This is a genomic window from Janthinobacterium sp. PSRC1-1 (genome assembly GCF_049897525.1).
GTDB classification, from domain to species: Bacteria; Pseudomonadota; Gammaproteobacteria; order Burkholderiales; family Burkholderiaceae_D; genus Janthinobacterium; species Janthinobacterium tructae.
Window position 1 is genome coordinate 56,447 of record NZ_JAFCWK010000008.1, and the last position, 55,379, is coordinate 111,825.

Genomic DNA, 55,379 nt, shown 5'->3' on the forward strand with positions numbered 1-55,379 from the left:
CGCCGCTGGACCTGTGGCAAGTGACGCAGGAGATCATGGCGCAGGCACCTCTTGATACCATCCTGACCAACGGCGCCGGCAATTACGCCTCGTGGGCGCACCGCTTCTACCGCTACGGCGGCATGCGCACGCAGCTGGCGCCGACGAATGGCGCCATGGGTTATGGCGTGCCGTCCGGCGTGGCGGCGAAGATCGTGCATCCGGAGCGCACCGTGATCACCTTTGCCGGCGATGGCGAATACATGATGAATGGCCAGGAACTGGCCACCGCCGTGCAATACCAGGCGGGCGTGGTCATCATCGTCTTCAACAACCAGATGTTCGGCACCATCCGCATGCACCAGGAACGCGATTACCCGGGCCGCGTCTCGGGCACGACCCTGCACAACCCGGATTTTGCCGCGCTGGCGCAGGCGTATGGCGCGCATGGCGACGTGGTGACTACGACAGAAGAGTTCGCCCCCGCCCTGCAGCGGGCGCTGGCGCACGCCAGCGCGCACAACTTGCCAGCGTTGATCGAGCTGCGCTATGACGGCAACCTGATCACGCCGAACGCCACGCTCGCCACCATCCGGGCGAATGCAGAAAAGGCGCAGGCGGCCAAATAAGCCCGTTTCAGCGCGACAAACAACAAAGGCCCGGTCGATACCGGGCCTTTTTCTTGTTGACAGCGAGAATCGCTCAGGCAGCCGGCACTGGTGCGCTTTCCTCGGCGGGCGCTTCCGGCACCGGCGGACAGGGCGTGCAGTTTTTCAGGGGACGGCCGAAATCGCGCACGCGGCTCAGTTTCATGGGCATGCGCACATTGCCGCCGCAGTAATCGCCTTCCAGGGTCAGGGTTTGCCCGTCTTTGGAAAACTTGCCGACGATGGTGCGCTCTTCGCTGTCGGCGCCGGCGATGGTGAAGTCGAAGGCGCCCGTGGCGGCGTCCAGGTTGACGTCGTTGGCCACGATGGGCCAGCTCAGGGCGCCCGCCGTGAATTCATAGATGACGGAGTCGGCTTCGGCGAAGCGGTGCAGGGTCACGCGCTGGCCGCCGATTTCGCCGCTATCCTTTTGCAGGCACAGGTCCGAGTAGACGGCCACGCCGTAGCGCTCCAGTCCGGCCGGCTTCTTGCCCTTGACGGCGGCGACAGCGGCACCCGTGGCGCCGGCGAATAACAACGCGGCCAGCAGGACGGCCAGGCGCGGCGAGGTGTATGGAGACATGGCATTCCTTTACTTGAGTAACGGCGCCATTATAACTGGCGCCGCCCATGCAAAAACGCGCCGCCAGGCCGAAGCCAGACAGCGCGTTTCTTTGCTTGCAGCATCCCCGAAGGGATGCCTGAGCGGTACTAAGCTTCGCTTGCGCGACTATTAGAACGAGTGACGAACACCAACGTTGAAGGCTTTGTCGCCCGTACCAACATTGCTGTTGTTACCAACGGTGTAGCCTGCGTTGTTTTTGTTCTTGATCTTGGCGTACGAAGCGTAGGTGCTGGTGCGCTTCGACAGAGCGTACGAGTAGCCCACTGCCCATTGATCAGCGTCAGCATTGAAGCGGGTCTTGTCGTTCGTGCGGATGAACGAAGCCATGACGGTGCCAGCTGGGCCAACAGGTACGGTTGCGCCGACCAGGATGTTGTTGCTGTCGGTGCTAGGAGCAGCCGATGCTTGGGTCAGGCTGTAAGCAAAACGGTCTTCGTTGTTGTGCTTTGCGCTGTTTGCGCCTTTGTTCGCGCCGTATGCAACGTAAGCTTTAGCAACTGCGAAGTCGTAGTTAGCTGCAGCCAACCAGTTACGTGCGCTAGCGGCTTCAACGCCGACGTCGTCGTTGCTGGTGTTGTTGTAAGCCAGACGTGCGTTCAGAGGACCGTTCGAGTAGCCAACCGACGCGCCGATTTGACGGCCGTATTTGTTCGACTCAGCTTTTTCGCCGAAGGTGTAAGCCACGTCAGCGTCAAAACCGCTAAAGTTTGGCGAGGTGTACAGCACGGTGTTGCTGGTGCGGGTGTTCGCTGGGAACAGGTTCTTGGCGGAACCAGCGTAGCCTACTGCGAATGGATCAGCAACTTTCGACAGGGTGTTGTACCAAGGGGTGTATTGACGACCCAGGGTCAGGGTACCAGCCGTTTTGCTGCTCAGACCAACGTACGATTGACGGCCGAACAGGGCTTCGTTTTTACCTTGCGCGCCGGTGTCAACGCCGAAACCAGCTTCCAACAGGAACAGAGCCGACAGACCGCTGCCCAGATCTTCGGTGCCTTTGAAGCCCAGACGGGAAGCCGAAGCAACGCCGCTGTCCAGTTTGTTAACGTTGCCGTTAACACCGCCGCGCTCGCTGACGAAACCAGCGTCAACGGTACCGTAGATAACAACGCTCGATTGAGCTTGGGCTACGCCAGTGGCTGCTGCCAGGACTGCCAGGGTGATCAGAGTTTTTTTCATTGCGATTTCCTTTAATTTTTGAAGCAAAAAGTAATACAGCCTATGCATCTCGAGCTGCGCTCTAGCAGAGCGCTTTTTATGAGTGAGGGCAAGGTCTCCACCTGCCACATTGCTGTTCCGGTCAGGGGAACATTCATATCGGTATCGGCACGCTATTGCACCGATAAGCTTGAAGGCTGCATAACGACCGTCATTCGTGCGCCGGTTCGGTGCTCAAACGGCACCGGAAGCGGCACTATAACGACCGTTTCACATTCCATCAAGTTCCAACATGTTACTTCCGGTACCAGGCCGGGGGCTTTTTCAGGCATCCCGACCATCGCCAACCGTACTACGCGACAGAGCCAGTGCCCCTTGCCAACCAATGCATGGGCCTGATTGACCATTCCATCATAGCGCATGGTTTGCTGGCACCCGTTGTATTAGTGCAACAGTATCAGGCGAGTGATTAAAACGTCAACATGCTTTACCCATCATTTGCCCTCCAAGACTTACGCGACAAAGCGCACAATTTATCAGGCGATAATGGATAAACGGGACGAAGCATACACGGCATCGCCAATGTTTGCTGCCAGGTGCCCAAAAACGGGAAATAATGCGCCCTGTTTTGGTGCGTTGCCGCATTATTCAGGGGCGTAGGGGCCAATTCGCGCGTCGGCGTAGGCATCAAAAAAATAGCCAGAGTGACAATTAAATTACTGACTTTCCGGTAATTTAAATTGCTCACATATACATGTTTTCCATGTTGACCAGCGCATGCGCCAGTTGCCCGCCAGGAACGCATGAGGACGACTCTTGCTTGCAAATTGCGCATCAATTGAAACAATTTCTTACAATGTTGCCTTCTCAATATTTTGACAAATTTGTGTCAAAAAAACGACACATTGACCGAAATCAAGTTTTAGCCTGACCCATTTCACACAATTTGCTTTTTCTTTTTTTGATTTTTTGCTTAAAAGCATCGCTAAATCGCCTTAGCGCTGGCTTGCGCGCCGGAGCAGGCGCATGAAACCGCCCAGCAGAGGCAATTTTTCATACAATTCTTCCGCCACATCCCAATAATCGCGGTGCAAGATCACCCGTCCCTGCGCATCGAAGCGCACATGGGTGGCGCCACGAATACATTGTTCGCCAGATACCAGTCGTTTCATGCGGAAACGAAACTCCCACGTCAGGAAGGCTTGCGTCCCCTGCCCCAGGCTTTCCAGCACGACAAACCGCGGCGCATCGACTTGCACGAACATGTGCTCGAAGATGGCCAGGATGGCGGCATGTCCCTGCACCTCGTTGAACGGGTCCTTGAAATGCGCGTCCGGCGCGTACACGGCGCCCAGTTGCGCCAGGTTGTCGATGCGCAGGTGCTCGTAGAACGCCACCAGGCGCGCCAGCGGGTCATCCATGCTTGCGTTCATAAGCCAGTCACCTTGCTGATCAGCCAGAAATAGGCGCGGTACGGCAACAGCCGCGCCAGGCGCAGGGTATTCGTGAAACGCTTGGGAAAGTGGATGTGGAACTGTCCCCGCTCGATACCGTCGAGCATGGCGGCGGCCGCGTCGTGCGCCGTCATCAGGGCAGGCATCTTGAAATCATTGTCCGCCGTCAGCGGCGTGGCGACGAAACCGGGATTGATTTGATACACGTCAATGCCACGCCCGTGCAGATCCAGGTACAGCGACTCCGTCAGGTTGATCAGCGCCGCCTTGCTGGCGCCATATGCGAGCGCCTTGGGCAAGCCGCCATAGCCGGCCACCGAGCCGACGATGCCGATACCGCCGCTGCCCTGGCGCAACAGCCACGGCAAGGCCTGCTCCAGGCAATTGAAGACGCCGCCCACATTCAGGGCCAGCAAGCCCTGCGCCGCCTCAAGGTCAAAGCTATCGGCGCGCATGGCCTGATAGCCGCCTGCCACCACCAGTATCAGGTCGATATGCGTCCACTGCTGCTGCAATTGCGCGCAGACGGCCCGCAACTGCGCGGGCTGGGTGATATCGAGCGGCAAGGCCTGCGCCAGCGGCTGCCCCTGGCACAGCAGTTCCAGGCTGGCGCGATGGCGGGCCGACAGGGCCACGCACGCCCCCTGCTCCAGCAACAAGGTGGCGCACGCCGCGCCGATGCCGCTGGAAGCGCCGATGACCCACACGCGCTTGCCGGCCCAGCTGCTGATCTTGCGATTCATGGGGCCGCCTGTGATGGACGCTTGCTGAACGATAAAGTGACGGCGCCCAGGCTGAAGCCGAACTTGCTCATGGCGGCGCGGTTCAGCATGACCTTGTCATCCATCAGGAACATCCAGTCCTCGAAATCGACGTGGTAGACCGTGCCATCGACGGGCAGCGCCAGCACATATTGCCAACGCAAGGCATTGCCGGCCACTTCGCCGATGGCCTCGCCGACGACGTCGGGCGCCGTGCCGATGAAGCGCCCGGGCGCCGTCTTGCGCAATGTCCACACGCGGCGTTGTTTGCTGCCGTCCGAATACGTGAAATCCTCGTCCAGGGTGCCCGTCTCGCCCGCCCAGCTGGCCCGCATCACCACCGTGAAGCGCTTGACCACCTTGCCCGAGCGGTCCTGGAAGATGCCGTGGGCATCGAGTGTGCCGTTGAAGTACTGCTGCAGATCCAGTACGGGCAGTTCCTGCGCGTACGTGGCGGGGGTGGGCGGCGTTGAGCAGGCGGCCAGCGCCAGCAGCACAGCCGCCGCCGCGATGCCGCGTCGGCAGCATTTCATGAGGTGCATGGTCGAATCTCCAGGTGATCGCTATATATATGTTGTAAGGGCGCGCGCCACAGCAGCAGCGCGGCCAGCAGTTTCAAGGCGCAGGGCAGCAAGGCGTAAGCGACAGACAGGGCCGGCAAGCCTTTGTTGCTGCCCGGCACATAGCCGAGCCAGGCCAGCAGGGGCAAGGCGATGCCGGCCGCCAGTGCCAGGCTCATTTGCACGCCCCAGTTCCACCAGCCGAAATACGCCGCTTCGTGCCGCCCGGCATGGCCCGCCGCGCCGATCAGCCCAGCCAGCAGGGCCGGCGGCAAGGCCAGGTCGGCACCCAGCGCCAGGCCCGACAGCAGGCAGATACTGGCAAAGCCCCAGGCGGCGCCAGCGCCCAGGCCATATGCCCAGACAAACACACCGGCGGCCAGCAGCATGGCGCCGCCCCAGGCACGCGCTTCGCCAAAGCGGCGCGCCAGGGCCACCCACGCGGGCATCGAGGCGGCCGCCGCGCAAAAATACACAATCAGGAACGGACCGGCGTAATGCCCCAGGCGCAAATAATCGCCGGCAAAGAACAGGAACAGGGTGGCGGGAATGGCGGCAGCCACGCCATTGACGAGCAGGACGGCGAACAGCCAGCGGAACGCGCGCTGGCGCAATGGCAGGCGCCAGGCGCCAGCGGGCAGCGCCTGCGTGCCTTGGCGCAAGAGCGGACGCGGCGCGCGCGCCAGCAGCAGCGCGCCCGTCGCCAGCAGGCACACGGCAAAGGCCAGCGACAAGCCGTCATAGCCGAGCACGGAAGTCAATCCCGCCGCCAGGATCACGCCGAGCAAGCCGCAGCCTTCGCGCACGGCCGTCACGCGCGCCCGCTGCGCCCGCGCCTGGCTCAAGGCCGCGCCCCAGCTCTGGTGCGCGATGCCAGCCAGGCCATAGGCGGTGTAGACGAACAGCAAGGCGGCCAGGAACCAGGCCAGGGTCGCCCCATGCGACAGGGACGGCGGATGGAACAGGGCGCCAAAGCCCAGCAGCAGCAGCGGTAGCGCCGCGCCGACATAGACGGCATAGCTGCGCCGGCCATGCGCCATCCAGGCGCCGAGGGCCGGATCGATGAAGGCGGCGGCGATGCGGGCCGCCAGCAGCACGGCGCCGATTTGCGCCAGGTCAAGGCTGCTGCGCTGCGCATAAAATGGCGCCACATAGATATAGATGGGCAGTGCCAGCATGGCCAGCGGCAAGCCGAACAGGCCATAACTGAACAAGGCAGGCAAGGTCAACGCGCCGGCCCCGCGACTCATGGCAGTGGCGCCGCGCTCTGCAGCAGGGCCGCGCGCAGCTTCGGCGCCGTCGAGTCGGGCGACAGCCAGATGGCGAAGAAGGCGCGCGCGAAGTCGCCATCGCTCACATCGGCCAGCACCTTGCCATCGAGATAAAAACGCACGCCGGGCGCGATGCCGGCCCGGTAGGCGCCCGCGATGCGCTGGTCTTCCTTGACGTCAGGAAAGATGCGCTGCATGGTGGCCAGCCACGCCAGGCGCTGCTGCTCCGTGCCGACGCCCAGCTTTTGCATCTGCTCATGGCTGGCTTCGGCGATCTTCTTGCCGTCAAGCGCACGCGCGTAGCGCAATTCCAGCACGAACGGCGCCGTTGCCGACGCCACGCCCTGGTAACCGTTCGCGCCCACCCAGAGTTGCGCCCGATAAATACGCATGCCGAACCATGTGTATTCGCCCTCGCCCGCCAGGCGGGCCTCGGGCACGTCGGCAGCGATAAAGGCAGGCGGCGCGGCCACGGCGCCGAACATGGTCAATGACAACACAACAGTGGCAAGCAGGCGGCGCATGGTCAGTCCTTGATCAGGGTAAATTGCATCACATCCGTATTGTGCGCCTGGAAGGCGGCCTCGCAATACGCGAGGTAAAACTCCCAGGTCAGCAGGAAACGGCCGTCGAAACCCTGCTTTTCCAGCGCCGTGCGCTGCGCCAGGAAACTGGCGCGCCACTGGCGCAAGGTCTCCGCGTAATCGAGGCCAAAGCTGAAGGCGTCCTCCACGCGCAAGCCCTGCGCCTCGGCGGCGCGGCGAAATTCCAGCGGCGAAGGCAACATGCCGCCCGGGAAAATATACTGTTGAATGAAATCCGTGCTCTTGCTGTAGCGCTGGAACAGTTCGTCGGCGATGACGATGGTCTGGATGCAGGCGCGTCCGCCCGGCTTCAGGTTGCGCGCCACGCACTCGAAATAGCCGGGCCAGTAGCGTTGTCCCACGGCTTCGAACATCTCGATCGAGGCGATGGCGTCGTACTGGCCGGCGCTGTCGCGGTAGTCGCACAACTGCAGGTCGGCCTGCCCTGCCAGCCCCGCGTCCTGCAGGCGCTGGCGCGCATACGCCAACTGCGCGGTCGACAAGGTCAGGCCCGTCACGTGGGCGCCGTTATCGCGCGCCGCCGTTTCCGCAAAGCCGCCCCAGCCGCAGCCAATTTCCAGCACGCGCTGACCCGGCTGCAGCTGCAGCTGGCTGGCGATGCGCCGGTATTTGGCGCCTTGCGCCTGTTCCAGGCTGGCGCCTTCGCTAAACAGGGCGCTCGAATACGTCATCGACGGGTCCAGCCACAGCTGATAAAAGGCGTTGCCGATGTCGTAATGGGCATGAATATTCTTCTTGCTGCCGGCGCGCGAATTACGGTTGAGCAAGTGCCGCACCTTGTAGACGAGGTTGCCCCACCAATTGCCGTAGATCAGCGACTCAATGTGCGCGCGGTTGCGTATCATCAATTCGATCAAGCCCGGCAAATTGTCCGTGCGCCAGTCGCCAGCGATAAACGTTTCCGCAAAGCCGATGTCACCCGAACGCAACACGGCCGAACACAGGTGCCAATTGTGCAAATCCAGGGTGACGGGGTGGCTGGCGTCGCCGTACAGCAAGAGACGGCCATCGGGCGTGCGCAGGCGCAGGGCGCCATATTGCAGTTTTTCCAGCAGGCGCAGAATCATGCGCGCGGAAGCGGGCAGATCCAGATGTTCATGCACAGGTGTCGGGGACGGGCCGCTGCGCGCATGCAGGCCGGTCGGCAGGGAATCGGAGCTCATCGGGACACCTTTTCTTGTGGAGGGTGAGGTTTGCTGAAAAACGGCACGCGGCGCAAGCACAGGCGCAAGGCTTGCCAATGGATGCGCGCCATCACGCCAAACGTCATCAGGGGATAGCGCAGCAAGGCCCAGGCGATGGTGCCATCGCGCAGCGGCCGCGCCGTGCCGGACAAACTGGTCTGCAAAATCGGGCCGTCGAGGTCGTCATAATCGACGCGGGCCAGGTGGCGCTCGCCATCCTTGTCGTGGTTGCGCAGGAAACGGAAACGGTACTGTCCTTCCACCTTGCAAAACGGCGACACATGGAAAATCTTCTTGGCACGCAACTCGCTGCCGTACGCGATGGCGCCGCCCTGTTCGAGCAAATACAGATGGCGCTCGCCAAAGGTATTGCGCACATCACAGACCACGGCGCGCAGCGCGCCATCCGGGCGGTGGCAAAACCAGAAGCTGACGGGGTTGAAGACATAGCCGCACAGGCGCGGCATGGTTTGCAGCCAGATTTCGCCACCCGCGTCCGACACGCCATGCTGGTGCAGCAAGCCGTCGATCCAGTCCAGCAGCGGCGTCGTGCCATCGCCGTGGTCGCTGTCGCGGAAGACCAGCACATTGGCGCCGTTGCGCGAGATCAGGCGGGCCGCGAAATCCTGCGCGCCCAGGCTGCGCAGGGGCAGGCGCAGATAAAACATGCCGTAAGCAAAGGCATGCGCGCGCGGGCGCAGCCGCGCATGGCGCACCAGGCCCAGGCACAGCTGGGGCTGCGGCGGCACGGCTTGCCCGGGATCACGCGGCATGGCCGAGCTCCGCGGACGCCAGGCCCAGCAGGCTTTGCGCCACGGCCAGGCCCGACTTCAAGCCGTCCTCATGAAAACCATAGCCCGTCCAGGCGCCCGCGAACCACGTGTGCTGCGCGCCCTGGAAGCCGGCCAGGCGCGCCTGGGCGGCAATGGCCGCGCCATCGAACACGGGATGGGCATACGAAAACTCGTCGAGGATGGACGCCGGGTCCGGTTCATCGAGAGGATTGAGCGAAACGATGACGGGCGTGGTAAACGGCAGCGGCTGCAACTGGTTCAGCAAATAATGCACGCATACTTGCGGCGCCTCGCCTTCCGCCGCTGCCGGCCGTCCCTGGTAATTCCAGGCCGACCATGCCTTGCGGCGCTGCGGCAAGCAGGACGCATCCGTATGCAGCACGGCCCGATTGGGCTGGTAGCGTACGGCTTCGAGCACGCAGCGCTCGTCGTCACGGATATCACCCAGCAGGGCCAGCGACTGGTCGCTGTGGCAAGCGAGTACCACGTGATCGACATGCTCGACGCCGGCGGCCGTGTGCAGCTCGACCATGCGCGCGCCAGCATGAGCCTGGCGACGCACGGCCAGCACAGGGCACGCCAGGCGCTGCTGCGGAATGCCCGCCAGCAGTTGCTCCACATACACGCGCGAACCGCCCCGTACCGTGCGCCATTGCGGCCGGTCGCTCACTTGCAGCAAGCCATGGTTGTGGCAGAAACGGATGAAGGTGGCCAAGGGAAAGGCCAGCATCTGGCGCGCCGGGCACGACCAGATACAGGCGGCCATTGGCAGCAGATACCAGTGGCGGAATTCATCGCCATAGCCGTGCAGGTCGAGAAACTCGCCCAGTGACATGGCCGGCGCCGGCACGCTGGCCGTGGCCAGGGCGCTGGCCTGGCGGTTGAAGCGCACGATATCGCGCAGCATGCGCAGGAAGGCGGGACGCAGCAAGTTGCTGCGTTGGGTAAACACGGTATCGAAATTGGCGCCCGCCCATTCCAGCACCCGGGCATCGGGCGTGGTGCCGAGCGGCATTTTCACGGAAAACGACATGTCGCTGTCGGCCGCCTCGACACCGAGTTCATCAAACAGTTGCACCAGGTTCGGGTAGGTGGCGTGGTTAAACACGAGAAAACCCGTGTCGACGCCATGCGTGACGCCATCGAGCGTGACATCCACCGTATGGCTGTGGCCGCCAAAATAGTCGCCCGCTTCGTACAAGGTGACGTCCTGGCCTGCTTGCGCCAGGCGATAGGCACACGACAAACCTGCGATTCCTGCTCCGACGACGGCAATTTTCATGAGTACACCTGTGTTAAGTTTGTCCTGGACAAAACGAGCCTCATGGATAATCGATGAAATATTGATTCATGTCAATGAGTGCCCCGAGCCGTTCAGAAACTTATACGTCGGCAATTCCCAATCGGATTCAGCTATTTGGTAAGGGGCGGCGGAAAGCGTAAAATGCATGCCACGTTCTTCCGCAAGCGAGCAAAGCCACCCTGGTATGGATACTGACCTGCAACCCACTTCCGCCTTCAGCATCAGCGATGTCGAACGCGATACCGGACTGGCCAAGGAAACCTTGCGCGTGTGGGAGCGCCGCTACGCCTTTCCCCAGCCCCAGCGCGACGCTTTTGGCGAGCGCAGCTACCCGGCCGAGCAAGTGCACAAGTTGCGCATGGTCAAGCGCCTGCTGGACCTCGGATTTCGTCCGGGCAAAATCATGCAACACAGCACCGTGCAACTGCAGCAACTGGCCAACGCCGGCAGCGCGGCGCCGTCAACCCGGGCACCCCAGCTCGAACACTACCTGGCCCTGTGCCGTGACCACCAGATGGCGGAACTGGGCGACGCCCTGCGCCACGCGCTGGCCGTGCTGGGCTTGAAAGCGTTCACCATCGACGTCATCGCGCCCCTGACGGGCATGGTGGGCGAAGCGTGGGCGTGCGGCGACCTGGCCATCTATGAAGAGCATCTGTATAGCGAAACCTTGCAAACGGTGATGCGTCATGCCATTTTTTCCCTGCCGCAGGCAAGCAGCCCGTCGACGCGCACGCCACGTATCGTCCTCAGTACCTTGCCACAGGAGCGGCATGGCCTGGGGCTGCTGATGGCCGAGGCGCTCTGCGCGGCGGCCGGCGCCCATTGCATGTCGCTGGGGGTGGAAACGCCGCTGACGGACATCGTCGCGGCCGCCCGCGCGCAGCGGGCCGACATCGTGGCGCTGTCGTTTTCCAGCGCCAGCAAGCAACGGCAGACGCGCGACAGCCTGCAGCAGCTGCATGCAAGCTTGCCGCCAGACATAGAGTTGTGGGCTGGCGGACGCAGTCCCGTGCTGACCAGGCAGCCGCCGGCGTTCCTGCATGTGCTGGACTTGCGGCAAGTTGACGAAAGCATCGCCGACTGGCGCCGCCGCCATCAGGCACTGGCCCTGCAAACCCACTGATCCGGCTGGAAAGCGCGGCAACTGCGGCGATCTCCGTGGATAGCCGCGCAATGTTGCCAATCGAACAGTAAAGCATGAAGCGCCGGGCGCGCTCTGGTAGAATAGCCCGTAACACAGTGTCCGGCGCCGCCGGGCCTTAGGTCAGCACCCGCCACCACACATCCATGTTTAGTTTCTTCAAGAAAAAACCCACCGCTCCCGAGGCTGCGCCAGCCGAGCCCCTCGTCCTTCCCGCCGCCACGCCGCCTGCACCGCAGCCTGCCGCCACGCCCTTGAGCGGCGCGCCAGCCGAGCTCGTGCCCGTGATCGTGACTGCCGAACCCGAGAAAAAATCGTGGATGACGCGCCTGAAGGCCGGCCTGTCGAAAACCTCGAACACCTTGTCCGTGCTGTTCGTCGGCGCGAAGATCGACGAGGCCCTGTACGAAGAGCTGGAAGCGGCGCTGCTGATGTCCGACGCCGGCATCGACGCCACCGAATTCCTGCTCACGGAATTGAAGAAAAAGGTCAAGGAAGACAAGCTGCTCGACGCCGCCGCCGTCAAGGCCGCGCTGAAAGTGCTGCTGATCGACCTGCTCTCGCCGCTGGAAAAACGCTTCGAGCTGGGCCGTCACAAGCCGCTGGTGATGATGATTTCCGGCGTGAATGGCGCCGGCAAGACCACCACCATCGGCAAGCTGGCCAAGCACATGCAGTCGAACAATCAATCCGTGCTGCTGGCCGCGGGCGACACCTTCCGCGCCGCCGCGCGCGAGCAGCTGATGGTCTGGGGCGAGCGCAACAACGTCACCGTGATCTCGCAGGAATCGGGCGACCCGGCCGCCGTGGCCTACGACTCCGTGCAATCGGCAAAAGCGCGCGGCATCGACGTGGTGATGGTCGACACGGCAGGCCGCTTGCCGACGCAGTTGCACCTGATGGAAGAATTAAAGAAAATCAAGCGCGTGATCGGCAAGGGCATGGAAGGCGCGCCGCATGAAACGTTGCTCGTCATCGACGGCAACACGGGCCAGAATGCCCTCACGCAAGTGAAAGCCTTCGACGATGCCCTGCAATTGAGCGGCCTGGTGATCACCAAGCTCGATGGCACCGCCAAGGGCGGCGTGCTGGCGGCGATCGCCCGCGTACGCCCCGTGCCCGTGTATTTCATCGGCATCGGTGAGAAAATTGAAGACTTGCAGCCTTTCGTGGCTGCCGAATTTGTCGAAGCGCTGCTCGGATAAGCCCATACATGATTGAATTTCAGCACGTCTCCAAGCAATACTCCGCCGATGCCGTGGCCCTCAGCGACATTTCGCTGAGCATTGCCAAAGGCGAGCTGGTGTTCCTGGCCGGCCCGTCCGGCGCCGGCAAATCGACCCTGCTGAAAATGATCGCCGCCATGGAACGCCCCACGTCGGGCAAGCTGATCGTCAATGGCCAGGACATGGCGAAAATCAAGCCGGCCGGCGTGCCGTTCTTGCGCCGCAACATGGGCCTGATCTTCCAGCAGCAAAAACTACTGAACGACCGCTCCATCCTGGCCAACGTGATGCTGCCGCTGCTCGTCGTCGGCGCGCATAAAGTTGCCGCAGAGCAGCGCGCGCGCGCCGCCCTCGACAAGGTGGGCCTGCTGGACCGCGCCATGGCGCGCCCGCTGTCGCTGTCGGGCGGGGAACAGCAGCGCGTGTCGATCGCGCGCGCCATCGTCAACCGGCCACAGATCATCCTGGCCGACGAGCCGACGGCCAACCTGGACCGCGCCAGCGCCAACAAGGTGCTCGATGCCCTGAAAGCGTTTCACTCGGTGGGCGTGACCTGCCTCATTTCCAGCCATGACGAACAGATGCTCGACGCCGCCGCCCGCGTGATCCACCTGAAAAACGGCCAATTAGTCGCCATCGACAAAGCCACGCAGGCGCCCGTCTTCGCGCCGCCCGATCCCGATTTCGCGCCCTCCCCCGGCCCCGACGATGTGCAGGGAGAACAGGCATGAGAGGCTGGTTCCGTCAACACCGCTTCGCGCTCGGTTCGGCGCTGATCCATTTGCGCAAGTCGCCAGGCGGCTTCCTGTTGAACGTGCTGGTCGTCGCCATCGCCCTGTCGCTGCCGTTCGCCGGCTTGACCATGCTCGACAATGTGCGTCCCATGTCGGAACAGATGTCGGTCGACCCGGAAATCAGCGTTTTCCTGAAGATCGACACGCCGCGCGAGCAAGCCGTGGCCCTGGCGGGCGCCATGCGCAAGATCGTCGGCGCGCAAAAGGCGAAGATCGTCTTCATCCCGCGCGAACAGGCGCTCGACACCCTGAAAAACAAGAACGGCCTGGCCGACGTGCTCAGCACATTGGGCGACAATCCCTTGCCCGACAGCTATGTGCTGAAACTCGATGCGTTCAGCAGCGCCAGCGAAGCGCAGGATGTCGATGCGGTGGCGGAGCAGCTGCGCCACCTGCCAGGCGTGGAATCGGCGCAAGTCGATTCGGCCTGGGTCAAGCGCCTGGCGGCCCTGCTGGGCGTGCTGCGCCTGGTGCTGCTGCTGCTGGCCATCACCCTGGGCGTGGCCGTGATCGCCGTCGTCTTCAATACCATCCGCCTGCAGGTGATGCAGCAGCGCGATGAAATCAGCATCTCGAAATTGATCGGCGCAACGGATACCTTCATCCACCGCCCCTTCTATTACACGGGCGCCCTGCTGGGCCTGTGCGCCGGTGCGCTGGCGCTGGGCGCCGTGGCGCTGGCCTTGCAGCCGCTCAATACCGCGATTGCCGAGTTTGCCCGCCTGTATGCGTCCGAATTCCAGCTGGTGCCGCTGGCGCCGCTGCCGATGGCCGGCTTGTTGGCCGTCAGCGCCGGCCTGGGCCTGATCGGCGCCTTCCTCTGCGTGCAGCGCCACCTGGCGCGCCTGAACTGACCATTCCCTTCCATGGCGGCGCCCCAGGCGCCGCCATGCGTCCCCACATGCTGTTATCTTGATATTTAGCAAGTATTCTTAAGGTTCGCTTCAGCCAGAGGCCGTAGACTAGCTACGTTGTCGTGAAGCGGCCTGCAGAGCCACGCCAATCGTTGTTCATATACATTTATCAAGCATTACATCGCCATAGTATTTAGGCTATCAGGACGATTAAATGTGCTGATTGGCACTCTCAAGCAGAGAGTGCTAATATAGAGACATACCAAACGCAGAACCGCCATGGGTGCCAGATCAAGATGGTACCGCGATCTGCAAAGTGCAAGACCGAATACTGAAAACGACTAGATAAGCGGACCACGTCGCGTGACGTGGCCAACTGGAACAAAGCAAGACTACGAGGGAGAAAACATGACTATGATGTCCGCAACGTCCGCATTGGTTCCGACCAAAAGTAATGCGCTGGGCCTCGGGTTCACTGGCAATCTGGGCAATATCGACGCCTATATTTCGGCCGTGAATCGCCTGCCCATGTTGACCCATGATGAAGAAATCTCGCTGGCAAAACGCCTGCGTGAAAAAAATGACCTGGCCGCCGCGCAAGAGCTGGTGCTGTCGCACCTGCGCCTGGTGGTCTCGATTGCCCGCGGCTATCTGGGCTATGGCTTGCCGCACGCCGACCTGATTCAGGAAGGCAATATCGGCTTGATGAAAGCCGTGAAACGCTTCGATCCGGACCAGGGCGTGCGTCTGGTGTCGTACGCGATGCACTGGGTGAAAGCCGAGATGCACGAGTACATCCTGAAAAACTGGCGCCTGGTCAAGGTCGCGACGACGAAGGCGCAGCGCAAGCTGTTCTTCAACCTGCGCAGCCACAAGACGGGCCTGGACGCGATGACGCCGAAGCAAGTCGATGCGCTGGCCAAGCTGCTCGACGTGAAACGCGAAGAAGTGATCGAAATGGAAACGCGTTTGAGCGGCCGCGACATCGCCCTGGAATCGCCGACCGACGATGAAGACGACAAGTTTTCGCCGATCGCCTACCTGTCGTCGGAGCAAAGCGAGCCGACCAAGGTGCTGGAAGCGGAACAAGTGACGCGCCTGCAATCGGAAGGCCTGGAAACGGCCTTGAGCAAGCTCGACGCCCGTTCGCGCCGCATCATCGAAGCGCGCTGGCTGGCCAACGACGACGGTTCCGGCGCCACCCTGCACGCTTTGGCAGAAGAGTTCGGCGTATCGGCCGAACGCATCCGCCAGATCGAAGTGGCGGCGTTGAAAAAAATGAAGGGCGCGCTGGCCGCCTGGGTGTAAGCACAAGCACTGCCGCAATGCAAAAGGCGCCGCAAGGCGCCTTTTAGTTTTACAAATGATATTTATCAACAGATAAACATTGTCAGCCCTTATGCTGCAGCCAAGCCCTTGGTGATCAGCTCGGCGACCAATTCATTCAGATCCGCATCGCGTTCCTTGGCCAGGGTCTGTAATTGCAACACCAGATCGCTGTTCAGTTTGACGGCGAATGGCACCAGGCCCAGGGCCTGATCGCGCTTGCGCTGCTCGCGGCGGTCGACGACGACCGCTTCCTTACCGAATGCACCGGCGCCGGGAACATTCATCTTTCCCATCAGTTTCTTGGCATCGCTTTTCGCCAGGGCAGTTTTTTTCATGGTTGTTTCCTGATTTTCAAAACAGCCATTCTACGCAGTAATCGGCGCGCCGCGTGGCCGGCGCATCAATTCATCGGCAGCGCGCCAATAGTGCGCCGAAAAAATATCATTTTGTTACCATCATTTTATCCCACGTGTGAACAAGCACGCCAGGGACGCTCTATCTGAAAGGAAAAACATGCCTCACCTGACCCGCTCTTATCGTACCTTGCTGCTGCCCCTGCTCATCGCCTGTCTGGCCGTGCTGGCTGGCTGCGGCGCGGCCGGCAGCGCCGGCGACGCGGAAAACACGCCGCGCAGCGTCACCCACGTGCTCTCGCCGGGCGAACAGGTCGCCATCACGGCCACCGATACCCTGAAACTCGAACGCGTCAACGACAGCCGCTGCCGCAAGGGCGCCGTGTGCGTGTGGAAAGGCTACGTCAGCTACAGTTTCAGTCTGCTCAACAGCGCAGGCGCCACCGACATCGTCCTGTCCGACTCCATGCCCGGCGCTGCCAGTTCCGTCAGCGTCAACCATTTGACGTTCACCCTGCTCGACGTCGACCCGGCCACGCCGCCCGCCCTCAACGCGGCCACGCCCGCGTATCGGGTCAAGGTGAAGATCACGCAGGGCGCGCTGGAACGCCCATAAATCGACCAGGCCCGGGTGGTACGCTATCATCTTGCCATTGTTAATATTATTGCAGGACGCACGATGATCGTATTCCAGGGTTTGTCCAAGCGCTACGGCACCTTCGACGCCGTGCACCCACTCACCTTGCAGGTGGGGAAGGGAGAAGTCTTCGGCTTCCTGGGGCCGAATGGCGCCGGCAAGACCACCACCATCCGCATGCTGATGGGCATCCTGGTTCCCAGCAGCGGCCGCGTGCTGGTCGATGGCCTCGATTGCCACCGCGATGGCGCCGCCGTCAAGCGCAAGGTGGGCTACCTGCCCGACAACCCCATCTTTTACGATTACTTGCGGGGCCGCGAAATCCTGCAATTCGTCGCCGAAATGCATGGTTTTTCGCGCGCGGAAGCGGCCGACCGCGCCGCGCGCCTGCTGACGGAATTTGGCCTCGACGAAGCGGGCGAGGATTTCGCCGTCAATTACTCACTGGGCATGAAGAAAAAACTGGGCCTGGCCTGCGCGCTGATCCACGATCCGGCCGTGCTGATCCTCGATGAACCGATCAACGGCCTCGACCCGCGCGCCTCGCGCGAAGTACAGGAACGGCTGCTGCGCATCGCCGCCGCCGGCACCACCATCTTCGTTTCCACGCATTTGCTCGACATGGCGCAAAAGCTGTGCAGCCGCGTGGCCATCATCCACCGCGGCGCGCTGGCGGCCACGGGTAGCCTGGACGAGATTCGCCGGCAGCTGTCCAGCGACGGCAGCCTGGAAGAACTCTTCCTGCAGCTGACCGATGAAACGGCCGCCGCATGACGCCGGCGCCGCTCACCGCCTGGCGCGCCATCTGGCTGCTGACCCGCTTGCGCCTGCAGCGCCTGCTCAACGTCAGCGGCCACGGACTGGCCTTCAAGAAGACCGGGCAGGGCCGCCCCGCCACGCCGGGCAAGAAACGGGGCCGCTGGCTGCTGGGCGTGCTGCTGTTCCTGCCCATGCTGTTTTCCTTCGGCACGATCGCGCGCCATGGCGTGCTCAACATGCATTGCCTGCTGGACCAGGTGGCCGCCTGCCAGGCGCAAGGCAGCATGCAGGCGGGCGAACGCCTGCTGGCGCCCGTCATCGCCCAATTGATCGAGCACCCGTTCAGTACGGCGCTGGCAGGCGGCCTGGCCCTGCAATTGATGCTGCTGTGGCTGGTCAGCGTGTTGTTGCCGCTAGGCATGGGCGAGCTGTCGAAACCGGACTGGGATCTGGAATGGCTGGTCACCTTGCCGGTCGACAAAGCCACGCTGCTATGGGCGCGGGTGCTCGAACGCACGGTCGTCAATCCGGCCGGCCTGCTGGCCTTGTGGCCCAGCACCACCATGATCGCCTGGTATTCGGGCCAGGGCTGGTTTTCTCCGCTGTCCGGGCTGGCGGCCAGCCTGCTCCTGCTGGCCCTGGCCGCCATGCTGCGCACCCTGGTCGATACGGGCTTGCGCCTGTCGCTCAGTCCGGCCCGACTGGGCAACCTGCAGGCACTGCTCTCGGTGGCCGGGGTATTTCCCATGTATATGGGCATGTCCTTCGGCATGGGCGCGGGCGGCTTTGCCCATGGCTGGGCCGCGGCCATGCCGGCCTGGAGCGGCTGGACGCCGCCCGGCCTGCTGGTGCGCGTGCTCAATGCCGCCAGCCTGGCGGCCGCGCTGTTGCCGGCCTGCCTGCTGCTGGCGCAAGTGCTGCTGTTGATGTGGCTGGGCATGGCGATGCTGCGCCGCCAGTTGCGCCACGGCGTGGTGGGCGCGGGCCAGCGCGAAGCCAGCCGCAAGCGTTCCCCGGCGGCGCTACCCGCTGGCCAGTGGCGTGCCCGCATCGGCACGGTGATACAGCGCCGCGAATTGACCCTGCTGATGCGCGACCGCAATTTTCTCGTGCAAACCCTGCTGATGCCCTTGCTGATCCTCGGCGGCCAGTCTTTTTTTTCGGGCCAGGCACGCGACCTGCACGCGCTGCTGGCCAGCCCCGCCCTGCTGGCATCGACCGGCTTTTTCCTCGGCAGCTATGTGCTGATGATGTCGGCCTTCCAGACCCTGAACAAGGAAGGCGGCGCGCTGTGGCTGCTATACACATTTCCCGTTTCCGTTGAGCAGGCGCTGCGGCAAAAGGCGCAGCTGTGGGCCGTGCTGGCCCTGCTGTATCCTTTGATCCTGTTCGGCGTGGCGCTGGCCTGGTTGCCCGCCTGGTCGTGGCAGACGGCGGGCCTGATGCTGCTGGCCCTGGCCGGCATTCCTCTGTATGCGATGATCGCCGTGGCGCTGGGGGTGTTCGCCAGCGATCCGCTGGCCAGCGAAGCGACGGCGAAGATACGCCCCACGTATATGTATCTGTATTTGCTGCTGACCGGCTTGTACCTCGCCGCGCTGGCCGCCGGCAGCGTGGCGCAGCAACTGGTGTTTGTCGTGCTGACGGTGGCGCTGGCCCTGGCACTGTGGCAAAAGGCGCGCGACGAGCTGCCCTACCTGCTCGATCCGGCCGCCTCGCCGCCGGCCCGCGTGTCGGCCTCGGACGGCTTGATCGCCGCCATGCTGTTCTTTATGCTGCAGACACTGGCCTTGATCCTGCTCAAGGCGACCAGTGTGGCGCCGCTGGCCCAAGCGGCCATCGCCTCCGGCGCGGCTGGCGCGCTCACGTATGCGCTGCTGCGCCTCGTCTATTGGCGCGCCAGGACGGCCGGCGTGCCGCACATCGGACAGGGCCGCCAGCCGTGGCGCCGGGGTGCGACAGGTGCAGCCATGGCGGTGCTGTCCGGCATCGGCTACGCAGCCCTGTCGCCGCCTGCCGCGCCGCTGCCGGATGTTCTGTCGTGGAACGGGCTGTGGCTGCTTGCCGCGGGCGTGCTGGCCGCCCCCCTGTGCGAGGAATTCCTCTTCCGCGGCTTGCTGCAGGGTGGCTTGCGCCGTTCGCTGCCGGCCTGGCAGGCGATCGGCATCGCCGCCGCGCTGTTTGCCATCGTGCATCCGCCTGCCGCCATGCTGCCCGTCTTCGTGCTGGGCCTGTGCACGGGCTATGCCTATGAGCGCAGCGGCGCGCTGCTGGCCCCCATGCTCACGCACGCGCTGTATAGCGCCGCCATGCTCGGCTATCAGATGAATAGGTGATTATTGCCCGGTTTGCTAGAATCGCACACGTTTCCGTCCGTATCCCAACCAATGACTACGCACAGATCACGCATGCATCCACGCTTGTTCGCCCCCTTTATCCTCGCTGCACTGCTGAGCGGCTGCACGGTACTCGCCCTGCGCCCCAACAGCGGCATCGAAAACCGCACGTTTGCCGTGCAGGAAACCCCGCGCCTGCGCATCGACGCGCCCAAGGCGCGCATCCAGAATCCCATGCCCAGCGACCACTTCATCGGCATCGCCCTGTCCGGCGGCGGCAGCCGCGCCGCCAATTTCTCGGCCGCCTCGCTGGAGCAGCTGGAAGAGTTCGGCCTCGTCAGCGGCGCCTCGGCCATCTCCGGCGTGTCGGGCGGCGCCATCGCGGGCGGCTACTATGCGCTGCATGGCAAGCAGACGGACTGGCCCTTGCTGCGCAGCAAACTGAAAACGGATTTCTTTGGCCAGACCATCTTGAAACCGGCCAACCTGACGACGATGTTGTTGACGAACAAGACGCGCACCTCGTTCCTGTCCGACGTGCTGGACGATGTGCTGTACGACAAGAAAACCTACCAGGACTTGCCGCACGACGGCCCCATCTTCCTGGCCAACGCGACGGACGCCACCGATGGCGGCAAGCGCGTGGTGTTTTCCTATGAGTATTTTTACGGCACCCTGCATTCGCCGATCCAGGATATCCGCCTGGCCACGGCCGTGGCCACCTCGGCCGCCTTTCCCGGCGTGTTCGATTCCGTCACCTTCGAGCGTTTCCGCCCAAAAAACAGTTTCGTGCCAGAACTCGGTTCCGAATCGCGCGAATCGCCGTCCTACGTGCACCTGTTCGACGGCGGCGCGGCCGACAACCTGGGCGTCGAAACCCTGTGGGACGTAGCCCTGACGCAACTGTATGGCAACGACATGGCCGTCGTGCCGCCGCGCCTGAACAGCAAGCCCTTCATCCTCATTGCCATCGATGCCAACGCGCCCAATTCCAGCGCCGTGTTTGAAAAGATGTCGGACGAGCGCCAGCCGCTGGACCGCATCTTCAACAAGAATATCTACGACGCCGTCGACGCCCTGTTTTCGCGCCAGCGCAAGGAAAACCTCGTCAAGATGGGCTTTGGGCAAGCCCGCTTCGATACCATCACGCATGAAAACTTCGGCGACCTGAGCCAGAAATTCGTCAAGGGCAAGCGCACCTCGGCCTTTGCCATTCCCGTGCTGTGCCGGCCCCATCTGGGCCAATACCGCTGCGAAGTCGATGCGGCCGATCCCTTGCCGGGCCAGATCCGCACGCGGCTCGAAGGCTTTGCCTGGCATATTTCCATTGACCAGATCGCCTCGCTGGCGCTGCGCCTGTCCAGCGGCGATGCGCAAGTCGATGGCGCGCGCAAGGTAGAACGCGCCGCCCTCGTCAAGCTGCAGCGCCTGGCCACGCAAACGAAGACCCATTTAAAACTGACGGGGCCGGAAAATTGCAGCCCGGACGTCCTGCAAGCGGCCCTGTACAGCGCCGCGCGCGTGCTGATCCTCGACGACGAAGAATCGCGCTTCGCCCTGTGCGACTACATGCTGGCGGGCCAGCTGATCAATGACGACACCGTCTGCAAGCAGCGCTATGTGCACGCCGTGCCCCGCTTCGCCATCGAAAGTGAAGATTTACAGTACCGCAACTTAAGTTCGGACGGCAATTCCGTGAACGTGCCGATACGCTGCAAGAAGTGAGCGCGCACAAAAAAGCCCGCACGATCGCTCGTGCGGGCTTTAGCGCAAGGATTCCAAGCGCCCGGCTGATTTAGATCAATCGACCTTAAATCAAGCGACTACGCCTGCGCATGTAGCTGCGGCTTAACGCACCTTCCAGTTCCTGCTCCGTTTTATGCTGGTTCACCGTGTACAGGGCCCACAGGGCCGCCGGCGCCCAGCCGATCACAGTGCACTGCAAGATCAAGGCGGCGGCACCGGCCAGCGGGCGCCCCAGCATGAAAAACGTGAGACACGGAAGTAGCAAGGCTATCAGCAATCGCATCACGACATACTCTCCTAAACTTAGAGCAGCGGACAAGGGCCGGTATCCGGTCCGTCCCCCGCCCGCTGCGTACTGCTCCTTATAGATGCACGGTAATCTGCGGCATCAAGTCGTCAAACGTGCGACCGTTGCCGTTTTCTCCGATGGCGTGCATCTTCCATTCGCCGTTATGGCGGTACAGCCTGGCCATGATCTGTGCCGTGTGGGAACCTTGCACAGACAGGTTGAAACGCGCGACTTCCTGGTTATTGCTGGCATTCAAGATGCGGCAATAGGCGTTTTCCACCTGCGAGAAATTCTGGCCAGTAAAGCTGTTGACGGTGAAGACCAGGCTTTTCACGTGCGCCGGCACTTTCGACAGATCGACATTGATCTGTTCGTCGTCGCCATCGCCCGCGCCCGTGCGGTTGTCGCCCGTGTGAACGACACTGCCGTCCTTGCTTTTCAGCTGGCGGAACCAGACGATGTCGGACGTTCCCTTGTTTTCATCGAACATGACGCACGAGGCGTCCAGGTCGACGGCTTCGGTCTTCGAACCGAAACCGAGGAAACCCTTGGTCTTGACCGCATCCCAGCCCAGGCCCATGGTGATACGGGTCAGGGTGGCACCAGCTTCTTTATCCAGAGAAATCTTCTGGCCTTTGCTCAAATTGACAGACATACGCATAGCTCCTGTTTGCTTGGTTACATCAAATGTTAGTTACGCCGGCTTGCTTTGGGTCCAGGCGAGGAAGGCTGCGCGGTTACGCGAGCACACGAGGATTTTTCCCGTGCCTGAGAACTTCAGCACGACGCCCTCGCCGCTGGTCTGGCTATTGATCAAATTGCCCAGAAAGCCGCCGCTGCTGCCGGTCGTCATGGAAATTTCGTATTGCAGGCGGTTATCCCAGCACACGACGTGCGAGTTATCGATCACCACGTCCTTGCCAGGCGTCACTTCCAGTATCGACATCGCGCCAAAACCGGAGACCGCCAACTGGCCGCTGCCTGCCGTCTCGGTGATGAAAAAACCACCGCTCTGGGCAAACAGCGCATTGCCAAGGCTTTGCGTGCGCACCTTCAATTCCACGCCAGCACTGGCCGCCACGAAGGCGCCATCGCTGATCATGTATTGCTGGGCGCCCACATCCAGCACCCGCATCGCGCCGGGCAAGGTAGGCGACAGCAGACAGTCGCCGTCGCCCCGCATGGCCTCGATATGCTGCTGAAAGAACGATTCCCCGTTGGCAAAGGTGCGCATCAGCGCGGCGCCTATGCCGCCAGTCATCTTGCCTTTCAGCTCAAGATTGGTTTCCATCATCACCATCGCGTTGGATTCGCAATAAATCTTCTCGCCCTTGGCAAGCGACACATGCAGGAACGGGTCGACGTCCCCGGTAATACTAAAAACTGGCATCTGACTATTCCTTCCTCAACTAGGTAATGATGGGGGCGGCCCGCAGCGCGGACCGCCTTGATTATTTACAACTTATACGCCGACGCCGAACGACGCGGCGAGTGGGCCCAGGCCGCCTTTATATCCCTGGCCGATGGCCTTGAATTTCCAATCGGCGCCATTGCGGTAGATTTCACCGAAGACCATGGCCGTTTCCGCCGAACCGTCTTCCGACAGGTCGAAGCGGGCGATTTCCGTGTTGCCGTTGGCATTCACGCAACGCACGTACGCCTTCGATACCATACCAAAGTTTTGCTTGCGCGCTTCGGCATCGTGAATCGTCACGCAGACGGCGATCTTGTCGATCTCGGCCGGCACCGTGGCCAGGTCGACGATGACGGTTTCATCATCGCCATCGCCAGCGCCGGTGGTGTTGTCACCCGAGTGGGTGACGGAACCGTCGCTCGATTTCAGGTTGTTGTAAAAAATCATGTCGACGTCGGCGCGAACCTTGCCGTCGGCCTTCAGCAGGAAGATCGAACCGTCGATGTCGAATGCGGCGCCGTCGGTGGCGCGGGCATCCCAGCCCAGGCCGATGATCATCTTCGAAATGCCAGGGGCTTCTTTGCTCAGGTTGACGTTGCCGCCTTTTTGCAGACTGATTGCCATGATGTATTTCTCCTATGTGGGTTGTGTATGACCAAACACCTGGCGCCCTCCACCGGCCTGACTCCCCAGGCCGGCGGCGACGCTTGCTACAACTTGCCGACAAACGGGTGTAGTCGTTTGTCGCGCATTCTTTACACTGCCTTGACCGGCTCCAGCGCTTGCGTCTGGCCTTCTTCGAGGGCCATCCTGCGCTTGTAGCGGATCGACGACCACAGCGAGGCGAGAATGAAGGCCACCCCGATCAGACCCGTGAAGATCTCGGGAATGTGGAACTTCATGCTGACCAACATGATCACGGCCAGGATACCGATCGCATAGTGCGCGCCGTGCTCCAGATAAACGAACTCGTCGAGCGTGCCCTTGCGCACCAGGAACACCGTCATCGAACGCACGAACATCGCGCCGATTGCCAGGCCCAGCATGATGATCACGACATCCTTGGTGATGGCAAACGCGCCGATCACGCCGTCAAAGCTGAACGATGCATCGAGCACTTCCAGGTACAGGAAGCCGCCGATACCGCCGCGCTTGATGATGTCGCCCATGTTGCCGTCGCCGTTATCGCCTTCCAGCAAGCCGCTGATCACATCGACGCCCACGTAGGTCAAAATACCCCACAGGCCGGCCGTCAATACCACCAGTTTCTGGCCTTCGTCGATCATCGACAGGCTGGCCATCAGGGTACCGAGCGCGACCATCACGGAAATCGACGAGATCTTGCCCAGCGCGCCCAGTTTTTCTTCAATACGGCCCAGCCAATGCGTTTCTTTTTCCGAGTCCAGCAGGAAGTTCAGGAACACCAGCAGCAGGAAGATGCCGCCGAAAGCCGCCACTTCCGCGTGGTGATTCGTCAGGTGCATCGAATACTGTTCCGGATTGCTCAGGGCCAGATTCCATACTTCCAGCAAGCCCAGGTCGGCCGCTTGCGCCACGATGACCAGCGGGAACAGCAGACGCATGCCGAACACGGCGATGATGATGCCCACGCCCAAGAACAGGTTCTGCCAGAACTTGTCCCAGTTCTTCAGCACCGAGGCATTGACCACCGCGTTGTCAAACGACAGCGAGACTTCCATCACGCTCAGGATCACCGCGATGCCCAATGCCGACAGCATGGTCGACACGCCACCGTGCGTGTAACCCCACCAGGCGGAAATGCCCAGGCAGATAAATGTCACTAGAAATGACACTCTGAAATGTTTCATCGATAGTTCCCCGTTATCCAAATTCAATGGAACGTAGTATAAGGACATGTGACACATTTAAAAATAGAAGATAATGGAAGTATTACTTCGTAAAAACAGAAGATAGGACCATGCGATGAAAACCACCGGTTTCAATTACCGCCATTTGTACTTCTTTTGGGTGGTCGCCAAGGAAGGCGGCGTGACGCGCGCGGCCGAACGCCTGGGACTGGCCGTGCAAACCATCAGCACCCAGCTGGCCCTGCTGGAAAAGGAACTGGGCAAGTCGCTGCTGCAGCCGCAGGGACGGCGCCTGGTGCCGACGGAAGCGGGCCGGCTGGCGCTCGGCTACGCGGACCAGATTTTTTTGCTGGGCGAACAGATGCAGGAAGCGCTGGCCGACACGGATGCGGAAAAGATGCGCCTGACGGTGGGCATTTCCGATTCCTTGCCGAAACTGATGGCGTACCGCATGCTCGACGCCACGCGCAGCCTGGACAAGCCCGTCAAGCTGGTGTGCCTGGAAAATGAATTCGAGTCCCTGCTGGCCGACCTGGCCCTGCACAAGCTGGACCTGGTGTTGACGGACCGCGCCGTGCCGGCCGGCGCCAGCCTGCGCGTCTCCAGCCACCTGTGGGGAGAGAGCGCCATGAAGCTGTTCGCCATCCCCGCGCTGGCCGAACAATACCGCGACAATTTCCCGCACAGCCTGCACGGCGCCCCTTTTTTACTGCCCGCGCGCAATAACGCCCTGCGCGGGCGCATCGACGAATGGATGGTGCAGCAAGGCGTGCGCCCCGACGTGGTCGGTGAATTCGAGGATAACGCCATGCTCAACGCGTTTGGCCGCAAGGGCCTGGGCCTGTTTTTCGCGTCCGCCAGCCTGGCGGCCGATATCGAGGAGCAATTCGGCGCCGTGCTGGTGGGTGACGCCTCGTCCCTGCGCGAACAGTTTTATGTGATTTCGAACGAGCGCAAGATCATGCACCCGGCGCTGGACGTGATCCTGGCGGCCATCCAGAGTCACCCGAAGATTCACAAGGAAACCTGATAAATCCATTCGAAAATAACGTTTGAATAATCAATCAAAAGCGATTGTAATGAAGCCTGAGACAAACACGCGCCTGTCCCTCGCCGGAAGGGCGCGACCACCATAAAAAAACAGGAGCGGCACCATGTCCACGGCAGGCAAGACGATCGATATTCCCGATCTCATCAATAACAACAAGATCGGCTCCTTCCAGATCGGCATGCTGATACTGTGCGGGCTATGCGTCATCATGGATGGCTTCGATGTACAGGCGATGGGCTATGTGGCGCCCGCCATCATCGCCGACTGGCACGTCAGCAAGGCCAACCTGGGTCCCGTGTTTGGCGCGGGCCTGCTCGGCATGCTGGTCGGCTCGCTCGTCTTCAGCATCACGGCCGACAAGTTCGGCCGCCGCCCCGTGCTGATCGGCTCGACCATCTTCTTTTCGCTGTGCATGCTGGTCACGCCGCTGGCGACGAACATCGAGCAATTGCAGCTGATCCGTTTCATCACGGGCCTGGGCCTGGGCGCCGTGATGCCGAACGCCATGGCGCTGGCCGGCGAATACAGCCCCCTGCGCAAGAAAGTCACCCTGATGATGCTGGTATCGTGCGGCTTTACGCTGGGCGCCGTACTCGGTGGGCTGCTGTCCGCCGCGCTGATTCCCGCCTTCGGCTGGCAATCCGTGTTTTACGTGGGCGGCGTGGTGCCGCTGGTGATCGGCGTGCTGATGTTCTTCCTGCTGCCGGAATCGATGCAATTCCTGGTGCTCAAGAAACGCAAGCTGGATAAAGTCGCCAAGTGGCTCAAACGCATCGACCCGACAGTGACCATCACGGCCGACACGCAATACGTCGTGCATGAAAAGGAACACAAGGGCGCGCCCGTGCTGCAATTGTTTACGGACGGCCGCGCGAAGATGACGATCTTGTTGTGGGTCATCAACTTCATGAACTTGCTCAATTTATATTTCCTCTCCAACTGGCTGCCGACGATTGCCAAGGAAGCGGGCCTGTCCACGGCCAACGCCGTGCTGGCCGGCACGGCCCTGCAAGTGGGCGGCACCATCGGCACCCTCGTCATGGGCCAGCTGATCGACCGCTCCAGCTTCCGCCGCATCCTGCTGCCGTGCTTCCTCGTTGCCGCCGTCGCCATTGCCCTGATCGGCCGTCCCGACGTGTCGCTGGCCTTCCTCTTCATCACGATCTTCATCGCGGGCTTTTGCGTGGTGGGCGGCCAGCCGGCCGTCAACGCTCTGGCGGCCAGCTACTACCCGACCACCTTGCGCTCGACGGGCATCGGCTGGAGCCTGGGCATCGGGCGCATCGGCTCCATCATCGGCCCCGTGCTCGGTGGCGAGCTGATCCGCCTGAACTGGCCCAACAGCACGATTTTCCTCGTCGTCGCCATCCCGGCGGTGGTCTCGGCCGTCATGGTCTTCGCCATGCGCGGCGGATCGCAAACGGCGGCCAAGGGCTGAAGCAGCGTAAAAAAACCGTCGCACGCGCGCCTGCAATGGCGGCGTGCGCGGCAAAATTAGGCTATGCCGCCCTTCGTCGTTTAAGATGACGTTTTAACAGCCCATCTTTTTGCACCCCATGCACAATGTCTTGCTTGTCCTGCTAGCCTTTTTCCTGGTCGCGCTGAATGGTTTTTTTGTTGCCGCCGAGTTTGGCATTGTCACCTTGCGGCGCACGCGCATCCGCGCCATCGCCAAGACGCAGGGACTACGGGGCCGCATCCTGGCCAAGGTGCATGGCCAGCTGGACGCCTACCTGTCCGCCTGCCAGCTGGGCATCACGCTGGCATCGCTGGGCCTGGGCTGGGTCGGCGAACCGGCCTTTGCCGGCCTGCTCGAACCCGTATTCGGCGCCATCGGCCTCACCTCGCAAGAACTGATACACGGCATTTCCTTCGTGCTGGCCTTCAGCGTGATTTCCTTCCTGCACATCGTCGTGGGCGAACTGGCACCCAAATCGATGGCCATCCGCAACCCGGAAGCCGTCGGCCTGTGGAGCGCGATTCCCCTGTATGGTTTCTATTGGGCCATGTACCCGGCCATTTACCTGCTCAACGCCAGCGCCAACTGGGTGCTGCGCATGGCGGGTCTGTCCGGCAAGGGCGGCCACGATGCGCATTACTCGTCCGATGAGCTGAAACTGATCCTGCGCACCAGTCAGCCGGGCGAAAAATTTACGCGCGACGAGCGCAACATCCTGGCGCAATCGCTCGATTTCGAACAAATGACGGTGTCGGATCTGATGCGCCCGATCAATGAAGTGATCGCCCTGTACGCGTCCAACACCGTGGAAGAAAACCTCGACACGGTGCTGCGCAACCGCTTCAGCCGCTACCCGTATTTCGACACGAATGAAGACGACGTGCTGGGCGTGGTACACCTGAAAGACCTGTTCTTTGCCCAGCAGGCGGGCAAGCAGATCACCTCGCTCACGCCGTTCTTGCGCCCCGTCGACATCATTTCCGCGCGCACGCCGGCGCTGGAACTGTTCCGCCGCTTCCGCGACGGCGCGCCCCACTTCGCCCTGATCGGCGAGAAGGGCAAGCGCCCGCTGGGTTTCATCACCTTGGATAACTTGCTCGGCGCCATGGTCGGCGAAATCCGCGACGAATTCCGCCGCAATGAAAACGATTGGCTCAAGCAAAGCGACGGCACCCTGATCGGCAAGGCCAGCCTGCCCATCTTCTCGCTCGAACGCATCCTCGGCATCGATATCGAAAACGAGGAACTGGGACTGGACGACGTGGAATCGGTGGGCGGCTTGATCATGGTCAAGCTGGGGGATATCCCGAAGCAGGGCCAGCGCATCACCTTTGTCGACTTCGACATCGTCGTCAAGAAGATGAACGGGCCCCGCATCGTACTGATCAAAGTGATCCCGAAACAGGAACGCGACCTCGACGCGGACTTACGCGATTAATCTTTTTTCAAGGTAAGCGTATCTTTGCCCTGCGGCATGGTGGTCTCGCCCACCGTCCACGTCTGGAGCAGGCTGTACAGCACCGCCAGCAAGGTCGGGCCAATAAAAATGCCGACGAAGCCGAAGGCCAGCACGCCGCCCAGCACGCCCAGCAGCACCAGCAAAAACGGCAGGCTGCTGCCGCGGCTGATAAGCATGGGTTTGACCACGTTATCCACGCCGCTGATCAGCAGTGCGCCCCACACCAGCATGAAGATGCCCCAGCCCGTCTGGCCGTCATTGAACAGCCAAATGGCGGCGCCGCCCCAGATCAGGGGCGGGCCCACGGGGATCAGCGAAAAGATGAAGGTGGCCACGCCCAGCAGCGCCACGGCCGGCACGCCGGCGATCAGAAAGCCGATCACCGCCACCAGCGCCTGCGCCAACGCCGTACCCAGCAAGCCATACATGACGCCGCGCACGGTGCGGCTGATGGTCAGGCCCACGCCCGGCGCGCTGTCGCCGATGATGCGGCCGGCGCCCGTCATCAGGGCGCGGCTCAGCTGCTGGCCGTCGCGGTAGAGGAAGAAGCTGACAAACACGGCCAGGCTGGTCTGTGCCAGGCCCGTGCCCAGCAAGATGCCGCCGGAAGCGAGGAAATGGCGCGCCGGCTCCAGCATGGTTTTACCCAAATTCAATAATTCCTCGCGGTCTTCCAGCAGACGCTGCAGATAACCGGCGATGGTTTCGCCCACCACGGGAATGCTGGCCAGCCAGGCCGGCGGATGCAGGCCGCCCGATTCCAGCGCCGTGCGCAACTGTTCATAGATGCGCGAGACATTGTCGGCCAGGTTGTAGGTGACGAGGGCCAGCGGCAGCACGATGACCAGCACCAGGGACAGGGTCATGATGGCGGCCGCCCAGTTGCGCCGGCCTTTCAGGCGCTCGAGCAGCAGCAGGTACAGGGGCCAGCTGGAAATGCCCACGCAGGCGGCAAACAGCATGGCGGCCAGGAAAGGCCGCAAGACGAAAAAGCAGCCGATCAACAGGAAGATGATGGCTGCCAGGCGGGCGTGGGGCTCGAAACGTTTGTCCATGTACTGCGTATCCTGAAGATGGCGCCCGGGGGCGCGACCGGGTCAGGATAGCAGAAGTTTAAGATCGTGCGCGATGGCGGCCGGCTTTTCGCCGTGGCGCACGAACAGGCGGATCTTGCCTTCGCGGTCGAACACATAGGTGCCGGCCGTGTGGTCGACCGTGTAGCTCTCGTCCGTCTCGCCCTCGACCTTGGCGTAATACACCTTGAATTCCTTGGCCACCTTGGCCGTCTGTTCCAGGCTGCCGTACAGGCCGACGAAACGCTTGTCGAAGGCGGGCACGTATTGCGCCAGCAAGGCTTGCGTGTCGCGCTCGGGGTCGACGGTGACGAACAGTACTTGCACCTGGTCCGCCTGCGGGCCCATTGCCTGCATCACCTGCGCCATGTCGGCCATGGTCGTGGGACACACGTCGGGACACTGCGTGTAGCCGAAGAACATCAGCACCAGCTTGCCCTTGTAGTCGGCCAGGGTGCGCGGGTGGCCCGTGTGATCCGTCAGCGCGAACTCGCGCGCATAGCCGAGGCCCGTCACGTCCGTATTCTTGAATGCCAGCTTCGGTGCGGCAGGCTTGCCGCAGCCGGCCAGGACGGCGACCAGGGCGGCCGCCAACAACAGGGTCAGGGTTTTTTTCATGTGCCGAGGGGAATGTAGTGGTCAACCAGCAGGGCCGCGAACAGCAATGCCAGGTAAATGATGGAATACGTAAACGCTTTGCGCGCGATCAAGTCCGTGTAGTGCCGGTACATCTTCCATGCGTAATACAGGAAGCCGGCATTGAGCACCACGGCCGAGGCCAGGTAGATCAGGCCGCTCATGCGCACGGCAAACGGCAGCAAGGTGGTGGCGGCCAGCGCGATCGAGTACAGCCAGACGTGAAATTGCGTGAATTGCATGCCGTGCGTGACGGGCAGCATGGGCAAGCCCGAGCGCGCGTAATCGTCGCGGCGGTACATGGCCAGCGCCCAGAAGTGCGGCGGCGTCCACACAAAAATGATCAGAACCAGCAGCCACGCCTGCATCGGCACGTCGTTGGCGACGGCGGCCCAGCCCAGCGCGGGCGGCATGGCGCCGGACAGGCCGCCGATGACGATGTTTTGCGGCGTGGCGGGTTTGAGCACCATGGTGTAGATCAGGGCATAGCCGACAAAGGTGACAAAGGTCAGCCACATGGTCAGCGGATTGACGAGGTTGTACAGAATCGCCATACCCAGGCCGCCGATCACCAGCGCGAACACCACCGTCTGTTTCACCGTGATGTCGCCCATGGCCATCGGGCGGCGCGCCGTGCGGGCCATGCGCGCATCGATTTCGCGCTCGGCCAGGCAGTTGACGGCAAACGCGGCGCCGGCCAGCAGCCAGATGCCGATGGTGCCGAACACCACCGCGCGCCAGTCCGGCAACTCCTCGCTGGCCAGGAACATGCCGATGACGGCGCAAAACACGGCCAGTTGCGTCACGCGCGGCTTGGTCAGCGCCCAGTACTGGGCGATGCGGGGGGAGGGTTTACGGCGGATGGTCTGAGTAGTCATTTATGCGGTACGGGAAGGACTGGCTGGTGCCGAGGGCACTGGCGCGGAGGCGCAAGCGCGCTGAACACTGCGCGCAACATCGAGTTGGAATTTAGCCTTGTAGTTTAACATGGTCAGCAATAACACGAGCAGCGCTGCCCCGCCGTTATGCAGCACGGCAATCGACAATGGCCAGCTCAGGTAAATCGTCGCCAGGCCCGTGGCCGCCTGCAGTGCCAGCACCAGCGCAAGCCAGCGCGCCGTGCCGCGCAAGGACGGCAGCTTCCATGCGCGCAATATCGTATAGCCGACACCGGCCAGCACGATGAAGGCGAAATTGCGGTGCACCCAGTGGATGGCCGTCAGCGCGGAAAATGGCAAGTAATGGCCGGCGGCCGTCTTGCCCAGCTCGCGCCACAGATGGAAACCGTGTTCGAAATCCATCTCCGGAATGATTTTGCCGCCGCACAGGGGGAAATCCGTGCAGGCCAGGGTGGCGTAGTTGGTGCTCACCCAACCGCCCAGCGCGATCTGCACGGTCAGCAGCACCAGCGACATAACGGCCAGCGCGCGCACAGGGCGCAGCACGGACGCATCCGCATCGGCGCGCAACAGGGGTTTGACGGCATGGTCCTGGCGCCCGCCCAGCCACGTCAGCATGGCCAGCAGCCCCATGCCCAGCAGCAAGTGGATGGTGACGATCACCGGCTGCAGTTTCAAGGTCACAGTCCAGGCACCGAACGCGCCCTGCAGGCAGACGAACAGGAACAGCGCCGTCGGCAGCGCCGGGGCGAATTCCTGCCGTTTGCTTTTCTTCCACTGGCGCCACGCCTGCACCATCATCGCCACGATCAAGACGCCAATGGCCATGGCCAGGTAGCGGTGCGTCATTTCGATCCACGCCTTGACCACCGTCACGGGTCCCGTCGGCATCAGGGTTTCGGCCGCCACGATGTGCTCGTGCGCGAGGAAAGGATTGGCCGAGCCATAGCAGCCTGGCCAGTCCGGGCAACCGAGGCCGGAATCGGACAGGCGCGTAAAACCGCCAAACATGATCAGGTCGACCGTCAAAAAGACGGCGATCCACACCAGCTTGCGGTATTTATTGGCGTCCGCGGACACCCATACCATGGTCAGCGGCAGCAGCGCCACCAGCAGACCCGTCAGGCCCAGCTGGGCCAGCGCGGAGAGATGCATCGTCGGCATGCGGACTCCTCAACCGATCGCCGAAGCTTTGAGCAGCTTGGCGATGTCTTTCTTGATCTTGTTCGGGTCCGCGTCTTTCGGGAAGCGCATCATCAGATTGCCCAGCGGATCGATCAAATACAAATGGTCGCTGGTCTTGCCACCCGCCTCCACGGGCAGCCACGCTTTCAGGGCGTCGTTATTCACGCGCAGCATGCTGGTGCCGTCGAATTCGCGCATCACCAGGGTGTCGAGCGGCTGAGTATCCGTCACCAGCCAGACCCGTTCCAGGCGTTCGCGTTCCTTGCCCTGCATGAGGCGCAGTTGTTGCATGTCAAACAATTGCTTCTTGCATGCTTCCTGGCAATCGGACGGTCCCGTTTGCAGCAGCACCCACTTGCCCTTGAATTGCGCCAGAGGCGCCGCCTTGCCATCGAGTTCCGTCACCTGCAGCTGGGCTTCGGGTATCGGATGCAAACGCGGGTCGATCAGGGCGCCGTAGTTGTTGCGGCCCGTGGGCTTGATGATGTAATACGTGAAATACGAGGCGATGATGGGAAAGGCGCACACGGCCACCACGGCCAGCAGTTTCCAGCGTCCCGTGTTCTGTGCCTGCTTGTTGCTGTTGTCTTGCGTTGCTTCAGGGTTGTTTGTTTGCACGTCGAAATCCTGTAAAGACAAAAAATAAAAAAGCCATCAGTGCCAGTGCATACCACTGGAAGGCATAGCCGCGGTGCTTGTCGGCGCCCAGGTCGGGCGCCGGCCAGTCGCGCACGGGAAGCTGGCTGGACGCTCGCGCCGTCACTCCGTCGACTGTTTGTTCAAGGATAAAAGGCTGCAAGGCCAGGCCACTGGCCTGGGCCAGCTGGCCGATATCGGCATTTTGCACGATGGCGTGCGGCGCCAGGGCCGGCGCCGTGCCCAGTTCCATCACGTGGCCCGCGTTCAGGCGCGCGATGCCGGAAATCGTCACCGTGCCGGCCGGTGTCGTGTAATCGGGAATGCGCGTGCGCTCGGCATTGTTGCGCGGCAGCCAGCCCTGCGCCACCAGCACGTGCATGGCGGAACCGTCAATTTGAAATGGCGTGAGCACGTGAAAGCCGGCCTGGCCCTTGTAGGGGCGGTTATCCAGGTAGACCGTCCAGGCGGGTACAAAATTCCCCGTGACGGTCACGCGGCGGTATTCGATCGCTTGCGCATCGGCCGGCAGCAGGGGCGCGGCCGTCAACGCCAGGGGCGCGGCCTGGTTGCCCGCCTCGAGCCGGGCGGCGCGGGCGACTTTTTCGTCGCCACGGCGCTGCTGCCATTGCGCCAGAGAGACCCCCAGCGCCACCAGTAGCAGCATTACAACAAATGGAATCCATCTAAAATGGAAGCGGATACGCATTACAATGAAACCTCCTCAAGCCTGGCGCTACCATCCATGAAAATCCTCGTTGCCATCGCCTTCATCCTGATCCTGGGCAGCCTGGGCTCGGCCCTGTTCTTTCTCATGCGCGACAAGGGCAAGAGCAACCGCACCGTGCAGGCGCTGGCCTTGCGCGTGGGCTTGTCGATCACCCTGTTTTTGCTGATCCTGCTGGCGCACAAGCTCGGCTATATTCAGCCCACTGGAATTCATTAACACCCGACATTGCCTGATTGGCAAATTCTTCACACTAAGAAAAAAGCCGTACCCAGGATCTCCCGGTACGGCTTTTTTTATGGTGCAGGCGCGCCCTTCAACGGCGCGCACCCTGCCCCGCCATTATAACCAATACACGACCACGTACAGGCCCAGCCAGACGACGTCGACAAAGTGCCAGTACCAGGCGGCGCCTTCGAAGCCAAAGTGGTGCTCAGGCGTAAAGTGGCCCTTCAGCACGCGGTACAGGATGACGGACAGCATGATGGCGCCCAGGGTCACGTGGAAACCGTGGAAGCCCGTCAGCATGAAGAAGGTGGCGCCGTAGATGCCGGACGTCAGTTTCAAATTCAGTTCGCTATACGCGTGCATGTACTCGTAGACCTGGAAGCCCATGAAGATGGCGCCCAGCAAGATCGTGGCAAACAGGAACAATGCCGTCATGGCGCGGTGGCCGGCGCGCAGCGCGTGGTGGGAAATCGTCAGGGTGACGCCCGACGTCAGCAGCAGAGCCGTATTGATGGTCGGAATCCAGAACGGCGTCATGGTGGTAAATTCCTGCACCGTGCCGGCCGGGCCCGTATTGCCCCACTGGGCGGCGAAATCGGGCCAGATCACCTTGTGGTCAAGGTCGGCCAGCCACGGCATGGAAATGCTGCGCGCATAGAACAGGGCGCCGAAGAAGGCGGCGAAGAACATGACTTCTGAAAAGATAAACCAGCTCATGCTCCAGCGGAAGGAGTGGTCGATGCGCTCGCTGTACAGGCCCTGCTCCGATTCGCGGATGGCGTCGCCGAACCAGAAGTACAGCACCAGCAGGATGCCGGCCAGTCCCAGGTAATTCACGTACGGCCCCCAGGAGACGTCGTTGACCCAGGCCGAGGCGCCGATCATGGTCAGCAGCAGGCTGGCGCCGCCCAGCATGGGCCAGCGCGACGGGCCGGGCACGAAATAATAAGGTACGGCGGCGTGGTTGGAACTCATCATCATCTCCTCAAAAACTTATAGGGTGGTTTTTTATAATTTATAAAACGACGAATTTAACAATTGAAATCAGGATGCCGATCAGGCAGGCGACCACCAGGAAGCCGGCGATGACGATGTGCACGGGATTGAGCTTGGCCGAATCCGTATCGAAATCGCTCTTGCGGCGCAGACCCGTGAAAGACCACACGACGGCGCGCAGCGAATACAGGAACGACGCTTTTTCCGGCTTGGCGGATTCGCCCATGGCACTCTCCTATTGGACGGCCGGCGTCTGAGCCTGGCTCAGACCGGCAATCTCGAAAAACGTGTACGACAGGGTGATGGTCTTCACCTCTTTCGGCAGCGCCGGATCGAGGAAGAACACCACCGGCATCTGCCGCGCTTCGTGCGGTTTCAAGGTCTGCTGCTTGAAGCAGAAGCACTCGACCTTCTTGAAATGCGGCGTGGCGCTCTGCGGCGCGTAGCTGGGAATGGCTTGCGCGTTGACGACGCGGTTCTGCGTGTTGACCACTTCATACATGACGGTCACCAGTTCGCCCGGATGCACCTGCATGCTCGAGACGGTCGGGCGGAAGCGCCATGGCCCCTGCGCATTGCCGTCGAACTCGACGGTGATGCTGCGCGTGGTGTCGACCTGCGTATTGTTGTCGTAGGCCACCGTGCCGTCTTTTTGCGTCAGCACGTTGATGCCCATCACTTCGCAAATCTGCTTGTAGACGGGAATCAGGGCATAGCCAAAGCCAAACATCAGCACGGCAATGACGATCAGCTTGCCCAGCATCTTGCGGTTCAGGCCGCGTGTTTCCTGTTGGTGGGGCGTCGTCACGTCAGAGCCACATGCGCTTGACGAACACGGACAGGAAGAAGAAGGCCGCCAGAGCGGCCAGGATCAGCCCGGTACGCAGGTTGTTCGGTTTTTTACGCTCGGTTTTCACTTCGGTCATGGCAGGCACTCTATTCAAGGGGGCCGGCAGCGGCGCCGGCCCGTGACACTGGCATTACTTCACTGTCGGCGGCGTTTCAAACGTGTGGAATGGCGCCGGGCTCGGCACGGTCCATTCCAGGCCTTCCGCGCCTTCCCATGGTTTCGCTGGCGCAGCCTTGCCGCCGCGGATGGTCGGCAAGACCACGAAGAACAGGAAGTACACCTGCATCAGGCCAAAGCCGAAGCCGCCGATCGAGGCGATCATGTTGAAGTCCGTGAACTGCGCCGGATAGTCGGCGTAGCGGCGCGGCATGCCGGCCAGGCCCAGGAAGTGCATCGGGAAGAAGGTCACGTTGAACGTGATCAAGGACAGCCAGAAGTGAATCTTGCCGCGCGTCTCGTTGTACATATGGCCCGTCCATTTCGGCGACCAGTAGTAGAAGCCGGCGAACAGGGCAAACAGCGAACCGGCCACCAGCACGTAGTGGAAGTGCGCCACCACATAATAGGTATCCTGCAACTGGATGTCGATCGGCGTCACGGCCAGGATCAGGCCCGTGAAGCCGCCCATGGTAAACACGAAGATGAAGCCGACCGAGAACAGCATCGGCGTCTCGAACGTCATGGAACCCTTCCACATCGTGGCGATCCAGTTGAACACTTTCACGCCCGTGGGCACGGCGATCAGCATGGTCGCGTACATGAAGAACAGCTGGCTCGTCACCGGCATGCCGGTGGTAAACATGTGGTGCGCCCAGACGATGAAGGACAGAATCGCGATCGAGGCCGTGGCGTAGACCATCGAGGCATAGCCGAACAAGGGCTTGCGGGCGAATGCGGGCAGGATCTGCGAGACGATGCCGAAGGCCGGCAAGATCATGATGTAGACCTCGGGGTGGCCGAAGAACCAGAAGATGTGCTGGTACATGACGGGGTCGCCGCCGCCAGCCGCGTTAAAGAAGGAGGTGCCGAAATGGCGATCCGTCAGCGTCATGGTGATGGCGCCGGCCAGCACGGGCATGACGGCGATCAACAGATACGCGGTAATGAGCCAGGTCCAGCAGAACATCGGCATTTTCATCAGGGTCATGCCGGGCGCGCGCATGTTCAGGATGGTGACGATGATGTTGATCGAGCCCATGATGGACGAGGCGCCCATCAGGTGCATGGCAAAAATCGCCATGTCCATGCCAGGGCCCATCTGCGTCGACAGCGGCGCATACAGGGTCCAGCCGGCGGCGGTGGCGCCGCCCGGCACGAGGAAGGATGTGGCCAGCAGCAGCGCGGCCGGCGGCAGCAGCCAGAACGAGAAGTTGTTCATGCGGGCAAAGGCCATGTCGGAGGCGCCCACTTGCAGCGGGATCATCCAGTTGGCGTAGCCGACGAAGGCCGGCATGATGGCGCCAAACACCATCACCAGGCCGTGCATGGTGGTCAGCTGGTTGAAGAATTCAGGGTGAAAGAATTGCAAGCCTGGATGAAACAGTTCCGTGCGTATCATCAGGGCCAGCACGCCGCCCGACAGCAGCATGATGAACGAAAACCACAGGTATAGAGTACCGATATCCTTGTGGTTGGTGGCAAACAGCCAGCGGCGGTAGCCGGTCGGGTGGTCGTGGGCATGGTCGTGACCTGCGTGGTCCAAGGTGCTAGTGCTCATGTACGGCTCCTAATTACTTGCGTGCAGCCACGACTTCGGCTGGTTGAACGATGTTCTCTGCGGCCTTGTTCGACCAGGTATTGCGTGTGTAAGTGATCACTGCGGCAATTTCCGTGTCGGACAGCTGTTTCCAGGCTGGCATCTCGGCGGGATACTTGCCGCTCTTTTGCCCGTTCAGCAAGACATGGATCTGATCCGCTTTCGGACCGTTCACCACGGCCGAGCCGTCCAGCGGCGCAAACGCACCGGGCACGCCCTTGCCTGTTGCCTGGTGGCAGACCACGCAGTTGGCCGCATACACTTTCTCGCCCTTGACCTTCAATTCGTCGATGGTCCACACCTTGCTCGGATCATCCGCCAGTGCCGCCATTTCCTTTTGTTTTACATCAACCCAGGCCTTGTAGTCATCTGCCGAGACGACCTTGACGACGATGGGCATGAACGCGTGTTCCTTGCCGCACAACTCGGCGCAATTGCCGCGGAAGGTGCCGATATGGTCGGCCTTGAACCAGGTATCGCGCACGAAGCCGGGAATCGCATCCTGCTTCACGCCGAAGGCGGGCACGGACCAGGCGTGGATGACGTCGTTGGCCGTCAGCACCACGCGGATCTTCTTGTTGACCGGCACGACGACTTCGTTGTCGACTTCGATCAGGTAGTTTTCACCGCGTTTTTCCGTCGGCGGCACGCCAGGCGCACCCACTTGCGAGCGCGGAGTGGCCAGGTTGGAGAGGAAGGAAATGCCTTCGCCCTCGCCTTTCAGGTAGTCATAGCCCCATTTCCACTGCATGCCGGTGGCCTTGATGGTGATGTCGGCATTCGAGGTGTCCTTCATGCCCACCACGGTGCGCGTGGCAGGCAGGGCCATGCCGATGACGATCAGGAAAGGCACGACGGTCCAGGCGATCTCGACGGTGGTGCTTTCGTGGAAGGTGGCCGGCTTGTGGCCCAGAGACTTGCGGTGCTTGAAGATGGAATAGAACATGACGCCGAACACGGCCACGAAGATCACCAGGCAGATGATCATCATCAGGGTGTGCAAATCGTAGATTTCATGGGCGATCTGCGTCGCCGGCGGTTGCAGATTCATTTCGAACGGCACGGGACCGCCGGTGCCGGGATAGGTGCTGGCAGCCGGTGCCGCCGTGGCCCATCGCCCGATGCCAAACGCTGTCAAAGACAGCCCGAGCAGCAACGATTGAAGTCGCTTTGCATGTGTCATGTTTTCCCCAACCACCCAAAAATAATGATATTTTAAACGGCTGCGGATTTCTCCGTACTGGACCGCTGCCGCTCCTCCATGAAAGCAACACGGCCGGAATACGGCCATGTGCGTCAAGCACCAGCGAATTCCATGCTGGCTGCGGCAGCAAAACGGCGGCGCGCAACCATGCTGGAACCCTGTTTTTCTTCCCCACCTTGAAATGGCCTCGTGTGGAAGATGGTTACTATACTAATGCAGTAACTTCGAATTAGTCTTGCTTTGTTTTTTTTATTTTGTATGCAGCCCTTGTTTTTTCTACTTAGTAATCCTCAGGAAATTATTGTGAAGTTATGACGAACAGAACCGGATGCTATGCAAGGCGTCCGCTGCGACGCAGTGCGAGCACTGCTAGCAGTGGGCAACGCCGCAGAGCGCCGGTTATGGAAGTCAGAAATCACAATAATTTATTGGGGGTTACTTAGCAAGCTGACAAACAGTCAACGATTATAGTCAAGTAAACTTGAATCCATCAAGCAATAATCGGCTTTGTGCCTGCCCTTCTGCCGGCCGCCGCGCGCTTTGCAACGGTTGCTGCACCATCCATGCGCGGATGGCGACCAAGTGTCGGTTTCTTTGCCGTTTTATTTCGGTTTGCGCGGCAGATCGAAACGGATGATGGCTTCGCCATTGCGCGTCACGCGCGGCGCGGGACGGAAGGCGTGGCCATAGATGACCTCGAAACTCAGGCCCAGCTTGCCGTCGGGACGGCGCCTCTTTTCCAGCGCGGCCAGCATGCGCTGCCAGGCCGCCTTGCCCATCAGGCCGCGCCGGCGCGTGGTGAGCGGGTTGCCGCCAAAGGCGCGCACGTCCGCCAGCAGTTTTTCCGCCGTGTCGTAGGTTACCGTAATGATTTCCATGTCCAGCACGGGCGTGGAAAAACCCGTCTCGACCAGCATGTCGCCAAAGTCGTGCATGTCGACAAAAGGCAAGGCGTGCGGATATAAATCCGCCTCGGCAAAGGCGTCGCGCACTTCGCGGAAGGTGTCGGGACCGAAGCAGGAAAACATCAGCAAGCCATCAAGGCGCAGCGCGCGCCGCCACTCGGCAAACACGCGGTCGGGCTGGGCATGCCAGTGCAGCGCCAGGTTGGACCACACGAGATCGACGCTGCCCTGTGCCAGCGGCAAGTCGCCGAGGTCGCCGCACAGCAAATCCACGCCCGCCTTGGTCGGCAAGAGTTTGCTGAGGAATTGGTTCAGGCTGGCCAGTTTCGACGCGGGCGCGCGCGCCGCCTGCATCATCGCTTGCGCTGCATCGAGACCGATAATCTGCGCGGCGGGATAATCTTTTTGCAATTGCGCCAGATCCGCGCCCGGGCCGCAGCCGGCGTCGAGCACGCGCAATGGCGTGATTTTCACCAGTTCCAGGCGCTCGTGCATGCGTGCCGACACTTCGCGGCGCAGGAAATCGGACGGCGCGACGCGCGCCGGACGGGAAAAGAAATCGCGTACTTGCACCGCATCGATGGGCGCACTCATTTTGGGTGGATTGGCGGGAACTGGCATGTTGAAACCGGTGAGGTGAGATAATGTCGGCAGTGTACATGGAACGACGCCATCGCGATGCGGACCGCCACCCAGCCCCGCCTTGATGCCGCCTGGCGAGCGCTGCGCCAGTGGCTGGGCACCACCTTGCTGCCGGCGCAATGCGCGCTGTGCGGCATCGGCTGCCCGCAAGTGCTGTGTTCGCCCTGCCGCGCGCAGTATCTGGGGCAAGGACGGGGGCAACCGCGCACCCGCTGCCGCCAGTGTGCCAATCCGCTCGCGGATATCGAGGTGGCGCTGCTGTGCGGACGCTGTTTGCGCCAGCGACCCGCATATGACGCCACCGTCACGGCGTTTGATTATGCGGCGCCCGTCGACCAGTTGCTGCTGCAGCTGAAATTCGGCGCGCGCCTGGCGCTGGCGCCCCTGTTGGCAGAACTGCTGCATGTTGCCATTCAGCAACAACAAGCGTGGGACGCGCCGCAACTGCTGTGCCCAGTCCCGCTGGGTCCGGCCCGGCTGGCCGAACGGGGCTTTAACCAGGCGCTGGAAATCGCGCGCCCGCTGGCGCGCCTGCTGGACGTCCCTTTGCAGCCCCGCCTGGCGCTGCGCGTGCGCGACACGCGGGCGCAAAGCGGCGTGGCGCCACAGGAACGGCGAGCCAACCTGGCGCACGCGTTCGCCATCGCGCCGGAACATGAGGCCGTATTACATGGATGCCATGTGGGCATCGTCGACGACGTGATGAGCAGCGGCCATACCGTCAACGCGCTGGCCGCCGCCTGCAAGCACGCGGGGGCGGCCAGGGTCAGCATATTGGTGGTGGCACGCACGCCGCCGCATTAATTTAGCTATATATTAGATACAGATAGACCCAAGGAGAGCATTTTGTTTCACGTTGTTTTGGTAGAACCTGAAATCCCGCCCAATACGGGCAACGTCATCCGCCTGTGCGCCAACACGGGCGCGCAACTGCACCTGGTCGAACCGCTGGGCTTTCCGCTCGACGATGCCAAGATGAAACGCGCCGGCCTCGATTACCACGACTACGCCAAGATGAAGGTGCACAAGAATTGGGCAGCGTTCCTGGCCGACACCGAGCCCGACCCGTCCCGCATGTTCGCCATGACCACGCGCGGCTCGCGCCCGTTCGGCGATGTGGCCTTCTTGCCGGGCGACGTGTTCGTGTTCGGCTCGGAAACGAAAGGCCTCGATCCGGCCCTGCGCGACGGTTTTCCGGCAGAGCAACGCATCCGCCTGCCGATGCGCCCGGACAACCGCAGCTTGAATTTGTCGAATACGGTGGCCGTCGTCGTCTACGAGGCCTGGCGCCAGCATGGATACCAGGGTGGCGCGTAGGTCGGATTAGGCCCAAGGGGCCGTAATCCGACAACATTGTTGGCGTTAGTGGTGTTGTCGGATTACGCGGGGCTTTACCCCGCTAATCCGACCTACGCGTTTGCATACGGCAATCAGCGCAGCGCCAGCTGCGCCTCGGCGCTATTGTCTTCCAGCATCACTAGCTGCGTGCGCAGGTCGCGCGTGGCGGCCAGCTTGCCGTTGACATATAAATTCGTCTTGACGCCATAGATGCCCTGCGACACGCCGGCCGGCAAGGTCAGCTCGAACGAGTTTTCAAAGCGCCCGCCCGATTTGTTGCTGCTGGCCAAGGCCTTCGAGCCGGACTTGAATGGCTGGCCTTGCGGATCGAGCACCACCAGCTCTTCGCGCACGTCGTTGACGCTTTGCGCGCTGCCATTGACCAGCTCCACCACCGAATGCACCTTGAACGGCTGGCCGCGCTTGACGGTCGACGCGCTCAGCTGCGGCGTGTACGACACCACTTGCGGCTCGCGCGGCAGCGCGCCGCGTGCGCGGATATAGTCGCGGTCCGCCTGCGCCGCCGTCTTGGTCTGGCGCGAATTGACATTGATCGCCAGGCAACCGGCCGCCGCCAGACCGCCGCCGATGGCCGCGCCCTTCAGCGCGCCATTCTTGCCGCCCGCCAGCGCACCGAGCAGCGCGCCCACGGCCGCGCCGGCCGCCGCCGACGTGCCCACGCTGCACGGGTCGTCATCCGTGGCCGCCTGGGTAGCGCCTTGCGGATAGGAAGCGTCCTGGCGCACGCCGTTCGGATTCATCGGTGCCGTGGCGCAACCGGCCAGCATGGCGGCAATGGTCAGTGCGGCGGTGGCGCGCAAGGTGGTGTGATTGAGCATGGTGCCCCCTGATAACTAATTGATCGTTGTTTCCGTCTGCAGCACTTGCCGCTCGCGTTCGCGGATGCGGCGCGACAGGTTGTCGATGCGCGCATTGCCGGGATCGACGCGGCGCGCGCTTTCCAGATACGTCTTGGCCGCATCGAACTTGCCTTCCAGCAAAGAACGCTCGGCGTCACGCAGGAACGCTTGCGCCATCTCGCTGCGCATGGCCGCGCCGCTATCGACGGGCGACGTTTCCAGCGGGCGGCGTTCGGCCAGCGCTGAACGTTCGACCGCGCGCACGGGCGCCGGTTCCTGCACCGCCGGCGTTGACACCGGGGCCGTGACCGCTGCGGCAGCGGGCGCGGCCGACAGCGCTTGCACGTCGGCCTTCAACTGCGGCAATTCCAGCGCTTCGCGGTCGATCGCTTCCAGCCGGGCGATGCCATTCCTTGCCGCCGCCGCATCCTTGGCATCGAGCGCCTGGCGCACTCCCACCAGCACGGACGCGGCTGCCGCCTGCTGGCGCGCCAGCTGCTTGCGCAAGGATGCCACGCTGGCAGCGCCCGCACAATCGGCGTCGAGCGCGGCAATGCCGCTGGCCGCGCTTTGCAATTGATGTCCATCAATAGCGCGCTCGATGGCGCGCACGCCGCGCTGGCAACTGCCCGATGCGGCGCCCGCCTTGCCGATCGCCGCCTGCAAATCGTCGGCCTTGGCGCTGGACTTGCCCGTGCAGACATTTTTCGCCGTCGCCAGCTTCTGGCGGGCACCATCCAGGCTGCCATTTGCCACCAATTTCAAGCCGCTGTCGATGGCGTCATTGCAGGCCGCATCGTTCTTGCCGCCCGGCTTGCCATTCATGTAGACGACCACAAAAGCCAGCACGGCAAGGCCCCCCACCCAGCGCAGCCACTTGCGCGGCGGTGACGGCGGCACCGGTGCGGCCGGGGCTGGCGCCGGGGCAGGTACAGGCTTCGGCGCGGCTTGCGGCTGCGGCTGCGGCTGCGCCGGCTTCGGCGGTGCTTTCGGCGCAGGTGCCGGTGTCACCGGCACGGGCGGCGGCTTGGGCGCCACGGGCGGCGCTACTGGCATAGGCGCGGGCACGGGCGGCAGCGGTGGCCGCACGGCCGCCGCTGGCTTGGCCGCGCCAGCCACGGCGTGACCGCAGTACGGGCAATGGCTGACAGCACTGAACAGGCCGCCCTTACATTTGATGCAGATATCCAAAACTATTCCTTCATTCCAACGTCACTCCAGCATTCCAGCACTCAACCCAGGGGCGGCGGCATCAACGGTGGCGGCGCGCTGAGGAACAAGGGCGCCAGTTCGGCGAACTGGGCCAGGTCGGCCCAGGCCGGCAAGCCGGCGCGCCACACCTTGGTGGTGGCGGGCAGGACTTGCCCCGCCTGCACGTACTGCACGATCTGCTGGCCCGTGAACGGTCCCTGCTGCTGGCCGTTGATGCCCAGGAAATACTGGTATTCCACCAAAGGCGGCGGCATGCCGCCCAGCGGTGGCGGCGCCATGCCGAACGCCGGCGCCACGGGAGGGGCGGCCGCACTGACCGGACGCAACAATTGCTCCAGGCGCCCCGCTTCCAGCATTTCTCCCTTGATCGCGTATTTCAGACGGGGCTGGCCGTCCGCTTCCGGCTCGCGCACTTCCCAGTCATAGGCATCGCTGTCGGAGTCGCCGATGACATTCGCCCACTCCTTCAGGCGTCCCAGCAAGGTTTGTACCGTGCGGTCGAGCTCATCGCTGGCCATGCCTTTGCGGCGTGCAGAATCGCGCAAGCGCGTGCCCACTTCGGCGGAAATGGCGCTGCCAAAGCCGACGTACGGCAGCTGCGAGCCATCGGCCTGCGCCACCAGCTTCGGTGCATACACGCTCCGTTCATAGTATTTTGCCAGCGCCGCCAGGGCCGCCGTCTGCACGGCGTCAAGCGCAGCCAATTTTTCCTCGATGCGCAGGGCGATATTTTTCTCGTACGAGGCGGGCATGCCGTTCTGGCGGATGGCCCGTTCATTGCCGATGCGGCGCAAGTCGCCCGGTTCGACGGCAAACTGGTACTGACCCGGCGGCACGACTCTGCCCGTGTGGCGCGTCAGTATGCCCAGCATGATCGCTTGCAGGAACTCGCCGAAATCTTCCGCCAGGCGTTTCATCTCGTCCGTGTTCGGCGCGATCGGATGCGTGAATTGCGTCGGATCGATATGCGTGTGGGTCGGCGCCTTGTCGTTGTCGCCTTCCTTGCGGTAACTGGTGCGCCAGCCTTCCAGGCCGCGCAGCACCGTCATCGGCACGCCGGCCAGTTCGCAATAGCAGACGGCGCGCCCGCGGATGCCCGTTTCGACGATTTCCAGCTGGCTCACCGTGATGCCCACCTGGGTCGGCACGCACGATTCGAGCTCGGCGCCGAACTTCGCCTTGAAGGCGGCCGCGTTGGCCACGCCGATCACGCACTTGAACTGGTCCGACACGACCGTGAAGTCGCCCGCCATGTTGGCGTCGATCCACGGCATGGAGCAGGCCAGCAGCTTGCGGAAACGGTCCAGGCGTTCGGAGACATCCATCTGTTCCAGCGCCTCGAACAGGGGGTCGGGCGTGCTCGTCGCCCCTTCCACCAGCCCGGCCGTGGCGATCATGTTCTCGGCCATGCGCGTGACCTTGGCCAGGATCAAGCCGCGCTGCGCCGGTTCGCCGAGCATGGGGAACAGCGCTTTCGAGCCGCCCATGTCCTTGAACGCGTCATCGGCCCACTGGCGCAAGGTGGCCGCCGACGGCAGCGCGATGTCTTTTTCCGTGACGGGAATGACGATCAGGGTCGCGTGCTCCTTGTCCAGGTCCTTTTGCAGGATGGTATTGGCCGTTTTGAGTTCCGCCAGCATGGCCAGCACGCCTTCGCGGCCTGTTTGCAGCTCGCCCACCAGGCCATTCCACTGCGCGCGGCCTTGCGCGTCGACGCCGACCCGGTTGCCCAGCCAGCGCGACAGTTCGCCCAGCAGGATGACGGACTCGTCCGCCGCCTTGGCGCGCAGATGGAATTTCAGCGCATTCGCCATTTCCGTGCGCAAATGGTCCATCACCACACCCGCCTGCTTTTCCCCATTGCTGAGGAAACCGAAGGTGCTGCGCGTCTGTTCCAGGTTGTTCAGCAGGCGCTCGTATTCGCGCGAGCGCACGGCTTCCTTGATTTCGCGGTAGCGCTCGGCATTGTTGCCGATCTGCGCCGTCAAGCCGCTGCCCGGCGCCTCGATGCGGTCCTTGATCTGTTCCACCAGCGACAGCACGTATTCCAGACCGCCGAACTCTTTATTATCCAGATAGCCATACAGCTGGTCGCGCACGACTTTCTTGACGTCGTCGAGCACTTCGCGGCGGCGCTTGCTGATGCGGTCTTCCGTCGTGTCGGCCGTGGAATCCTGGTCGCGCACGGCGTCGCGTTCCAGGTGCTTCATGGCGTCGCGCACCTGCGCCGGCCATTCGCTGCGGTCGAAACCGGTGCGGATATCGTTGATGCGCGTGTTGACCCGGTTTTCCACGCCGGCCAGCAAGTGGCCGTGGCGGTCTTCCAGCAATTCGTCGACGACGCGGAAATCGATGAAATCGCCGCTGGAGCGCTTCAGTTCGATGCTCTTGTCGGAAAACTCGGGGAAATCGCTGAACGGCGTGCCCTTCAGGAACATATTGGCAGCAAGGAAATTATCGCGCTGCGTATCGGTGGCGCGGTTGGCGCCCGCATCCGTGCCGCCCACGCCAAAGAACGCTTGCAGCATGGCACCGGCCCAGCGGTGCGCCCGCTCGTCGCGCGCCGCTTCCTGGCGCGTATCGAGCACGGCCATGCCGAACGAGGAGAAGCGCTTCGAGAAATACAGGCGCATGTCGCCGAAGCGGTCTTGCGGCACGGGCGCGTTGTACAGCGAATTCTTGTGCTGCGCCTGGTTGACGGCGATCGAGCGCTTGGCGCGCGCGAAGTCGGCCGAGGCGAAATCCTCGAACAGCGAGTCGGCCACCATGTGGTAGACGTCGCTGACATCCTTGGTGTGCTGCTGGGCAAGGTTGCCCGAATCGATCAGGTACACCTCGCTGTAGGGCTCGCGCGTCAGTTCCGGACGGTCATACGCATCCCAGCGGCCCACATAGCCCTTGTTGCCCATCATCGCCGATTCCAGCTCCATCAGCGCCGCATAGCCGTTGGCCTCGACCCGGTCCTTGTTGGCCTTGGTGTAGCCGGTCGGCAAGAACAGCATCAGCTCGACGTCGGCCGCGCCCACTTCGCTGCGTGCCAGCCAGCGCGCCAGCAAGCCCATGTCGAGGAAGGAGCCGGACCCCGTGCCACCGGCCACGGAGCCGACGATCACGATGCGGAAACGGTTCGTTTCCATGCGCAAACCCAGTTCGGCCAGCTGGCGCTCGTGCGACAGGCCCGCCTTCAGTGCTTTCAACTTCAAGCGGATCTTGTCGCGGATCTTCGCGTACTTGTCGAAGAAATACAGGCGCGACACGGCGCGGATCTGGCCGGCGCCGCTGCTCATGTCGAAACGCAATTCGCGGATGCGCTGCGGCGTCAGCGGCAACCATTCCTTGATGTGCGGATATTTCTCCAGAGAATCTTCATCGCGGCTGTACTTGTCCATGTCGAACGATTCGACCACCTTGTCATCGTCCGTGAACTTCACCTGGTCGAACTGCAAGTCCTTCGCCTGCGACTCGCCGCTTTCGATCACGGCGCCATTGTCGAGGTCGAAATGGATGAATTGCGCGATGGGAAAATCGGCCAGGCCCTCGATGCGCGTGCGCTTGCCCGCGCCGCCCCACAGGGTGTTGAGGATGCGCCGGCGCACGCGCATCAGCACCTGCATGCCCGTGCCGCCGATGCCGATGAACAGGGTCGGGCGCAGTTCGATGATCTTGTCCTGCTTGCGCTCGCTGGCGCCGCCGGGGATGGTTTGGTTCAGGTTCTCTGCCATGGTGATTCCTTCGATGATGCGTACGACGGCGTGCGGCTTAGCGGCGGCTCGATGTAAAGGTCAACAGTAACGCGACCAGGCCCACCAGCACCAGCGGTCCCATGAACAGTGGCGCGAGGAATTTATGCGCATTCACGGCGGCCAGCACGACGCCCGTCGCCAGGCTGGCCAGGAAGATGAACAGCCACCAGCCCGAGGCATTGGCCTTGTTCGGCGGCACGCGCTTGGCCACCAGGCCATTCGCATAGGCATTCTTGGCAAAGAAAAAGGCGATGAACAGCAGCAACAGCACCACGCCGCCGACCAGGGTGTCGCGCGACGAGGTATCGGTGGTGCTGGCAGGATCGAGCGCAGGCGCAGGCTCGGTGGTGGCCGTGGTGGCGCTGGCTGCGGCGGAGGCGTCCGCAGCGGGCGGCGCGGACGCCGGGGCCGTTACCGGGGCCGGCAAAGTAAAACCTGCGTTGTCTTTGGGAGTGTCTTGCGCCATGGTATGCCTCTGATGGGTTTGAATAGTTTGAAAGGAAATCGTTGTCAGGCCAGACTCAGGGTATGGCCTTCGGCCACGCGCACGACGGCCGGCTTGCCCAGTCCACGCTTGAGTTCGCCTATATCGCGGCCGTCATCATCGCGGATCTGCACGCTTTTGAATGGTTTTAACAGCACTTGCCGCGGCACGCCGTCAGCCATCACCTTGTAGCGCGTGGCGCGCGTACCCAGCAAACCCAGCGCCAGCAGACCCAGCACCAGCGCCAGCACGCCGCCCAGTAGTACCAGCACGGGCAGCAGCGGGTACTGGATGCGCACCAGCAGCGGGATCGTCGCCTGCGACGCGCGCACGCTGTCGGGCGGCGTGAACATGCCTGAGATCGGGTCGCCGGGGAACAGTTCCTGCAAATCCTTGCCAAAACTGGGGGCCAGCGCCAGCCGCTGTTCCGACAGGCCTACCTGCGCCTGCATCGGCAGCATCACTTGCTTGCCCATGGCGGCGATCGCTTGCGCCGACCACGGCGACGGGATCTGCGCCATCGGCAACGCGAACTGTACCTGCACGGCCTGGCTGGCGCCCGGCTGCAGCTGGCGGATTTGATCTGGCGCAACGTGCAGCGGCGCGTTCTGGCCCGCCAGGCTGGCGTGCACCGTGGCGCTGTCGATCACGTACGGGAAGAACATGTTTTGCAAGGACGCCTGCAGCACCACTTGCGGCACCAGGTTCGCCGCATCGACGTCGAGCACGATGGTGCGCCCGTCACGGCCCAGGCTGGCGTGCACGTTGGGACTGTTCTTGACGGACTGGGGCACGATGCGCACGGCATCCTGGTCCACCGGTTTTAATCGCGCGGGCGGACGCGTCAGCACTTGCGACAGCCGCCCTTCGGCCAGGATGCGGGTCAACGCCTCGGACGCCGGCTGGCCATACGCGAGCGCATACACCATCAAACCCTTGGCGCTGTACAGCTTGCCCTGCACGGGCATGCGCAGCGGAAACACCAAGGTCTTGGTGATCGACGGTTCCAGATGCAGCAAGCGATAAAAGTCGCGGTTGCGCTCGGCCGTCTGGCTGTCGTTGTTCGGGCTGTTCTTGTTATTCGTAAAGATCCACACGATGCCGGACGCGGACTGGAACGGCCCCGTGATGGTTTTGGTCACGGCTTCCTGGAAATCCGTGTCGGCCAGCGCGCCGCCGGCGCTCTTGCGCGCCAGGCCGAGATGGGCCAGCTGGCCCGCCACGCCGGCGCCGCCCTGGCCCTGCCCGATCAGTGCGGGCGACACATTGCTGCCGCTGCTCTGGCTGAAGGCCAGCGTGTAGACTTTGTCGGACGGGCTCGTGGCGGCCTGCGCCACGGCGCCCACCAGGGCTTTCAGCTGCGAGTGTTCATCCGTGTAGAACGGCTCCATCCAGCCCGAATTTTGCACCAGAAACGCTTGCTGGATGCCGGCCGCGTGCGCGGCGGCGGTGCTGAACAACGCGGCGCAGGCCACGCTCAGTAAGCGCGCCTTCATGCCTGCAAAGCCCAGCCATCGATGCGCGACAGCAGCGGATGATACGCCCACAGCGTGCCTTCATGGACAAACAGGCGCAAGCGCCACGGCTCACTGACGGCGAAGGTATGAAACACGGTTTCGCGCAATTCATCGTCCTGCACCAACTGGGCCGCCAGGCGCTCGTTCGAGCGCAGCACGCTCGACAGGCCGGCGCTGGTGGCAAACTTCACGCCAAACACACTATTGCCCGCGCCCGATTCGAGCAGTGGCATGACGGCCTGGTTCTTGCCGCCATCGTCACCGTGTTCCGGCTCGTCCCACGGCGCCGTTTTCAGCTTGGTGGCGAAGCGGTAATTGAAGCTGCCCGAACACAGGCGCGGCGCCAGCGCGTCGGCCTTCTCGACCTGGGCGCCCAGCTTCACATAGACATAAGTGCCGCGCCGGCTTTCAAAGCACAGTTGCCACAGGCCACCGTCGCGCGACAGGTAAGGGCTGCCGAATTCGAAGTGCGGCACCAGCCCTTCCGGCCACGGCGTAAACGACGCGGCCACGTTGCCATCGGGCTGCAGCTGCAAGCGCAACTGGCCGTTGGCGCAAGGCCACACGGCCATGCGGTTGTAAGCCACGGGCGCGCCGACGGCACCCAGGTCCACGACGCCGTCGAGCAGCACGTCGCTGCCCGGCTTTTGTTGCGCGTCAAGATTGACGCAGCGGATGCGGCCATCATCGTCGCGCAACGGTGCCCACAAACGATTCTGGAACCAGACAGGCGCGGCCACACACGGCGCGCCGCCCACATGCTCGACCACGTAAGTGAGCGAAGGCACGTCGGGACGGATGCAAGCGAGGCCATGGCTGGTCGGCAAGACCAGCACGCTGTTGAACTCCGGCACCAGCTCGGCGCGCCAGGCGCCGTGGGGCAGGTCCGATTCGGCCAGCAGGCTGCCATAGTCGGGGTCCAGCGCCAGCCAGCGTTTCGAGGCGGGCAGCCAGGCGTGCAAGACGGCCTTGCGCGGATCGAGCGCCAGCAGCGCAGGCGCGCTGGTGCCGAACTGGGCGGAAAAGAATTCGTATTCGCCCGGTGGCGGCATGGGCAGCGAGGCATCGGCTTGCGCATGCTCTTCGCGCACGCGCTGGTCCGCCAGCTTCAGGGGCACGCTGGCCTGGCGCAAGCCGGCCGCGCCAGCCGGTGGCACATCGCGGACGGGCTGCGCGCCGAAAGGCGGCACCCACGGCGGCACGACGGCCGTGTCGGGCGGCACCTGCAAGGCCGCGCCCGAGGCGGGATCGAACGAGAACTCAGGAGGAAACAGCCGCACGGGCGCGCCAGCGGCAGCCGGCAGGCGCCGCGCGTGCATCAGCTTGCCGATATCGGCCTGGCTCAGCAGGGGCGAGACGTTCTGGCCGTCCGCGCTGCGCTGCATGCTCCACGCGCCATCGTCGTCGACGTACCAGACGCCGGAGGGCACGGCCCAATCCCCAGAAGTTTTAAGATCCATGTATTTTCTATGACTAGCAATGCCTATCAGGCGGTGTAACGGGTGCTGGGGCTGACGCAACGAGGTCGCAACCCTGGCACCTCCCATAGTAACGTCTTTTTATCTGTATGGAAACATTGACGGCCTTCCTCAGCCCTGCTGCGTGCGCACTTTCGTCAGCAGCTTGGTGGTCGAGCGGTCGTGCGCGAAATCGATGGCCACGGCCTGGCCGCCATACGCCAGCACGGCGCGGCCTTCAGGGATGGCCGCCATGTCGTAGTCGCCGCCCTTGGCATAGATTTCCGGCTGGACTTCCTGCACCACTTCCAGGGCGCTGTCTTCCGAGAACGGTACCACCAGGCTCACCGCTTCCAGCGCAGCCAGCACGGCCATGCGGTCTTCGCAGCTGTTCAGGGGACGGTCGTCGCCCTTGCCCAGGCGTTTCACTGAGGCATCGGTATTCACGGCAACGATCAGCGAGGCGCCCAGCGCGCGCGCCTGCGCCAGGTACGTCACGTGGCCGCGGTGCAGAATGTCGAACACGCCATTCGTCACCACCACCGGTTTCGGCAAGGCTGCGGCGCGGGCGCGCAATTCCTCACGGCCGCACAGTTTGTTTTCAAAATCAGGCATGGATATCTCTCGTTGGGTTAAAGTTGGTCACGCTCAGGCGTGGCTGTCGCCTTGCATGCCGCCGCCAGCGCCGGCAGCCCTCTGCCTTCGCTGCCCGGCCCCGCATTATAGGGGGCGATCCGCTACAATACGCCATCGGCGCCACAGTTTCAGGTGCGCGCCACCTTTCATTCATTGCAAGTAAGTACTTCCTGTGTTTCAATCAAACTATGACACTGACTGAACTGAAATATATCGTTGCAGTCGCGCGCGCGAAGCACTTCGGCCACGCCGCCGAAGCCTGCTTCGTTGCCCAGCCCACCCTGTCAGTGGCCATCAAGAAACTCGAAGACGAATTGGGCGTGGTCCTGTTCGAACGGGGCGGCGCGGAAATCTCCGTCACGCCCCTGGGTGCGCAGATCATCGCGCAAGCCGAACGCGTGCTGGAACAGACGGCCGCCATCAAGGAACTCGCCAAACAAAACAAGGACCCGCTGGCCGGTCCCCTGCGTCTGGGCGTGATCTACACGATCGGCCCCTACCTGCTGCCACCCCTGGTCAAGGCCATGATAGACCAGGTGCCGCAAATGCCTTTGATTTTGCAGGAAAACTTCACGGTTCGCCTGCTCGAATTGCTGCGCCAGGGCGAACTGGACGTGGCCATCATGGCCCTGCCCCTGCCCGACCACGGCATGGCCATGCAGGAACTGTATGACGAACCGTTCGTCGTCGCCATGCCGCGCCAGCATCCGTGGACCGCGCGTGAAAAAATCGCCGCGCAAGACTTGAAATCGGAAACCATGCTGCTGTTGGGCAATGGCCACTGCTTCCGCGACCAGGTGCTGGAAGTGTGCCCCGAAATGGCGCGTTTTTCCTCGCCCGGCAACGGCATGCAGCGCACGTTTGAAGGCTCCTCGCTGGAAACCATCCGCCACATGGTGGCCAGCGGCATCGGCTTGACGGTGCTGCCGCGCGCCTCCGTCGCCAATATGCACGCCACCGACGGCATGCTCGCATACCGGCCGTTCGCCGATCCCGTGCCGTCGCGCCGGGTGGTAATGCTGTGGCGCAAGAGTTTTACGCGCAAGGCGGCCATCGACGCCCTGTGCGCGGCCATCGCCAGCTGCAACCTGCCCGGGATTACGCAGCTGCGCGACGACGAAGGCTAGCGCCCCAGGCACAAAATAGTACATTTGCATACTATTTGCGATAATCGACCTTTCTCTTCAACAAGATCGAGTCTTCCATGAACAAGCTGGCGCTGTATTTCCGCCTGATACGGCTGGACAAGCCTATCGGTACCGTATTGCTGCTGTGGCCTACCCTGTGCGCGCTGTGGCTGGCGCAGCAAGGCGTGCCGGACTGGCGGCTGCTGCTCATTTTTACGCTTGGCACTTTCCTGATGCGCTCGGCTGGCTGCGCCATCAACGACTACGCCGACCAGGATATCGACAAATTCGTCAAGCGCACGGCGGACCGTCCCATCACCAGCGGGCGCATCAGCGGCAAGGAAGCGCTGGCCGTGGCCGGCGTGCTGACCGTGCTGGCCTTCTGCCTGATCCTGCCCTTGAATGCGCTCACCAAGCAACTGTCGGTGGCCGCCGTCATCATCGCCGGCACCTATCCCTACTTCAAGCGTTTCTTTGCGATTCCGCAAGCGTATCTGGGCATCGCCTTCGGCTTCGGCATCCCCATGGGCTTTGCCGCCATCACGGATGCCGTGCCCGCCGTCGCCTGGCTGCTGCTGCTGGGTAATGTCTTCTGGGCCGTGGCCTACGATACGGAATACGCGATGGTCGACCGCGACGACGACTTAAAGATCGGCATCAAGACCTCGGCCATCACCTTTGGCCGCTACGACGTGGCCATCATCATGCTGTGCTATGCCGCTTTCCTGCTGTTGTGGCTGGTCTGCGGCTGGCACCTGGGCTTGCGCTACTGGTATGTGGCGGGCCTGCTGGTGGCGGCCGCTTGCGCCGTTTACCACTACACCCTGATCCGCGCACGCGAGCGCATGCCGTGTTTTGCCGCGTTCCGGCATAATAACTGGCTAGGAGCAGCGGTGTTTGCGGGCGTGGTACTGGACTTTGCTTTCCGCTAATCAATGATCCTTGCGTCGTAGCAACTCTTGAGGCGACGCAAGACCAGCCTGTCCGCTGCTGCCTACACTGGTATTTCACTGTGCAGTTTCACTTCCATGAGGTAATACATGAGCTCGATACATACCGGAAAATCCAGCAGCGACAGCATCCTCGCCGACGCCGACAAGGCACGCGACAAACTGGTCGGCGACCTGAAAAACGTCATCAATGAAGCGGAAGGCTGGCTCGATGGCGCCAAGGATCAGACGGGCGAGAGTGTCAAGGCCGTCAAGGACAAGTTCATCGCCACGCTGGAAACGGCCAAGAAAGACTTGATCAAGCTGGAAGAGGACTTGCTCGAACGCACCAAGAAGGCGGCCAAGGCCACCGATGAATACGTGCAAGACAATCCATGGAAAGCCGTCGGCGCGGGCGCCGTCGTCGGCGTGCTGTTCGGCCTGCTGCTTTCCTCGTCACGCCGCTAGGTAGCACCGACGGCGCAAGCCGTCTCCCCTGACGCGAAAGGCAGCATATGGCTATCGTGCATCATGTCGCCCAAGTCGCAGCGACTCTCGCCGCCATCGTCCAGACCCGTCTGGCCCTGGCGGCCGTGGAAATGGAAGAAGAGTCGCTGCGCTTCCTGTCCTATCTGGCGCTGGCCATGCTGGCACTGCTGTGCCTGTTTGTCGGCCTCGTCTTGATCGTGTTCCTCGTCATCGTGCTGTTCTGGGACACGCACCGCATCGCCGCCATCGCCATCACGGCCGCCGTCTTCATCGCTGCCGCCCTCGCCACCCTGCTCGGTGTGCGCGCCAGTTTCCGCAGCAAGCCGAAACTGCTGTCCTTCACACTTTCCGAACTGAACAAAGACCTGGGCGAGCTGCAATTGCTGGCGCGCCGGGAATCGGAGCGGCCATGACCACGCATCCCACCAAGTTATCGCATGTGCACACGGCCACCAGCCTGGCGCAGCGGCGCGACGCGCTGCTGGCCGAATGCGCGCTGCAGCGCCTGGCCCTGGGCGTGCAGACGCGCCAGTTGCTGGAACCATTGACGGGCGGCAATCTGCGCCACACCCTGGCCACGCGTTTTAAAATTCCCCTGATGCTGGGCGGCGCCGTGCTGGGCCTGCTGCTGGTACGCCCGCGCCGCGTCCTGCCGCTGTTGCGGGCCAGCGGCGCGCTGCTCAAGCACGCCACCACCGCCCTGCCCGTCGTGCTGGCGCTGGCGCAGCGGTTCAGCAAGAAAGACACCCGGACTAACAACGCCTAACAAAACCGTAACGAGCGGAAGGAAGGCTCGGCGCCCCCGTTGGCTCGAGAAGCGCAACTGTACG

57 protein-coding genes (1 of these 57 cut by a window edge) are annotated in these 55,379 nt (G+C 62.5%); 21 read left to right on the top strand and 36 right to left on the bottom strand.

Going from position 1 to position 55,379, the window contains the following annotated elements; genetic code table 11:
- A protein-coding gene (locus tag ACP7DW_RS18430) for a thiamine pyrophosphate-binding protein (RefSeq protein ID WP_426056176.1) crosses the window boundary here: on the top strand, positions 1-608 show its 3' portion. It extends 1,096 nt beyond the left edge of the window; 608 of the gene's 1,704 nt are visible here — the last part of the coding sequence; its start codon lies off the left edge, out of view; it ends in the stop codon at positions 606-608.
- A 73-nt stretch (positions 609-681) separates the two neighbouring features.
- Here ACP7DW_RS18430 and ACP7DW_RS18435 read toward each other — a convergent pair whose 3' ends face one another.
- From ACP7DW_RS18435 to ACP7DW_RS18480, 10 genes are all read right to left on the bottom strand, one after another.
- Positions 682-1,209: a hypothetical protein gene (locus tag ACP7DW_RS18435; RefSeq protein WP_426056175.1), complete on the bottom strand. Its 528-nt coding sequence runs from the start codon at positions 1,207-1,209 to the stop codon at positions 682-684.
- A gap of 150 nt (positions 1,210-1,359) precedes the next feature.
- Positions 1,360-2,430, bottom strand: a complete 1,071-nt coding sequence (locus ACP7DW_RS18440) for a porin (protein WP_426056174.1) — start codon at positions 2,428-2,430, stop codon at positions 1,360-1,362.
- Positions 2,431-3,404: 974 nt separating this feature from the next.
- On the bottom strand, positions 3,405-3,842 hold the full coding sequence (locus tag ACP7DW_RS18445; protein WP_426056173.1) for a nuclear transport factor 2 family protein: 438 nt from the start codon (positions 3,840-3,842) through the stop codon (positions 3,405-3,407).
- Positions 3,839-4,606, bottom strand: coding sequence for an SDR family NAD(P)-dependent oxidoreductase (locus ACP7DW_RS18450; RefSeq protein ID WP_298406197.1), 768 nt, complete (start codon positions 4,604-4,606; stop codon positions 3,839-3,841). The genes ACP7DW_RS18445 and ACP7DW_RS18450 overlap by 4 nt, the downstream gene beginning before the upstream one ends.
- Complete coding sequence (locus ACP7DW_RS18455; RefSeq protein WP_426056172.1) at positions 4,603-5,166, bottom strand: DUF3833 domain-containing protein; 564 nt, start codon at positions 5,164-5,166, stop codon at positions 4,603-4,605. Before ACP7DW_RS18455 ends, ACP7DW_RS18450 begins: the two co-directional genes overlap by 4 nt.
- Positions 5,154-6,434: an MFS transporter gene (locus tag ACP7DW_RS18460; RefSeq protein ID WP_426056171.1), complete on the bottom strand. Its 1,281-nt coding sequence runs from the start codon at positions 6,432-6,434 to the stop codon at positions 5,154-5,156. Before ACP7DW_RS18460 ends, ACP7DW_RS18455 begins: the two co-directional genes overlap by 13 nt.
- Positions 6,431-6,979: a chalcone isomerase family protein gene (locus ACP7DW_RS18465; protein ID WP_426056170.1), complete on the bottom strand. Its 549-nt coding sequence runs from the start codon at positions 6,977-6,979 to the stop codon at positions 6,431-6,433. The genes ACP7DW_RS18460 and ACP7DW_RS18465 overlap by 4 nt, the downstream gene beginning before the upstream one ends.
- 2 nt (positions 6,980-6,981) lie before the next feature.
- Entirely contained in the window at positions 6,982-8,223 is a 1,242-nt protein-coding gene (locus ACP7DW_RS18470) for a class I SAM-dependent methyltransferase (protein ID WP_426056169.1), read from the bottom strand.
- Positions 8,220-9,017 (bottom strand): DUF1365 domain-containing protein, encoded by a 798-nt coding sequence (locus ACP7DW_RS18475; protein ID WP_426056168.1) that lies wholly within the window; start codon positions 9,015-9,017, stop codon positions 8,220-8,222. Before ACP7DW_RS18475 ends, ACP7DW_RS18470 begins: the two co-directional genes overlap by 4 nt.
- Positions 9,007-10,320 (bottom strand): NAD(P)/FAD-dependent oxidoreductase, encoded by a 1,314-nt coding sequence (locus ACP7DW_RS18480; RefSeq protein WP_426056167.1) that lies wholly within the window; start codon positions 10,318-10,320, stop codon positions 9,007-9,009. Before ACP7DW_RS18480 ends, ACP7DW_RS18475 begins: the two co-directional genes overlap by 11 nt.
- Positions 10,321-10,525: 205 nt before the next feature.
- On the opposite strand from ACP7DW_RS18480, the gene ACP7DW_RS18485 reads away from it, so the two are divergent.
- The 5 genes from ACP7DW_RS18485 (at position 10,526) to rpoH (ending at position 15,667) form a co-directional block, all read left to right on the top strand.
- Complete coding sequence (locus tag ACP7DW_RS18485; protein ID WP_426056166.1) at positions 10,526-11,467, top strand: MerR family transcriptional regulator; 942 nt, start codon at positions 10,526-10,528, stop codon at positions 11,465-11,467.
- A gap of 164 nt (positions 11,468-11,631) precedes the next feature.
- Complete coding sequence (gene ftsY, locus ACP7DW_RS18490) at positions 11,632-12,690, top strand: signal recognition particle-docking protein FtsY (protein WP_426056165.1); 1,059 nt, start codon at positions 11,632-11,634, stop codon at positions 12,688-12,690.
- 8 nt (positions 12,691-12,698) lie between these two features.
- Complete coding sequence (locus ACP7DW_RS18495; RefSeq protein WP_298406213.1) at positions 12,699-13,442, top strand: cell division ATP-binding protein FtsE; 744 nt, start codon at positions 12,699-12,701, stop codon at positions 13,440-13,442.
- Positions 13,439-14,359 carry a permease-like cell division protein FtsX gene (gene ftsX, locus ACP7DW_RS18500; protein ID WP_141171776.1) on the top strand — a complete coding sequence of 307 codons (921 nt, stop codon included), beginning with the start codon at positions 13,439-13,441 and terminating at the stop codon, positions 14,357-14,359. The genes ACP7DW_RS18495 and ftsX overlap by 4 nt, the downstream gene beginning before the upstream one ends.
- A 414-nt stretch (positions 14,360-14,773) precedes the next feature.
- A complete protein-coding gene (gene rpoH, locus ACP7DW_RS18505; protein WP_141172941.1) occupies positions 14,774-15,667 on the top strand; it encodes an RNA polymerase sigma factor RpoH in 894 nt (297 codons plus the stop codon).
- A gap of 89 nt (positions 15,668-15,756) precedes the next feature.
- Here the strand turns inward: rpoH and ACP7DW_RS18510 are convergent, their stop codons facing one another.
- Positions 15,757-16,023 (bottom strand): hypothetical protein, encoded by a 267-nt coding sequence (locus tag ACP7DW_RS18510; protein ID WP_071079406.1) that lies wholly within the window; start codon positions 16,021-16,023, stop codon positions 15,757-15,759.
- 178 nt (positions 16,024-16,201) lie between these two features.
- Between ACP7DW_RS18510 and ACP7DW_RS18515 the strand changes: the two genes are divergently transcribed.
- The 4 genes from ACP7DW_RS18515 to ACP7DW_RS18530 all read left to right on the top strand — a co-directional run bounded on the left by ACP7DW_RS18515 (position 16,202) and on the right by ACP7DW_RS18530 (position 21,498).
- On the top strand, positions 16,202-16,657 hold the full coding sequence (locus ACP7DW_RS18515) for a hypothetical protein (protein WP_426056164.1): 456 nt from the start codon (positions 16,202-16,204) through the stop codon (positions 16,655-16,657).
- A gap of 63 nt (positions 16,658-16,720) precedes the next feature.
- Positions 16,721-17,452, top strand: a complete 732-nt coding sequence (locus ACP7DW_RS18520; RefSeq protein ID WP_426056163.1) for an ABC transporter ATP-binding protein — start codon at positions 16,721-16,723, stop codon at positions 17,450-17,452.
- Complete coding sequence (locus tag ACP7DW_RS18525) at positions 17,449-19,773, top strand: CPBP family intramembrane glutamic endopeptidase (protein WP_426056162.1); 2,325 nt, start codon at positions 17,449-17,451, stop codon at positions 19,771-19,773. The genes ACP7DW_RS18520 and ACP7DW_RS18525 overlap by 4 nt, the downstream gene beginning before the upstream one ends.
- Before the next feature lie 72 nt (positions 19,774-19,845).
- The gene (locus ACP7DW_RS18530) at positions 19,846-21,498 is read left to right on the top strand and encodes a patatin-like phospholipase family protein (RefSeq protein WP_426056161.1); all 1,653 of its coding nucleotides are present in this window, start codon (positions 19,846-19,848) and stop codon (positions 21,496-21,498) included.
- Between the two features lie 85 nt (positions 21,499-21,583).
- Here ACP7DW_RS18530 and ACP7DW_RS18535 read toward each other — a convergent pair whose 3' ends face one another.
- The 5 genes from ACP7DW_RS18535 to ACP7DW_RS18555 form a co-directional block, all read right to left on the bottom strand.
- Entirely contained in the window at positions 21,584-21,802 is a 219-nt protein-coding gene (locus ACP7DW_RS18535) for a hypothetical protein (RefSeq protein WP_034784905.1), read from the bottom strand.
- 79 nt (positions 21,803-21,881) lie between these two features.
- A complete protein-coding gene (locus ACP7DW_RS18540; protein WP_298406228.1) occupies positions 21,882-22,463 on the bottom strand; it encodes a TerD family protein in 582 nt (193 codons plus the stop codon).
- Between the two features lie 39 nt (positions 22,464-22,502).
- The gene (locus ACP7DW_RS18545) at positions 22,503-23,198 is read right to left on the bottom strand and encodes a TIGR00266 family protein (protein WP_071079412.1); all 696 of its coding nucleotides are present in this window, start codon (positions 23,196-23,198) and stop codon (positions 22,503-22,505) included.
- A 72-nt stretch (positions 23,199-23,270) separates the two neighbouring features.
- Entirely contained in the window at positions 23,271-23,846 is a 576-nt protein-coding gene (locus ACP7DW_RS18550; protein ID WP_071079413.1) for a TerD family protein, read from the bottom strand.
- Between the two features lie 131 nt (positions 23,847-23,977).
- Entirely contained in the window at positions 23,978-25,051 is a 1,074-nt protein-coding gene (locus ACP7DW_RS18555) for a DUF475 domain-containing protein (RefSeq protein ID WP_071079414.1), read from the bottom strand.
- 115 nt (positions 25,052-25,166) lie between these two features.
- On the opposite strand from ACP7DW_RS18555, the gene nhaR reads away from it, so the two are divergent.
- The 3 genes from nhaR (at position 25,167) to ACP7DW_RS18570 (ending at position 28,999) form a co-directional block, all read left to right on the top strand.
- A complete protein-coding gene (gene nhaR, locus ACP7DW_RS18560; protein ID WP_298406236.1) occupies positions 25,167-26,081 on the top strand; it encodes a transcriptional activator NhaR in 915 nt (304 codons plus the stop codon).
- 124 nt (positions 26,082-26,205) lie between these two features.
- Positions 26,206-27,540 (top strand): MFS transporter, encoded by a 1,335-nt coding sequence (locus ACP7DW_RS18565; protein WP_426056160.1) that lies wholly within the window; start codon positions 26,206-26,208, stop codon positions 27,538-27,540.
- A gap of 118 nt (positions 27,541-27,658) precedes the next feature.
- Positions 27,659-28,999 carry a hemolysin family protein gene (locus tag ACP7DW_RS18570; RefSeq protein ID WP_298406241.1) on the top strand — a complete coding sequence of 447 codons (1,341 nt, stop codon included), beginning with the start codon at positions 27,659-27,661 and terminating at the stop codon, positions 28,997-28,999.
- Here the strand turns inward: ACP7DW_RS18570 and ACP7DW_RS18575 are convergent.
- The 6 genes from ACP7DW_RS18575 to ACP7DW_RS18600 are packed head-to-tail and all read right to left on the bottom strand — an operon-like array spanning position 28,996 to position 34,158.
- Positions 28,996-30,075 (bottom strand): AI-2E family transporter, encoded by a 1,080-nt coding sequence (locus tag ACP7DW_RS18575; protein WP_071079418.1) that lies wholly within the window; start codon positions 30,073-30,075, stop codon positions 28,996-28,998. The two genes, ACP7DW_RS18570 and ACP7DW_RS18575, sit on opposite strands and share 4 nt — an antisense overlap.
- A gap of 42 nt (positions 30,076-30,117) precedes the next feature.
- Positions 30,118-30,711, bottom strand: coding sequence for an SCO family protein (locus ACP7DW_RS18580; RefSeq protein ID WP_426056159.1), 594 nt, complete (start codon positions 30,709-30,711; stop codon positions 30,118-30,120).
- Positions 30,708-31,607, bottom strand: a complete 900-nt coding sequence (gene cyoE / locus ACP7DW_RS18585) for a heme o synthase (protein WP_426056158.1) — start codon at positions 31,605-31,607, stop codon at positions 30,708-30,710. Before cyoE ends, ACP7DW_RS18580 begins: the two co-directional genes overlap by 4 nt.
- On the bottom strand, positions 31,608-32,783 hold the full coding sequence (locus ACP7DW_RS18590) for a COX15/CtaA family protein (protein WP_426056217.1): 1,176 nt from the start codon (positions 32,781-32,783) through the stop codon (positions 31,608-31,610). It abuts the gene before it with no gap.
- Between the two features lie 18 nt (positions 32,784-32,801).
- Entirely contained in the window at positions 32,802-33,431 is a 630-nt protein-coding gene (locus ACP7DW_RS18595) for an SCO family protein (protein WP_426056157.1), read from the bottom strand.
- A complete protein-coding gene (locus ACP7DW_RS18600) occupies positions 33,412-34,158 on the bottom strand; it encodes an SURF1 family protein (RefSeq protein ID WP_426056156.1) in 747 nt (248 codons plus the stop codon). The genes ACP7DW_RS18595 and ACP7DW_RS18600 overlap by 20 nt, the downstream gene beginning before the upstream one ends.
- A 36-nt stretch (positions 34,159-34,194) precedes the next feature.
- Between ACP7DW_RS18600 and ACP7DW_RS18605 the strand changes: the two genes are divergently transcribed.
- Positions 34,195-34,395, top strand: a complete 201-nt coding sequence (locus ACP7DW_RS18605) for a twin transmembrane helix small protein (protein WP_034748996.1) — start codon at positions 34,195-34,197, stop codon at positions 34,393-34,395.
- A 123-nt stretch (positions 34,396-34,518) separates the two neighbouring features.
- On the opposite strand, the gene ACP7DW_RS18610 is transcribed toward ACP7DW_RS18605, so the two are convergent.
- From ACP7DW_RS18610 to ACP7DW_RS18640, 7 genes are all read right to left on the bottom strand, one after another.
- The gene (locus ACP7DW_RS18610) at positions 34,519-35,379 is read right to left on the bottom strand and encodes a cytochrome c oxidase subunit 3 (RefSeq protein WP_426056155.1); all 861 of its coding nucleotides are present in this window, start codon (positions 35,377-35,379) and stop codon (positions 34,519-34,521) included.
- Between the two features lie 40 nt (positions 35,380-35,419).
- Positions 35,420-35,626: a DUF2970 domain-containing protein gene (locus ACP7DW_RS18615; RefSeq protein WP_077399736.1), complete on the bottom strand. Its 207-nt coding sequence runs from the start codon at positions 35,624-35,626 to the stop codon at positions 35,420-35,422.
- Between the two features lie 9 nt (positions 35,627-35,635).
- Positions 35,636-36,208, bottom strand: coding sequence for a cytochrome c oxidase assembly protein (locus tag ACP7DW_RS18620; protein ID WP_081344910.1), 573 nt, complete (start codon positions 36,206-36,208; stop codon positions 35,636-35,638).
- 1 nt (position 36,209) lies between these two features.
- A complete protein-coding gene (locus ACP7DW_RS18625) occupies positions 36,210-36,326 on the bottom strand; it encodes a cytochrome oxidase small assembly protein (protein ID WP_217494223.1) in 117 nt (38 codons plus the stop codon).
- A 54-nt stretch (positions 36,327-36,380) separates the two neighbouring features.
- Entirely contained in the window at positions 36,381-37,967 is a 1,587-nt protein-coding gene (ctaD, locus tag ACP7DW_RS18630) for a cytochrome c oxidase subunit I (RefSeq protein ID WP_133988628.1), read from the bottom strand.
- Positions 37,968-37,980: 13 nt separating this feature from the next.
- Positions 37,981-39,189 carry a cytochrome c oxidase subunit II gene (coxB, locus tag ACP7DW_RS18635; protein WP_426056154.1) on the bottom strand — a complete coding sequence of 403 codons (1,209 nt, stop codon included), beginning with the start codon at positions 39,187-39,189 and terminating at the stop codon, positions 37,981-37,983.
- 623 nt (positions 39,190-39,812) lie between these two features.
- Positions 39,813-40,709 carry a methyltransferase domain-containing protein gene (locus ACP7DW_RS18640; RefSeq protein WP_426056153.1) on the bottom strand — a complete coding sequence of 299 codons (897 nt, stop codon included), beginning with the start codon at positions 40,707-40,709 and terminating at the stop codon, positions 39,813-39,815.
- Positions 40,710-40,793: 84 nt separating this feature from the next.
- Here ACP7DW_RS18640 and ACP7DW_RS18645 point away from each other — a divergent pair, with 84 nt between their 5' ends.
- Entirely contained in the window at positions 40,794-41,561 is a 768-nt protein-coding gene (locus ACP7DW_RS18645) for a phosphoribosyltransferase family protein (RefSeq protein ID WP_426056151.1), read from the top strand.
- A gap of 42 nt (positions 41,562-41,603) precedes the next feature.
- Entirely contained in the window at positions 41,604-42,074 is a 471-nt protein-coding gene (gene trmL, locus ACP7DW_RS18650) for a tRNA (uridine(34)/cytosine(34)/5-carboxymethylaminomethyluridine(34)-2'-O)-methyltransferase TrmL (protein ID WP_298406268.1), read from the top strand.
- Positions 42,075-42,187: 113 nt separating this feature from the next.
- Here trmL and ACP7DW_RS18655 read toward each other — a convergent pair whose 3' ends face one another.
- From ACP7DW_RS18655 to rfaE2, 7 genes are all read right to left on the bottom strand, one after another.
- Positions 42,188-42,934 (bottom strand): hypothetical protein, encoded by a 747-nt coding sequence (locus ACP7DW_RS18655; RefSeq protein WP_426056150.1) that lies wholly within the window; start codon positions 42,932-42,934, stop codon positions 42,188-42,190.
- Between the two features lie 15 nt (positions 42,935-42,949).
- Positions 42,950-44,146 carry a hypothetical protein gene (locus ACP7DW_RS18660; RefSeq protein WP_426056149.1) on the bottom strand — a complete coding sequence of 399 codons (1,197 nt, stop codon included), beginning with the start codon at positions 44,144-44,146 and terminating at the stop codon, positions 42,950-42,952.
- A gap of 41 nt (positions 44,147-44,187) precedes the next feature.
- Entirely contained in the window at positions 44,188-47,889 is a 3,702-nt protein-coding gene (locus tag ACP7DW_RS18665; RefSeq protein WP_426056148.1) for a tubulin-like doman-containing protein, read from the bottom strand.
- 37 nt (positions 47,890-47,926) lie between these two features.
- Positions 47,927-48,376: a hypothetical protein gene (locus tag ACP7DW_RS18670; RefSeq protein WP_298406276.1), complete on the bottom strand. Its 450-nt coding sequence runs from the start codon at positions 48,374-48,376 to the stop codon at positions 47,927-47,929.
- A 44-nt stretch (positions 48,377-48,420) separates the two neighbouring features.
- The gene (locus tag ACP7DW_RS18675) at positions 48,421-49,890 is read right to left on the bottom strand and encodes a hypothetical protein (RefSeq protein WP_426056147.1); all 1,470 of its coding nucleotides are present in this window, start codon (positions 49,888-49,890) and stop codon (positions 48,421-48,423) included.
- On the bottom strand, positions 49,887-51,371 hold the full coding sequence (locus ACP7DW_RS18680) for a hypothetical protein (protein ID WP_426056146.1): 1,485 nt from the start codon (positions 51,369-51,371) through the stop codon (positions 49,887-49,889). The genes ACP7DW_RS18675 and ACP7DW_RS18680 overlap by 4 nt, the downstream gene beginning before the upstream one ends.
- A 129-nt stretch (positions 51,372-51,500) precedes the next feature.
- Complete coding sequence (gene rfaE2, locus ACP7DW_RS18685) at positions 51,501-51,983, bottom strand: D-glycero-beta-D-manno-heptose 1-phosphate adenylyltransferase (protein WP_426056145.1); 483 nt, start codon at positions 51,981-51,983, stop codon at positions 51,501-51,503.
- 209 nt (positions 51,984-52,192) lie between these two features.
- Between rfaE2 and ACP7DW_RS18690 the strand changes: the two genes are divergently transcribed.
- From ACP7DW_RS18690 to ACP7DW_RS18710, 5 genes are all read left to right on the top strand, one after another.
- Complete coding sequence (locus ACP7DW_RS18690) at positions 52,193-53,131, top strand: hydrogen peroxide-inducible genes activator (RefSeq protein WP_426056144.1); 939 nt, start codon at positions 52,193-52,195, stop codon at positions 53,129-53,131.
- Between the two features lie 77 nt (positions 53,132-53,208).
- A complete protein-coding gene (ubiA, locus tag ACP7DW_RS18695; RefSeq protein WP_426056143.1) occupies positions 53,209-54,063 on the top strand; it encodes a 4-hydroxybenzoate octaprenyltransferase in 855 nt (284 codons plus the stop codon).
- Positions 54,064-54,171: 108 nt separating this feature from the next.
- Positions 54,172-54,528 (top strand): glycine zipper domain-containing protein, encoded by a 357-nt coding sequence (locus tag ACP7DW_RS18700; protein ID WP_298406287.1) that lies wholly within the window; start codon positions 54,172-54,174, stop codon positions 54,526-54,528.
- A gap of 47 nt (positions 54,529-54,575) precedes the next feature.
- Complete coding sequence (locus tag ACP7DW_RS18705; protein ID WP_426056141.1) at positions 54,576-54,962, top strand: phage holin family protein; 387 nt, start codon at positions 54,576-54,578, stop codon at positions 54,960-54,962.
- Positions 54,959-55,315, top strand: coding sequence for a hypothetical protein (locus tag ACP7DW_RS18710; RefSeq protein WP_426056140.1), 357 nt, complete (start codon positions 54,959-54,961; stop codon positions 55,313-55,315). The genes ACP7DW_RS18705 and ACP7DW_RS18710 overlap by 4 nt, the downstream gene beginning before the upstream one ends.
- The last annotated feature ends 64 nt before the right edge of the window (positions 55,316-55,379 follow it).

Coding starts and splice junctions, on each gene's coding strand:
- ACP7DW_RS18450 (WP_298406197.1), bottom strand. CDS start 4,606: ATGAATCGCAAGATCAGCAGCTGGGCCGGCAAGCGCGTGTGGGTCATC.
- ftsX (WP_141171776.1), top strand. CDS start 13,439: ATGAGAGGCTGGTTCCGTCAACACCGCTTCGCGCTCGGTTCGGCGCTG.
- ACP7DW_RS18680 (WP_426056146.1), bottom strand. CDS start 51,371: ATGGATCTTAAAACTTCTGGGGATTGGGCCGTGCCCTCCGGCGTCTGG.
- ACP7DW_RS18655 (WP_426056150.1), bottom strand. CDS start 42,934: ATGCTCAATCACACCACCTTGCGCGCCACCGCCGCACTGACCATTGCC.
- ACP7DW_RS18610 (WP_426056155.1), bottom strand. CDS start 35,379: ATGAGTTCCAACCACGCCGCCGTACCTTATTATTTCGTGCCCGGCCCG.
- ftsY (WP_426056165.1), top strand. CDS start 11,632: ATGTTTAGTTTCTTCAAGAAAAAACCCACCGCTCCCGAGGCTGCGCCA.
- ACP7DW_RS18605 (WP_034748996.1), top strand. CDS start 34,195: ATGAAAATCCTCGTTGCCATCGCCTTCATCCTGATCCTGGGCAGCCTG.
- ACP7DW_RS18465 (WP_426056170.1), bottom strand. CDS start 6,979: ATGCGCCGCCTGCTTGCCACTGTTGTGTTGTCATTGACCATGTTCGGC.
- ACP7DW_RS18705 (WP_426056141.1), top strand. CDS start 54,576: ATGGCTATCGTGCATCATGTCGCCCAAGTCGCAGCGACTCTCGCCGCC.
- ACP7DW_RS18470 (WP_426056169.1), bottom strand. CDS start 8,223: ATGAGCTCCGATTCCCTGCCGACCGGCCTGCATGCGCGCAGCGGCCCG.
- ACP7DW_RS18690 (WP_426056144.1), top strand. CDS start 52,193: ATGACACTGACTGAACTGAAATATATCGTTGCAGTCGCGCGCGCGAAG.
- ACP7DW_RS18495 (WP_298406213.1), top strand. CDS start 12,699: ATGATTGAATTTCAGCACGTCTCCAAGCAATACTCCGCCGATGCCGTG.
- ACP7DW_RS18530 (WP_426056161.1), top strand. CDS start 19,846: ATGCATCCACGCTTGTTCGCCCCCTTTATCCTCGCTGCACTGCTGAGC.
- ACP7DW_RS18590 (WP_426056217.1), bottom strand. CDS start 32,783: ATGCATCTCTCCGCGCTGGCCCAGCTGGGCCTGACGGGTCTGCTGGTG.
- ubiA (WP_426056143.1), top strand. CDS start 53,209: ATGAACAAGCTGGCGCTGTATTTCCGCCTGATACGGCTGGACAAGCCT.
- ACP7DW_RS18570 (WP_298406241.1), top strand. CDS start 27,659: ATGCACAATGTCTTGCTTGTCCTGCTAGCCTTTTTCCTGGTCGCGCTG.
- ACP7DW_RS18435 (WP_426056175.1), bottom strand. CDS start 1,209: ATGTCTCCATACACCTCGCCGCGCCTGGCCGTCCTGCTGGCCGCGTTG.
- ACP7DW_RS18670 (WP_298406276.1), bottom strand. CDS start 48,376: ATGGCGCAAGACACTCCCAAAGACAACGCAGGTTTTACTTTGCCGGCC.
- ACP7DW_RS18445 (WP_426056173.1), bottom strand. CDS start 3,842: ATGAACGCAAGCATGGATGACCCGCTGGCGCGCCTGGTGGCGTTCTAC.
- ACP7DW_RS18565 (WP_426056160.1), top strand. CDS start 26,206: ATGTCCACGGCAGGCAAGACGATCGATATTCCCGATCTCATCAATAAC.
- ACP7DW_RS18600 (WP_426056156.1), bottom strand. CDS start 34,158: ATGCGTATCCGCTTCCATTTTAGATGGATTCCATTTGTTGTAATGCTG.
- nhaR (WP_298406236.1), top strand. CDS start 25,167: ATGAAAACCACCGGTTTCAATTACCGCCATTTGTACTTCTTTTGGGTG.
- ACP7DW_RS18640 (WP_426056153.1), bottom strand. CDS start 40,709: ATGAGTGCGCCCATCGATGCGGTGCAAGTACGCGATTTCTTTTCCCGT.
- ACP7DW_RS18710 (WP_426056140.1), top strand. CDS start 54,959: ATGACCACGCATCCCACCAAGTTATCGCATGTGCACACGGCCACCAGC.
- ACP7DW_RS18525 (WP_426056162.1), top strand. CDS start 17,449: ATGACGCCGGCGCCGCTCACCGCCTGGCGCGCCATCTGGCTGCTGACC.
- ctaD (WP_133988628.1), bottom strand. CDS start 37,967: ATGAGCACTAGCACCTTGGACCACGCAGGTCACGACCATGCCCACGAC.
- ACP7DW_RS18615 (WP_077399736.1), bottom strand. CDS start 35,626: ATGGGCGAATCCGCCAAGCCGGAAAAAGCGTCGTTCCTGTATTCGCTG.
- ACP7DW_RS18520 (WP_426056163.1), top strand. CDS start 16,721: ATGATCGTATTCCAGGGTTTGTCCAAGCGCTACGGCACCTTCGACGCC.
- ACP7DW_RS18645 (WP_426056151.1), top strand. CDS start 40,794: ATGCGGACCGCCACCCAGCCCCGCCTTGATGCCGCCTGGCGAGCGCTG.
- ACP7DW_RS18440 (WP_426056174.1), bottom strand. CDS start 2,430: ATGAAAAAAACTCTGATCACCCTGGCAGTCCTGGCAGCAGCCACTGGC.
- cyoE (WP_426056158.1), bottom strand. CDS start 31,607: ATGACTACTCAGACCATCCGCCGTAAACCCTCCCCCCGCATCGCCCAG.
- ACP7DW_RS18535 (WP_034784905.1), bottom strand. CDS start 21,802: ATGCGATTGCTGATAGCCTTGCTACTTCCGTGTCTCACGTTTTTCATG.
- ACP7DW_RS18515 (WP_426056164.1), top strand. CDS start 16,202: ATGCCTCACCTGACCCGCTCTTATCGTACCTTGCTGCTGCCCCTGCTC.
- ACP7DW_RS18460 (WP_426056171.1), bottom strand. CDS start 6,434: ATGAGTCGCGGGGCCGGCGCGTTGACCTTGCCTGCCTTGTTCAGTTAT.
- coxB (WP_426056154.1), bottom strand. CDS start 39,189: ATGACACATGCAAAGCGACTTCAATCGTTGCTGCTCGGGCTGTCTTTG.
- ACP7DW_RS18480 (WP_426056167.1), bottom strand. CDS start 10,320: ATGAAAATTGCCGTCGTCGGAGCAGGAATCGCAGGTTTGTCGTGTGCC.
- ACP7DW_RS18555 (WP_071079414.1), bottom strand. CDS start 25,051: ATGAAACATTTCAGAGTGTCATTTCTAGTGACATTTATCTGCCTGGGC.
- ACP7DW_RS18575 (WP_071079418.1), bottom strand. CDS start 30,075: ATGGACAAACGTTTCGAGCCCCACGCCCGCCTGGCAGCCATCATCTTC.
- ACP7DW_RS18550 (WP_071079413.1), bottom strand. CDS start 23,846: ATGGCAATCAGTCTGCAAAAAGGCGGCAACGTCAACCTGAGCAAAGAA.
- rpoH (WP_141172941.1), top strand. CDS start 14,774: ATGATGTCCGCAACGTCCGCATTGGTTCCGACCAAAAGTAATGCGCTG.
- ACP7DW_RS18510 (WP_071079406.1), bottom strand. CDS start 16,023: ATGAAAAAAACTGCCCTGGCGAAAAGCGATGCCAAGAAACTGATGGGA.
- ACP7DW_RS18475 (WP_426056168.1), bottom strand. CDS start 9,017: ATGCCGCGTGATCCCGGGCAAGCCGTGCCGCCGCAGCCCCAGCTGTGC.
- ACP7DW_RS18675 (WP_426056147.1), bottom strand. CDS start 49,890: ATGAAGGCGCGCTTACTGAGCGTGGCCTGCGCCGCGTTGTTCAGCACC.
- ACP7DW_RS18485 (WP_426056166.1), top strand. CDS start 10,526: ATGGATACTGACCTGCAACCCACTTCCGCCTTCAGCATCAGCGATGTC.
- ACP7DW_RS18540 (WP_298406228.1), bottom strand. CDS start 22,463: ATGTCTGTCAATTTGAGCAAAGGCCAGAAGATTTCTCTGGATAAAGAA.
- ACP7DW_RS18700 (WP_298406287.1), top strand. CDS start 54,172: ATGAGCTCGATACATACCGGAAAATCCAGCAGCGACAGCATCCTCGCC.
- ACP7DW_RS18625 (WP_217494223.1), bottom strand. CDS start 36,326: ATGACCGAAGTGAAAACCGAGCGTAAAAAACCGAACAACCTGCGTACC.
- ACP7DW_RS18665 (WP_426056148.1), bottom strand. CDS start 47,889: ATGGCAGAGAACCTGAACCAAACCATCCCCGGCGGCGCCAGCGAGCGC.
- ACP7DW_RS18580 (WP_426056159.1), bottom strand. CDS start 30,711: ATGAAAAAAACCCTGACCCTGTTGTTGGCGGCCGCCCTGGTCGCCGTC.
- ACP7DW_RS18455 (WP_426056172.1), bottom strand. CDS start 5,166: ATGCACCTCATGAAATGCTGCCGACGCGGCATCGCGGCGGCGGCTGTG.
- rfaE2 (WP_426056145.1), bottom strand. CDS start 51,983: ATGCCTGATTTTGAAAACAAACTGTGCGGCCGTGAGGAATTGCGCGCC.
- ACP7DW_RS18545 (WP_071079412.1), bottom strand. CDS start 23,198: ATGCCAGTTTTTAGTATTACCGGGGACGTCGACCCGTTCCTGCATGTG.